Origin of the sequence: Streptomyces sp. NPDC091412, assembly GCF_044756885.1 — a bacterium.
Taxonomy (GTDB): domain Bacteria; phylum Actinomycetota; class Actinomycetes; order Streptomycetales; family Streptomycetaceae; genus Streptomyces.
The window spans coordinates 109,051-166,721 of the sequence record NZ_JBIVTV010000007.1 but is presented as its reverse complement, the minus strand read 5'-3'; the positions used below and the strand labels follow the sequence as shown (position 1 = coordinate 166,721).

General features: G+C 72.2%; 39 protein-coding genes and 3 pseudogenes (1 of these 42 running past the window's edge). 22 read left to right on the top strand and 20 right to left on the bottom strand.

All coding sequences use genetic code 11. The features are described 5' to 3' along the window. Positions 1–8 precede the first annotated feature (8 nt). Complete coding sequence (locus ACIQMV_RS19885; RefSeq protein ID WP_402594266.1) at positions 9–1,376, top strand: sensor histidine kinase; 1,368 nt, start codon at positions 9–11, stop codon at positions 1,374–1,376. On the opposite strand, the gene ACIQMV_RS19880 is transcribed toward ACIQMV_RS19885, so the two are convergent. The 3 genes from ACIQMV_RS19880 to ACIQMV_RS19870 form a co-directional block, all read right to left on the bottom strand. Beyond that, the gene (locus ACIQMV_RS19880; RefSeq protein ID WP_402594265.1) at positions 1,357–2,265 is read right to left on the bottom strand and encodes a hypothetical protein; all 909 of its coding nucleotides are present in this window, start codon (positions 2,263–2,265) and stop codon (positions 1,357–1,359) included. The genes ACIQMV_RS19885 and ACIQMV_RS19880 overlap by 20 nt on opposite strands. Positions 2,266–2,415: 150 nt before the next feature. Next, positions 2,416–3,243, bottom strand: coding sequence for a hypothetical protein (locus ACIQMV_RS19875; RefSeq protein WP_402594263.1), 828 nt, complete (start codon positions 3,241–3,243; stop codon positions 2,416–2,418). A gap of 184 nt (positions 3,244–3,427) precedes the next feature. Then, positions 3,428–4,114, bottom strand: coding sequence for a TetR family transcriptional regulator (locus tag ACIQMV_RS19870; protein WP_402594261.1), 687 nt, complete (start codon positions 4,112–4,114; stop codon positions 3,428–3,430). A gap of 128 nt (positions 4,115–4,242) precedes the next feature. Between ACIQMV_RS19870 and ACIQMV_RS19865 the strand changes: the two genes are divergently transcribed. Both ACIQMV_RS19865 and ACIQMV_RS19860 read left to right on the top strand, forming a co-directional pair. Further along, complete coding sequence (locus tag ACIQMV_RS19865) at positions 4,243–5,028, top strand: SDR family NAD(P)-dependent oxidoreductase (protein ID WP_402594260.1); 786 nt, start codon at positions 4,243–4,245, stop codon at positions 5,026–5,028. A gap of 148 nt (positions 5,029–5,176) precedes the next feature. Then, on the top strand, positions 5,177–5,941 hold the full coding sequence (locus ACIQMV_RS19860) for a glucose 1-dehydrogenase (RefSeq protein WP_141367493.1): 765 nt from the start codon (positions 5,177–5,179) through the stop codon (positions 5,939–5,941). A gap of 64 nt (positions 5,942–6,005) precedes the next feature. Here ACIQMV_RS19860 and ACIQMV_RS19855 read toward each other — a convergent pair whose 3' ends face one another. After that, positions 6,006–6,875 (bottom strand): GyrI-like domain-containing protein, encoded by an 870-nt coding sequence (locus ACIQMV_RS19855; RefSeq protein WP_402594258.1) that lies wholly within the window; start codon positions 6,873–6,875, stop codon positions 6,006–6,008. A gap of 225 nt (positions 6,876–7,100) precedes the next feature. On the opposite strand from ACIQMV_RS19855, the gene ACIQMV_RS19850 reads away from it, so the two are divergent. The 3 genes from ACIQMV_RS19850 (at position 7,101) to ACIQMV_RS19840 (ending at position 11,147) form a co-directional block, all read left to right on the top strand. Continuing rightward, complete coding sequence (locus ACIQMV_RS19850; protein WP_402594256.1) at positions 7,101–8,030, top strand: sigma-70 family RNA polymerase sigma factor; 930 nt, start codon at positions 7,101–7,103, stop codon at positions 8,028–8,030. Positions 8,031–8,116: 86 nt separating this feature from the next. Next, positions 8,117–9,616 (top strand): MFS transporter, encoded by a 1,500-nt coding sequence (locus tag ACIQMV_RS19845; RefSeq protein ID WP_402594254.1) that lies wholly within the window; start codon positions 8,117–8,119, stop codon positions 9,614–9,616. 547 nt (positions 9,617–10,163) lie between these two features. Continuing rightward, positions 10,164–11,147: an NAD(P)H-dependent glycerol-3-phosphate dehydrogenase gene (locus ACIQMV_RS19840; RefSeq protein ID WP_402594488.1), complete on the top strand. Its 984-nt coding sequence runs from the start codon at positions 10,164–10,166 to the stop codon at positions 11,145–11,147. Here the strand turns inward: ACIQMV_RS19840 and ACIQMV_RS19835 are convergent. The 3 genes from ACIQMV_RS19835 to ACIQMV_RS19825 form a co-directional block, all read right to left on the bottom strand. After that, a complete protein-coding gene (locus ACIQMV_RS19835) occupies positions 11,089–12,348 on the bottom strand; it encodes an MFS transporter (RefSeq protein WP_402594252.1) in 1,260 nt (419 codons plus the stop codon). The two genes, ACIQMV_RS19840 and ACIQMV_RS19835, sit on opposite strands and share 59 nt — an antisense overlap. Positions 12,349–12,548: 200 nt before the next feature. Next, positions 12,549–13,268, bottom strand: coding sequence for an SDR family oxidoreductase (locus ACIQMV_RS19830; protein WP_402594251.1), 720 nt, complete (start codon positions 13,266–13,268; stop codon positions 12,549–12,551). Between the two features lie 275 nt (positions 13,269–13,543). After that, positions 13,544–14,461 (bottom strand): LysR family transcriptional regulator, encoded by a 918-nt coding sequence (locus ACIQMV_RS19825; protein WP_402594249.1) that lies wholly within the window; start codon positions 14,459–14,461, stop codon positions 13,544–13,546. Between the two features lie 107 nt (positions 14,462–14,568). Here ACIQMV_RS19825 and ACIQMV_RS19820 point away from each other — a divergent pair, with 107 nt between their 5' ends. Then, positions 14,569–15,342 (top strand): sulfite exporter TauE/SafE family protein, encoded by a 774-nt coding sequence (locus ACIQMV_RS19820; RefSeq protein WP_402594247.1) that lies wholly within the window; start codon positions 14,569–14,571, stop codon positions 15,340–15,342. A gap of 58 nt (positions 15,343–15,400) precedes the next feature. Continuing rightward, a complete protein-coding gene (locus ACIQMV_RS19815; RefSeq protein WP_402594246.1) occupies positions 15,401–15,949 on the top strand; it encodes a hypothetical protein in 549 nt (182 codons plus the stop codon). A gap of 53 nt (positions 15,950–16,002) precedes the next feature. Here ACIQMV_RS19815 and ACIQMV_RS19810 read toward each other — a convergent pair. The 3 genes and pseudogenes from ACIQMV_RS19810 to ACIQMV_RS19800 all read right to left on the bottom strand — a co-directional run. Beyond that, a pseudogene (locus ACIQMV_RS19810) lies at positions 16,003–16,593 on the bottom strand (PhoX family protein); the annotation flags it as partial. Positions 16,594–16,605: 12 nt separating this feature from the next. After that, positions 16,606–16,911, bottom strand: a pseudogene (locus tag ACIQMV_RS19805) (class I SAM-dependent methyltransferase); the annotation flags it as partial. Positions 16,912–17,110: 199 nt separating this feature from the next. Next, positions 17,111–18,289: a GDSL-type esterase/lipase family protein gene (locus tag ACIQMV_RS19800; RefSeq protein ID WP_402594245.1), complete on the bottom strand. Its 1,179-nt coding sequence runs from the start codon at positions 18,287–18,289 to the stop codon at positions 17,111–17,113. 274 nt (positions 18,290–18,563) lie between these two features. Here ACIQMV_RS19800 and ACIQMV_RS19795 point away from each other — a divergent pair. Continuing rightward, a pseudogene (locus ACIQMV_RS19795) lies at positions 18,564–18,680 on the top strand (short-chain dehydrogenase/reductase SDR); the annotation flags it as partial. A gap of 251 nt (positions 18,681–18,931) precedes the next feature. Here the strand turns inward: ACIQMV_RS19795 and ACIQMV_RS19790 are convergent. Beyond that, on the bottom strand, positions 18,932–19,663 hold the full coding sequence (locus ACIQMV_RS19790; protein WP_253266512.1) for a GntR family transcriptional regulator: 732 nt from the start codon (positions 19,661–19,663) through the stop codon (positions 18,932–18,934). A 192-nt stretch (positions 19,664–19,855) separates the two neighbouring features. On the opposite strand from ACIQMV_RS19790, the gene ACIQMV_RS19785 reads away from it, so the two are divergent. The 4 genes from ACIQMV_RS19785 (at position 19,856) to ACIQMV_RS19770 (ending at position 24,520) form a co-directional block, all read left to right on the top strand. Beyond that, positions 19,856–21,223 (top strand): MFS transporter, encoded by a 1,368-nt coding sequence (locus ACIQMV_RS19785; protein WP_402594243.1) that lies wholly within the window; start codon positions 19,856–19,858, stop codon positions 21,221–21,223. Continuing rightward, positions 21,220–22,449, top strand: a complete 1,230-nt coding sequence (locus tag ACIQMV_RS19780) for a GAF domain-containing protein (protein WP_402594242.1) — start codon at positions 21,220–21,222, stop codon at positions 22,447–22,449. The genes ACIQMV_RS19785 and ACIQMV_RS19780 overlap by 4 nt, the downstream gene beginning before the upstream one ends. 28 nt (positions 22,450–22,477) lie before the next feature. Then, a complete protein-coding gene (locus ACIQMV_RS19775; protein WP_402594241.1) occupies positions 22,478–23,428 on the top strand; it encodes a polysaccharide deacetylase in 951 nt (316 codons plus the stop codon). Between the two features lie 549 nt (positions 23,429–23,977). Further along, on the top strand, positions 23,978–24,520 hold the full coding sequence (locus tag ACIQMV_RS19770; protein ID WP_402594240.1) for a L,D-transpeptidase: 543 nt from the start codon (positions 23,978–23,980) through the stop codon (positions 24,518–24,520). A 47-nt stretch (positions 24,521–24,567) separates the two neighbouring features. On the opposite strand, the gene ACIQMV_RS19765 is transcribed toward ACIQMV_RS19770, so the two are convergent. The 4 genes from ACIQMV_RS19765 to hutU all read right to left on the bottom strand — a co-directional run bounded on the left by ACIQMV_RS19765 (position 24,568) and on the right by hutU (position 30,346). Then, entirely contained in the window at positions 24,568–25,110 is a 543-nt protein-coding gene (locus tag ACIQMV_RS19765; RefSeq protein ID WP_402594486.1) for an MOSC domain-containing protein, read from the bottom strand. 87 nt (positions 25,111–25,197) lie between these two features. Then, on the bottom strand, positions 25,198–27,570 hold the full coding sequence (locus ACIQMV_RS19760) for an SCO7613 C-terminal domain-containing membrane protein (RefSeq protein WP_402594238.1): 2,373 nt from the start codon (positions 27,568–27,570) through the stop codon (positions 25,198–25,200). A gap of 98 nt (positions 27,571–27,668) precedes the next feature. Then, the gene (gene hutG / locus ACIQMV_RS19755) at positions 27,669–28,673 is read right to left on the bottom strand and encodes a formimidoylglutamase (protein WP_402594236.1); all 1,005 of its coding nucleotides are present in this window, start codon (positions 28,671–28,673) and stop codon (positions 27,669–27,671) included. Beyond that, complete coding sequence (hutU, locus tag ACIQMV_RS19750) at positions 28,670–30,346, bottom strand: urocanate hydratase (protein WP_401772173.1); 1,677 nt, start codon at positions 30,344–30,346, stop codon at positions 28,670–28,672. Before hutU ends, hutG begins: the two co-directional genes overlap by 4 nt. A 289-nt stretch (positions 30,347–30,635) precedes the next feature. On the opposite strand from hutU, the gene hutC reads away from it, so the two are divergent. Further along, entirely contained in the window at positions 30,636–31,400 is a 765-nt protein-coding gene (gene hutC / locus ACIQMV_RS19745) for a histidine utilization repressor (RefSeq protein WP_401772171.1), read from the top strand. 19 nt (positions 31,401–31,419) lie between these two features. Here hutC and ACIQMV_RS19740 read toward each other — a convergent pair whose 3' ends face one another. Further along, positions 31,420–32,301, bottom strand: a complete 882-nt coding sequence (locus ACIQMV_RS19740) for an IclR family transcriptional regulator (protein WP_253266515.1) — start codon at positions 32,299–32,301, stop codon at positions 31,420–31,422. Between the two features lie 142 nt (positions 32,302–32,443). Here ACIQMV_RS19740 and ACIQMV_RS19735 point away from each other — a divergent pair, with 142 nt between their 5' ends. Both ACIQMV_RS19735 and hutH read left to right on the top strand, forming a co-directional pair. After that, complete coding sequence (locus ACIQMV_RS19735; RefSeq protein ID WP_402594235.1) at positions 32,444–33,871, top strand: amino acid permease; 1,428 nt, start codon at positions 32,444–32,446, stop codon at positions 33,869–33,871. A 148-nt stretch (positions 33,872–34,019) separates the two neighbouring features. Continuing rightward, on the top strand, positions 34,020–35,573 hold the full coding sequence (gene hutH, locus ACIQMV_RS19730) for a histidine ammonia-lyase (protein WP_402594234.1): 1,554 nt from the start codon (positions 34,020–34,022) through the stop codon (positions 35,571–35,573). A 221-nt stretch (positions 35,574–35,794) separates the two neighbouring features. On the opposite strand, the gene ACIQMV_RS19725 is transcribed toward hutH, so the two are convergent. Then, a complete protein-coding gene (locus ACIQMV_RS19725; protein WP_141367532.1) occupies positions 35,795–36,595 on the bottom strand; it encodes an IclR family transcriptional regulator in 801 nt (266 codons plus the stop codon). A 123-nt stretch (positions 36,596–36,718) separates the two neighbouring features. Between ACIQMV_RS19725 and ACIQMV_RS19720 the strand changes: the two genes are divergently transcribed. From ACIQMV_RS19720 to ACIQMV_RS19695, 6 genes are all read left to right on the top strand, one after another. After that, a complete protein-coding gene (locus tag ACIQMV_RS19720) occupies positions 36,719–39,508 on the top strand; it encodes an aminotransferase class I/II-fold pyridoxal phosphate-dependent enzyme (RefSeq protein WP_402594232.1) in 2,790 nt (929 codons plus the stop codon). Beyond that, on the top strand, positions 39,505–40,089 hold the full coding sequence (locus ACIQMV_RS19715; RefSeq protein WP_402594230.1) for a HutD family protein: 585 nt from the start codon (positions 39,505–39,507) through the stop codon (positions 40,087–40,089). The genes ACIQMV_RS19720 and ACIQMV_RS19715 overlap by 4 nt, the downstream gene beginning before the upstream one ends. Before the next feature lie 145 nt (positions 40,090–40,234). Next, on the top strand, positions 40,235–44,278 hold the full coding sequence (locus ACIQMV_RS19710) for a Pls/PosA family non-ribosomal peptide synthetase (RefSeq protein WP_402594228.1): 4,044 nt from the start codon (positions 40,235–40,237) through the stop codon (positions 44,276–44,278). 7 nt (positions 44,279–44,285) lie between these two features. Continuing rightward, positions 44,286–44,978, top strand: a complete 693-nt coding sequence (locus ACIQMV_RS19705) for a BPL-N domain-containing protein (RefSeq protein ID WP_402594226.1) — start codon at positions 44,286–44,288, stop codon at positions 44,976–44,978. Between the two features lie 89 nt (positions 44,979–45,067). Next, on the top strand, positions 45,068–45,745 hold the full coding sequence (locus tag ACIQMV_RS19700) for a response regulator transcription factor (protein WP_402594224.1): 678 nt from the start codon (positions 45,068–45,070) through the stop codon (positions 45,743–45,745). Between the two features lie 3 nt (positions 45,746–45,748). Continuing rightward, positions 45,749–47,131, top strand: coding sequence for a sensor histidine kinase (locus tag ACIQMV_RS19695; RefSeq protein WP_402594223.1), 1,383 nt, complete (start codon positions 45,749–45,751; stop codon positions 47,129–47,131). 37 nt (positions 47,132–47,168) lie between these two features. Here the strand turns inward: ACIQMV_RS19695 and ACIQMV_RS19690 are convergent, their stop codons facing one another. From ACIQMV_RS19690 to ACIQMV_RS19680, 3 genes are all read right to left on the bottom strand, one after another. Then, complete coding sequence (locus ACIQMV_RS19690; protein WP_402594221.1) at positions 47,169–47,588, bottom strand: hypothetical protein; 420 nt, start codon at positions 47,586–47,588, stop codon at positions 47,169–47,171. 147 nt (positions 47,589–47,735) lie between these two features. Next, the gene (locus ACIQMV_RS19685; RefSeq protein WP_402594220.1) at positions 47,736–54,350 is read right to left on the bottom strand and encodes a beta-ketoacyl synthase N-terminal-like domain-containing protein; all 6,615 of its coding nucleotides are present in this window, start codon (positions 54,348–54,350) and stop codon (positions 47,736–47,738) included. A gap of 129 nt (positions 54,351–54,479) precedes the next feature. Then, positions 54,480–57,671, bottom strand: the 3' portion of a protein-coding gene (locus ACIQMV_RS19680) for an SDR family NAD(P)-dependent oxidoreductase (protein WP_402594484.1). It continues 2,895 nt past the right edge of the window; the window shows 3,192 of its 6,087 coding nt (coding positions 2,896–6,087); the start codon falls outside the window, past its right edge — the gene reads right to left on this strand; the stop codon is at positions 54,480–54,482.

The following is a 57,671-nucleotide window of genomic DNA, read 5'->3' as shown; positions in this document are numbered from 1 at the left end:
CGGCTGTCATGAAACGGCTGCTGCGCCGTCTGGCTCCGCGCACGCTGCGCGGCCGGCTCTCGCTCGTGGCCCTGACCACCGCCGCGCTCCTGATGACCGTCCTGACCGTGGCCTTCAACGCCGCGACGAGCCGGCACCTCCAGCACCAGGCGGACGACGAGCTGCGGACCCGGGCCGCCGCCGTCGCCACGACCGTCGACACCAGTGGCCCCCGGGTGCGCGTCGTGGAAACCGCCAACGATCAGCTGCTCGACACGAACGTGTGGATCTACGCCGGGACACGGCTGCTCGAACAGCCGCCCGCCACCACGGCCCACAGCGCCCTGACCAGAGCCGCCGTACAGCTCGCGGCCGTGGGAAGGCGCGCCTGCGCGACCGTCCCCGCCGAGAACGTCCGGCTGTGCTCCCAGCCCGTACCCGGCCGCCACGCCGCCGCCATTGTGGTCACTGCGCTGAACCTCGCCCCCTACCGAAGTTCGGCCGACACCCTGCTCCTGGCGTCACTGACCCTGGACGCCGTCATGCTCGCGTGCACCTACGCGCTGACGCGCCTGGCCGTCGGCAGAGCGCTGCGTCCGGTGCGTACGATGACCGACCAGGCCACCCAGTGGAGCGCCGTGGCCTCCGACGACCGCTTCGGCGTAGCGGAGCGGCCCGCCGAGCTCGCCCGGCTCGGTGCCTCGCTGGACGCGCTGCTGGACCGCATACGGGCGGTGCTGCGCCACGAGCGACAGCTCACCGCGGAGCTGTCCCACGAACTGCGCACCCCGCTCAGCCGCATCATCATCGAGCTCGACTGGTGGCGGTCCCGGCCGCGCTCGGCCGCCGAGACCCGGGCCACCCATGAGGTGATGGACGAGGCCGCGCAGTCCATGCTCACCATCTGCGACACCCTGCTGAACGAGGCCCGCGAAAACGCCGTGAATCCCTCGGAGCTCCCCGGCACCGTGGACGTCGTGTCCGTTCTGCGCGGCTTGATCCAGCGGCTCGGAACACCGCAGGGGGTGAGGGCCACCGTCGAGTCGGCCGATCCGGACCCGAAGGCGGGGATCGCCCCCGCCCTGCTGGAGCGGATCGTCAGTCCGCTGCTGGCCAATGCCGCTCGGTACGCGCACTCCAGCGTGACCGTCGTCGTGCGCCGCGGACCCGCGGCCGTACGCATCGACGTCATCGACGACGGCCCCGGCGTACCCGCGGCCTTCGTCGCCGAGCTCTTCCAGCCCGGACGGCGCGCCGACCATGCCGACGGGCACGACGGCGCGGGACTGGGACTGCCACTGGCCCGGCGCCTTGCCCGTGCCGTCGGCGGCGAGGTGTCCCACGACCCCGAACACGTGCCCGGGGCGCGGTTCACGGTCAGCGTGCCGACCGGCTGACCGTCTCCGCCCCGGTCGCCGAGGCGGTGGTCCTGCGCTCGCGCACCTGGGCCCAGGCCATCAGGCCGAACAGGATCGCCAGCAGCACCGCCGACGAACCCGCCGTACCCAGGTCCAGACCGCCCTTGGCGACCGGCTTGGTGAGGAAGTCCCCCGCGGTGGCGCCCAGCGGGCGGGTGAGGACGAACGCGATCCAGAACAGAAGCACGTTCGGCACCGCGGGCACCTTCATCAGCGCCACCAGGACGGCCAGGGCGCCGGTGACGAGCAGCGCGCCACCGGCGTAGCCGAGTCCGGAGCTGTCCGAGAGGAAGTCGCCCATCGAGGTGCCGAGCGTGTTGGAGACGAGGATCGCCGACCAGAACAACGCCTCACCCCGAAAGGTGACGATGTCGCGGATCTGGAACGTCATCCCGGACAGCTTCCAGACGGCGAAGATGACCAGCAGGAGAGAGATGAGGATCGCCGCGCCCGCCGGGTATCCGAGTCCGAGGCCCTGCGGCCCCCAGCCGAGCGACGTGGCACCGCCCGAAAGGTACTTCGCGCTGGCGTCGCGGTTCATGAAGTCGGACATCGTGGTGCCGGCCATGCTGGTCGACAGGATCACGGTCCAGTAGAAGAACGGGTTGTAGCGGCGTGATCGCAGCTGGACGACCAGGGTCACCACGAAGACCAGGAACAGGGCGATCGTGGTGAGGAAGTAGCCCAGCTTCAGGGTCTGCGCGAAGAGGTCCCCGGCCGTCTCCCCCAGGGTGGTCGCCGCGATCTTCATGATCCAGAACGCGAGGGTGACCTCGGGCAGCTTCTTCATCACCGACTTCGCCGTACCGGCAGCCGGGCGGTGCGTGCCCGCGACGTCGAGGTCGGTGAGGACTTCGGGTCGCTCCATCGTCCGATGCTCCTGTCCGTCCAACAGCGGGGCGCCCGTGCCGGAGGGACGAGCGCCTTGTCAGGGTGAGCCGGCCGCGAGGAAACGGCCGGCTCACCCACGATGACAGGAACATCCTGAAAACAACCTGAACGCCCCGCTCTGCCGCTTTCAGGTGGTCATCTGTCGCGCCTTCCGCTCCGGATCGATCACGTCCCTGCGCGTCGCCGACAGGTAGACCACCAGACCGAGGATCACCATCAGGAAGAGCGCGCTGGTCACGACGGTGCCCAGCCCGAGACCGCCGTCCGCGCTCGGCTGCGAGAGATAGTCGCCGATCGAGGCACCCAGCGGACGGGTCAGGATGTAGGCGATCCAGAAACTCCACACGGCGTTCAGGCCGAGCGCGAAATGAGCCACGGCAACCGCGGCGATCGCGAGGGCGAACAGCGCGGCGGAGAGCCAGTAGCCGAGATTCATCCGCTCCGAGACGAGGTCGCCGGCGGAGGTGCCGAGGGCGAAGGTGAAAAGCACGGCCAGCCAGTAGAAGGACTCGCGGCTCATGGTGTCGACGTGGTGGATGGACAGGGTCCGCTCACGTCGGTACCAGACGGCGAACACGACCGCGAGGGCGACGGCGAACACCGTGGTGCTCGTCTCCAGCGGCACTCCCATGTTGTCGGTGAGGTTGTCGCTGATCAACGTGCCGACGACGCTGATCAGGGCCACGGCGAGCCAGTACACGCCCGCGCGGTAGGTGCGGGTGCGGAACTGCGCCACCAGCACCACGGCCAGCAGGGCGCTCATCAGAACCGACACTCCGGTCAGCCCGAGGCCGGCCTTCTCGTTCAGCAGGTCCGCCGCGGTCTCACCGACCGTCGTGCACAGCACCTTGATGATCCAGAAGTAGACGGTGACTTCGGGCACCTTGTTCCAGCGCATCCGGTGGCCGAGGCCGACCGCCGGTGCCGCAGTGGTTTCGGAGGCTTCGTAGGTCATGTGGCCAGACCGTGCCACCGATTCCCTGAACGCTTCCTTTACGCGTCGCGCCGGGGCTTTCGGGCGTGGCCTGTTTCACCGCCGACCACGCGCGAACTCGTCACCGAGCGCCCGCGTCCCCCGGCCCGTTACCGGGCGCCCGCGTCCCCCGGCCCATTATCGAGCGCCCGCGTCCCCCGACCCGTTATCGAGCGCCCTCGTCCCCCGACCCCAACGATCCTGCCACGTGGCCGAATTGGCGCAGGCACCGGACCGCGAGGTCGGCGGGGGAGCCGGGTCCCTCGACTCCGGCCTCCGTGCCCGCCCATGTCTCCAGGGCGATCCGGATCGCGTCGGTGGCGGCGGCCGCGGTGAGCCGTACCTCCAGGTCCTCGGCCTGCCCGCCCGAGAGCCGCGCGATCACCGGGACGAGCCGCTCCTCGGATTCCTGGTTGACCCGGTACCAGACGGCCCGCAGCGCGGGGTCCTCCGCCGCGGCCCGCAGGAGCCCGCGCGTGCGCAGCAGCGCCTGGGCGGCCTCCTCGTCCGGCGGGAGCAGCGCCTGCTCGACGGCGGACCTCAGCGCCCGGGGGAGTGGCGTCCCCGGCTCCGTGGCCTCGAGGAGCGCCCGCCAGCGGTCGCCGCCGTTCGCGAGCAGCGGGCTCACGGCGTCTTCCTTCGAGCGGAAATACCGGTAGAAGGTCCGCAGCGCGATCCCCGCGCGCCGAGCGATCTCCTCGGCCGTCGTGCCCTGGGGGCCTCGCGTGGCGAACAGCTCCATCGCCGCGTGCGCGATCTCGAGCTGCGTGGCGGCCTTGCGGCGCTCGGTCAAGGAGGGGGAGGCATGAGTGCTCACCGCACAAGGATACGGTCCGCGGCATGCTTTTGGCATGCATTGCCGTAGTGGCAAAACGTGCCACCTGGGCGTAACGTGTAGGACGATCGAGGACGCCGAAGGCGAGAGAGAGCCGGCGTCACAGGGCCCTGGCCGGACACCCGCGGGGCCGGTTTGGAGAACAGATGAACCGCTACGAAGGCCGTCGAGTCCTGATCACCGGTGGTGGCTCGGGCATCGGCCAGGCCACCGTGCTGCGCATCCTCGCGGAGGGCGGCGCCGCTGTGGCCGCGGACGTCAGCGAGCGAGGTCTGAACGACACCGTCGAGAGGGCCGGCGCCCACGCGGACCGCCTCACGACGGTCGTCATCGACATATCCGACGAGGCCTCGGTACGCGCCGGGGTCGCCGCCGCCGTCACCGCGCTCGGCGGTCTGGACGTGCTGGTCAACGCGGCCGGGATCCTGCGCTCCTCGCACACCCACGAGACGAGCCTCGAGGACTTCACCCGCATCCTGCAGGTCAACCTCGTCGGCACCTTCCTCATGATCCGCGAGTCCATCCCGGCGCTGCTGGAGGGCCGGGGTGCGGCGGTCGTCAACTTCAGTTCGACCTCCGCCATGTTCGCGCACCCCTACATGGCCGCGTATGCGGCGAGCAAGGGCGGCGTCCAGTCCATGACGCACGCGCTGGCCGGCGAGTACGCGAAGCAGGGCATCCGCTTCACCGCCGTCCAGCCCGGCTCCATCTCCTCCGGCATGACCGACGGCAGCGGCGCCAGCAAGCAGAGCACGGGACCGGGGCTGCCCGAGGATGCCGACATGAGCCTGTTCATGAAGCTCTCGCCGGCGCTCGGCCAGGGTTTCGCCGGTCCGGAGACGGTGGCGTCCGTGGTCGCGATGCTCGGCTCCGACGACGGCAGCTTCATCACCGGCACCGAGGTCCGCATCGACGGCGGCACCCACTTCTGAGGACGGCCCGGCGGCGGCTCGGGGCCGCGACCGAGGACGTACGGCTGCGGCACCCGAGGACGGCGCTGTCCGCCGCCGATCCCGGGGAGCCGCGGCCCCTTTCACCGACGCCCACACCGCACGGACGACAACAACGAAGGAGCGCACCATGAACGACCTGACCGGCAAGAGCGTGATCATCACCGGCGGAGCCCGCGGCCTCGGGGCCGAAGCGGCCCGTCAGGCGATCGCGGCCGGAGCCAATGTGGTGATCACCGATGTGCTGGACGACGAAGGCAGGGCCACCGCCGCCGAACTCGGTGCCAACGCCCGTTTCCTGCACCACGACGTCACCTCCGAGGAGGGCTGGCAGCGGGTCGCCGACTTCACGGTCGCCGAGTTCGGCGGGATCCACGGCCTCGTCAACAACGCCGGAATCTCGACCGGACAGCTCCTTGAGGCCGAGTCCGTGGAGCACTTCCGCAAGGTACTCGACATCAACCTCACCGGTGTCTTCATCGGCATGAAGACCGTGATCCCCGCGATGAAGGAGAACGGTGGCGGTTCGATCGTCAACATCTCCTCCGCCGCGGGTCTGATGGGCCTCGCGCTGACGGCCGGCTACGGCGCCTCCAAGTGGGGTGTGCGGGGACTGACGAAGATCGGCGCGGTGGAACTGGGCACGGCCCGCATCCGGGTGAACTCGGTGCACCCCGGCATGACCTATACCCCGATGACCGCATCCGTCGGCATCGAGCCGGGTGAGGGCAAGTACCCGAACACGCCCATGGGCCGGGTCGGCGAGCCGTCCGAGATCGCGGGTGCCGTGGTGTTCCTCCTCTCGGACGCCGCGTCCTACGTCACGGGCGCGGAGCTGGCGGTGGACGGCGGCTGGACCACCGGACCGACCGTCAAGTACGTCATGGGGCAGTGAGGACCACCGCCGGCGAGACGGGACACCCCATGGTGCGGCCGCCGCCCGTGGTACGGGAGATCCGTCACGCGGGTTCGACGGGCAGCCACAGCTCGCAGGTCGCGGTGCTGAAGTCGTCCGCGCGCTCGAGGACCGTGACGATCGAGGGACCTGGCCGCAGACGCCACGGGTTGGAGGGAAACCACTCGGTCGCGGTCGCGGCCCAGGTCGTCTGGAGCGTCCGCGGATACGGTCCGGAGCTGCGGAAGATCGCCCACCTGCCGGCCGGTACCTCGATGGCGTCGAGGTCGTCGGGGGCCGGCGTGTCCCGGGAGACGGCGACCCCGTGCAGGTAGGTCAGTTCGCTGCCCTCCGCGCCGTCGGGGGCCAGATCGTCGCAGACTTGGAGCAGGCCCCCCGGTTCGGTCCCGCTGAGGGCCTTCAGCCTGAGATGCTCCTGCGGCGGCAGCGCGGTGATGTGCTGCTGGATGTGCGGGTTGACGCCCTGGTGGATGAGCGGGACCCGGGCGGCGTGTCCGACCAGCCGGAACGCGGGGCGGTCGACGAGGCGGGTGTCCATGGGGATGTTCCCTTCGACGGTCAGGCGGAACCTGAGTTGCGGTTGAGCGCGCAGGGGGCCTCCTGCGCGGCGCACGTCACGGGGGGTGGCGCCGTGGACCGCCCGGAACGCGCGTCCGAACGCCTCGGTCGATCCGTATCCGTGCCGGACGGCGATGCTCAGCAGATCGTCCTCGCCCCGGACGACGTCGGCGGCGGCGACGGTCATACGGCGCCGGCGCACGTACTCCGACAGCGGCATGCCGGCCAACGACGAGAACATCCGGCGCAGGTGGTACTCGGTCGTGCCGAGTGTCCTGGCCAGTCCGTGGACGTCGAGCTCCTCGGCGAGGTGCTCCTCGACGAGATCGGCAAGCCGGTTCAGTGCTGAGATCACGGGGCCTCCTTTCGACATCAACCCTGGCAGAGGCATCCCGGCCGCATCCGACCGCTGCGATCCGGTCCGATCGGGCGTCCGGACCGGAGCGAGGCTGACGCGCGCTCATGCCGCCGGGCGGGTACGGCCGTCCCGGGCACGTCACAGTTTCCGGTCCTCGGGCGTCACATGGATGGGCTCCGGCCCGTCAGACATCCGAGGCACCCGTGGGGAGAGTGTGACCCGATGCACGAACACGATTGGCTGGCCGCTCGATTCGAGACCGACCGCCCCCGCCTGCGCGTGGTGGCGTACCGGATGCTCGGCTCGTCGGCCGAGGCGGACGACGCCGTCCAGGAGACCTGGCTCCGGGCCAGCCGCTCGGACGCCGCCGCGGTGGAGAACATGAGCGGCTGGCTGACCACCATCGTGGCCCGCGTGTCGTTGAACATGCTCCAGTCCCGCACGTCGCGCCGCGAGGAACTGGTGGACGCCCCCGAGACCGGCGGCTCGCCCCGCCTGGACACGCCGGTCGACCCGGAACGGGAGGCGCTGCTCGCCGAGTCGGTCGGCACCGCCATGCTCCTCATCCTCGACACGCTCACGCCCGCCGAGCGGCTGGCGTTCGTGCTGCACGACATGTTCGCGGTGCCCTTCGAGGAGATCGCGCCGATCGTGGACCGTACTCCGGCCGCCGCCCGCCAACTGGCCAGCCGTGCCCGCCGCCGCATCCAGCGGCAGGGCGTCGACCCGGGCGCAACGGGCGCAGGCCCGAAGGCCCGGCCGGCACAGGGCGAGAACGCCGACACCCACCAGGCCGGCAAGGCCGATCTCATCCGCGCTTTCCTCACCGCTTCCCGCGAGGGCGACTTCGAGGCGCTGCTGGCCATGCTCGCCCCGGACATCGTGCTCCGCTCCGACCGGACGGTCGTACGGATGGGCGCGGCCACGGGCAGGGACGCGGCAGCGGAGATCCGCGGCTCCGACGCCGTCGCCCGCGCCTTCGCCAAGCTCTCCTGGGACCCGGTGCCCGCCCTCGTCGACGGCTCCGCCGCACTGGCCTACGCCCCGAACGGCGTGCCGCGGGCCGTGTACCGCTTCGGCGTCGCCGACGACCTGATCACCGGCATCGACGTCCGGGCCGACCTCACCGGCCTCGACATCGTTCTGTGCTGAACCGCCGCGGCCCGTCACATCCGGCGGCCGCGGCCTGTCATACGGACTGAGCCCGAATTCCTCCCCATGCGAGTAGGAGACACCTCATGTCCACACCCAGCGCCGTGCCTGCGGCCGGGGACTCACGGCGGTGGATGGTCCTCGCCGTCATTTGCACCGCCTACCTCATGCTGACCCTCGACGCCACGGTGATGAATCTGGCGCTGCCGTCGGCGCAGACCTCGCTGCACTTCTCGGACGCGGACAAGCAGTGGGTCGTCACGGCGTACGCGCTGAGCTACGGCAGTCTGCTGCTGTTCAGCGGCCGGCTGGCCGACCTCATCGGGCGCAAGGAGACGTTCGTCGCCGGCCTGGCCGGCTTCGCGGCCGCCTCCGCGGTCGGCGGCGCCGCCGGCAGTTTCGGCATGCTGGTGGCCGCCCGCGCCTGCCAGGGCGTCTTCGCCGCGCTGCTGGCACCCACCGCCCTGTCGCTGCTGGCCACCACGTTCACCGACCCCAAGGAGCGCGGCAAGGCGTTCGGCGTCTTCAGCGCGGTCGCGGCCAGCGGCGGCGGCCTGGGCCTGCTCATCGGCGGCGCGCTGACCTCCGCCCTGAACTGGCGCTGGTGCATGTACGTCAATCTGGTCTTCGCCGCCTTCTCGCTGATCGCCGGCTCCTCGCTGCTCACCCGGCAGCCGCGCACGGGCGCCCGGATGGACGTCCCCGGCGTCGTCGTGGTGTCCGGCGGCATGCTCTGCCTGGTCTACGGCTTCTCCAACGCGGCGACGCACAGCTGGCACACCCCCTCGACCTGGGGCTTCCTCGTGGCCGGCGGTGTGCTGGTGGTGCTGTTCTCCTTCTGGCAGCGCCGCGCCCAGCACCCGCTGCTGCCCCCGCGGGTCGTGCTCGACCGCAACCGCGGCGGCTCCTACATCGCCGCACTGGTCGTCGGAGCCGGCATGTTCGGCGTGCTGCTCTTCCTCATCTACTACATGCAGTCCGACCTGGGATACTCGGCGATCACGTCGGGTCTCGCCCTGCTGCCGATGGTGGCCGTCACGGCCGTGGCGAGCAATGTGGGCAACATCCGGCTGATGCCGCGCTTCGGCCCGCGGCCGCTGGTCTCCGCCGGCATGCTGATCAACGCCGGCGGTATGGCCTGGCTGACCCGGATCGGGCCGGACTCCCCCTACGTCTCGACGCTCCTCGGGCCGACCATGGTGATCGGGCTCGCCATGGGCCTGATCTTCGCCGCCGTGCTGCGCACCGGCACCTCCGGGGTACTGCCGCAGGACGCGGGCATCGCCTCGGCCGCCATCAGCACCGGCCAGCAACTCGGCGGCGCCATCGGCACCGCGCTGCTCAACACGATCGCGGCCGGCGCCACCACCGACTACCTGACCGGTCACGCCCGGGGGAAGCCGGGGCCGGCGCTCCTCCACCTGGCGACGATCCACGGCTACACCCGGGTGTTCTGGTGGTGCGCCGGCATCTTCGCCTTCGGCGCCGTCCTCAGCGGCGCGTTGCTGCGCAGCGGCCCGCTGCCGGTGGCCGGCCGGCCCACCAGCCCCGAGCGGACCACCGAGCCGGAGAAGACGCGCTCCTGACGTTCCCCGGCGGGCACCCCTGATGTACGTTCCGACGCCGGCGGAACAACCGAGGAGGAGGGCCGGGCCGCCCGGCCCTCCTCCCACATCACCGGACACACGGGCGGCCGTCCGGGAGCCGGGAACAGCCCACCCATCCTGCGTTCGTCGACGAAATCGGTAGCCTGCCACCATGGTTACGGGTCAGGGGGCCGAGTCCAGCGGTGCCGGTCTTGACGACCAGGACTGGGGTACGACGCGCGCCTGGGTGGAGAAGGGGCTGTCCGAGGCCGAACGCATCGAAGGAGTCACGCGGTTGCGCGGCGGCTGGACGTCGCAGATGCGCCGTCTCGACATCTGTGGGCCGGGTGGTCGGCGCTCGCTGGTGCTGCGGTCGTTCGTCAGGCCCTTCTTCGTCCGGCACGCGGAGGGCCGGCTGACCCGCGAGGCGGCCGTTCTGCGCCGGCTGGTCCCCCAGAAGACTTCACACTCCTGGCGCAGGCCGTACGGCGATGCCGTTCCGCTCCAGCAGCGCCGCCGTGACCCCGTCTCCCGGGTCCGCGCGGCGGTGTTCACGGCCGGATCCTGGGGTACGGCCGTCGGCAAGATCCTGGGCGAGGCCGGCACGGACGTCGTGATGTACGCCCGCCGGAGCGAGATCGCCGACGGCGTCAACCAGCGCCACCGCAACCCCGGTTACTTCCCGGACGTCGTCCTGCCCGCCTCTGTGGCCGCGACGACCGACCCGGCCGCCGCGCTGCACGGCGCGGACCACGTCGTGCTGTCCATCCCCGCTCAGTCCCTGCGCGACAGCCTCGCTGCCTGGGCACCGCACATCCCCGACGACGCCGTGATCGTGTCCCTGATGAAGGGCATCGAGACCGACACCGGACTGAGGGCGAGCCAGGTCATCACGAAGGTGACCGGCGTGCCCTCCGACCGGATCGCAGTGCTGTCCGGCCCGAACCTCGCCCGCGAGATCATGGAAGGCCGGCCGGCCGCCGCGACCATCGCCTGTCCCGACGAGGACATCGCCCGTCGCTTCCAGAAGGCGTGCCACACCTCGTACTTCCGCCCCTACACCAGCACCGACGTGATCGGCTGCGAGTTGGGCGGTGCGGTGAAGAACGTCATCGCCCTCGCGGTCGGGATCGCCGCCGGCATGGGCCTGGGCGACAACGCCGTGGCCATGCTCATCACCCGCGGCCTCGCGGAGACCGCCCGCCTCGCCGTCCGGATGGGCGCTCACCCCGAGACGCCGGCCGGGCTCGCCGGCCTGGGTGACCTGGTGGCCACCTGCTCCTCGCCACTGTCCCGCAACCGCACCTTCGGCACCCACCTCGGCCAGGGCATGACCGTCGCGGAAGCGACGGCCGCCACCCGCCGGACCACGGAGGGCGTGAAGTCCGCCACGGCGATTCTCGAACTGGCCCACGCCCACGGTGTGGAGATGCCCATCACCGAGGTGATGGCTGCCCTGCTGCACGAGAGGATCAGCCTCGACGAGGCCGCCGCCACCCTGACGCAGCGGCCCCCGAAGCCCGAGCGCTGAGCCCCTCAGAGGGCTTCGATCGCTCTGATTCGACAAGGAGGGCGGCGAGGCCCGCGGCAGTGAGGAGGGCGCCGGTCAGCGCGATGCCGTGGAGGCCGGGGGCCTCCAGGAGGTGTCCTCCGAGGAGGGCGCCGCCGGCGATGCCGGCGTTGACGGTGGCGGAGCCCCCCGCGGACGCGACCTCGACACTGCGGGGAGCCATACGCAGGATGCGGCTCTGCAGAGCAGTGAGCAGGGCTGCCAGAGCCAGGCCGAGCACGGCGACCGCCGTCACCGCGGCCCACGGACGGCTGCCCGCGCCCGCGAGGACCGTCAGGGCCGCGGCCAGGAGCACCACCGTTCCGGTCATCGTGGCCCTGGCGTTGCGGTCGGACAGCGCACCCGACACCCAGGTTCCGGCCAGGCCCGCCAGCCCGTTCAGCAGGAGCACCACGCTGACGGTGTCCGAGGACAGGCCGGTGGCTCGGGTGAGGAAGACGGCGACGTACGTATAGAAGGTGAAGACGCCGGCGACGACCAGCCCGGTGGCCACCATCAGCAGGGCGAAGCGCGAGCGGCTGCGCCCTGGGGCGATGGACACCGGGTCCCGCCCGGCCGGGGCCGATGGCAGCAGAAGTGCGACAGCCACCCCGGCCACCAGACCGAGGGCACTCATGACCAGGAACGGGACCCGCCATTCGGTCCGCTGTCCCAGCCAGGTCCCCGCCGGGACACCGACCGCGCTCGCCAGCGGAATTCCGCTGAACAGTGCCCCGACAACCTTGGCGCGCACCGCCTCGCGGAACATGTTCGTGGCGGTCGCCGCGATCACCGACAAGAGCACCGCATGGGTCAGCGCGATCAGGATCTGCGCCGCCAGCAGGACGCCGTAGCCGGGTGCCAGGGCGGACAGCGAGGTGGCCGCGGCGAAGAGGATCAGCAGGGCGGTGAGCAGGCGGCGGCGCGGGAGGCGCCGGGTCGCCCCGGTCAGCGGTACCGCGGTGACGGTGACCACCAGCCCGTAGCCGGTCACCAGCAGCCCGACCGACGATTCCGGCACGTTCAGCCCGGAGGCGATCTGCGGCAGCAGTCCGATCGGCAGGCTCTGCACGCTGCTGTACACGAACAGCGCCAACGTGAGCGCCGCCACCGCGGCCGGCGCTCGGGCCCGGCCGACCGGCCCGGTCGTCTCGGAAGGGATCACATGGGGAGGGCCCTGCATGGGGACACGCCTTTCCAGCATGCCCACCCACCCGGGAGCCGAACTCCCAACGATCCACCGTCACTTGGACGGTGGCTGACGTGCCGAACTGTACGGCCTTCACCAGGGCGGCACAACGGACCCACACTGCGGAGGAGAGGCGAAGGCGAACGATGCGACATGCGGCCGTCGCGCCGGCATCGGTATCCGCCGCGCGGCGGTCAGTGCTCCTGGGCCGTCGGGCGCACCATGATCTCGTTGATCGCGGCGTGCGCGGGCTGGGTGATCATGAACGTGATGGCGCGGGCGATGTCCTCGGCACGCAACCAGGATTCCTCCGGCAGGTCACGGGCGGCGAGGCGCCCGCCGCCGGTCGCCATCTCGGTCACGGTCAAGCCCGGTTCGATCAGCCCTACCCGCACACCCCTTCCGGTCACTTCCTGGCGCATGGCCTCGCTGAACGCGCACACCGCGTGCTTCGTCGCCGAGTACACGGCGTTGTTCCTTCGCGCCACCCTGCCCGCGACCGAGCTGACGTTCACGAGATCGGCGGTCCCACGCGGCCCGTCCGCCGCCGCCCGCAGCAGATGCGGCAACGCCGAGCGTGACATCTGCAGGACGGCGTTGAGGTTGAGGTCGACCATCCGCTCCCACTCCGCCGGGTCACCCTCCTCGACGGGACCCATGGCCACGTAACCGGCGTTGTTCACCAGCACGTCCAACCGCGCGAAGCGGCCGACGGCGTCCTCGACGGCCTGACGTGCCTGCTCCGGATCGCCCAGGTCGGCGGTGAGAACGGCGCACGAGCCGCCCTGGTCACGGATGCTCGTGGCCAGTTCCTCCAGCCGCCCGGTGCGTCGGGCGACGACCGCCACGGCCGCGCCCTGCCGGGCCAGTTGCCAGGCGGACGCCGCACCGATGCCGCTGGACGCACCGGTCACCAGAGCCGCGCATCCCGACAACGGGGCTTCGGCGTCGGCGCCGGGCAACGTGTCGCTCCGATCCGCAGCCCTCGTCGGCCCGGTCTTCGGATCCCTCACGCTCATCACCGCCCTTCATGGATCGCATCCACCGCCACGTCCCACCGTGCCCGGCGATGTGCTGCCTGCTCTCGCAGCTTGCACCAGGTGGTCCGAGACCGCCTCCCGCCGCAGGCGGCCGGGCGTGGGCGATCGGCCTCCCGGCTCCGGGTGCGGTCGGCTGTGGCGCATCGCGATCACTGGCCGTAGTCTCCGGCGTGCCCCTCGGACAGTGCCGCGTTGCGCAGGTGTTCGGCGAGCGCCGCGGCGGCCTGCGACGAGGCGCGGTCCTTGACGCCCCAGGCCAGCAGATGGTGGCGGCGGGCCCAGGGATCCTGCAGTTCGCACACGGTGAGCGGCCTGCCGGGGTCGATGGCGCGACGCGGTACGACGGCGAGCCCGACGCCTGCGGCAGCGAGGGTGACGAGGACGCCGAGTTCGGCGACGGTGGTGCGGTAGCGCGCCACCGGAGCGCGCGGCCCGAGGTGCTTCTCGATCCAGCGGCGCAGCGAGGAGCCGGCGTCGAGCCCGACGAGCGGGTGCTCGGCGACCTCGCTGTAGGTCAGTGAGGTCCGGCCGGCGATGATGCCTCCGGCCTGGCCGATCACCACGAGGGAGTCGTCACCGAGGGGCTCCATGCGCAGGCCGCAGTCACGGGCCTCGTCGTCGACGACGACCCCCAGGTCCGCCTCGCCGTCGGCGAGCAGCCGCACCGTTTGCGGCGTGCGGCTCTCGCACACCGTGACGTCGACGTCCGGGTGCGCGCGGAGGAACGAGACCAGGGCCTGGGGAACGAGCCGATGCATCGCGGATCCGCCCGCCAACAGGGTCAGGGGAGCGGCCGGTGACCGGGTGTAGCTGGCGACGGCGCTTTCGAGCCGCGCGGTCTGGTCCAGCACGTCACGTGCGTGGCGTGCCAGCGTCGTCCCCGCCGGCGTGGGCCGTACGCCGCGCCGCCCGCGGATCAGCAAGGACACGCCGGCGTGGTGCTCCAGCGAGCGCACCCTGGCGCTGGCCGAAGGAAGGCTCAGGTGCATCCGTTCGGCGCCGGCCGTGATCGACCCCTCCGTCACGATGTGGAGAAAGAGCCGCAGATCGTCCAGGTCATAGCGCACTGTCCCAGCCTAAAGCTCAGCCTTAGGCTCAGCCTAAGGCCCAGGCTTAGGCCGGCTGTGCCGATTACGCATTGTGGACGCACCGGTCGCGCGGCGATGCTCGGCGGGTGTCGGAGTTGTTTCCTGTCCTGCTCGCCGGTGTCGCCGCGGGAGTGCTGAACGCCATGGGTGGTGGGGGCACGTTCGTGGCGCTGCCCGCTCTGGTGGCGCTCGGTCTGCCGCCGGTGACGGCGAACGCGTTGTCGCGGGTCGCCCTCATGCCGGGTGCCGTGGCCAGTGCATGGGTCTACCAGGGCGAACTCAGCCCGATCGGGGCGACGTCGACCAGGGTGCTGACAGTGGTCAGCGCGGCCGGCGGCGCAGTCGGTGCCGGTCTGCTGCTGGCGCTGCCTGCCTCGTCGTTCGACGCCGCGGTGCCGTGGCTGCTCGCCCTGGCCACGGTCCTCCTCGCCTTTGGACGCCGTATCTCCCAGGTGGTGAGCACGGTGCGGGGAAGCTCGGCCGGCATGAGTTCGCGGGCCGTCCTGATCGGGCAGTTCTTCCTCTCCGTGTACGGCGGATACTTCGGCGGTGCCGTAGGCATCATGATGCTGGCCCTGTGGAGCATCGGCCTCGGTCTCGACGCCGCGGACAGCAATCCGATGCGGATCGTGCAGCTGGCGGCCGTCTGTCTCGGCGCGACGGTGCTGTTCCTCGTGGCCTCGGACGCGCTGAGCGCTCCGCTTGTCCTCACCGTCACCGTGGTCGGGACGGTGATCGGCGGCTTCGCCGGCGCCCACTTGGCACGCCGTCTGCCCGCCCGGCTACTGCGCGGTGTCATCCTCACCACCGCCGTGGTCATGACCGTTCTGTATTTCCTGCGCGATCTCCTGCGCGGCTGAGCACGTGGGGGAGCCTGCGATGACCGTCCCCGATCGGTGGGAGCCAAGGGTGACCGACATGAGCGAAGGCGACACGGGAGCCGCCGCGCCGTACACGGATGCGGCGCGAGCGAGGCTGGTGATGGCCTACGACGCCTGCGTACTGGCCGACCTCGCGCGGGCCGCGGTTCCCATCGGCGAGCACGAGCTGAAGACCGACGGGACCACCCGTTCGCCGGGTGCCGTACTGGCCGACGCCGCCCGGGTCCTCGCCGCGGCGCGGCGGTTCTTCGAGACCGCCGCGGTGTTCGAGCGCGTGGGTGGCGCCGACTGGCAGCGCATCGGCGACGTCCTGGGTGTGCCTCCGCAAGCCGCCCGGGCGCGCTTCGCCATGGCCGAGACCGGCTTCCGGGAGGAACTGCTCCTCCCCGGGGGAACCGGCCCCACCGAAGCAGGCGGGACGAGCAGCCTGCGCGCCCACATGGCCGGAGAACCGCTGGAAACGGCTCTCGATCTCGACGACTGGGTCCTGCGCCATCAGGACGGCGACGACGCTCTCGGCCCCACACCGGTCTCCGGCGGCTTGACCCGGATCGATCCTCCACGCCACGCCGAGAAGCACCCTTGACCAGACGCTCCGGGGGGTTGTTGGCGGGAACGGCCCCGGAGCGTCGTCGGGTCTCAGGCGCCGATGTCGCGGCCGTCGGTGCGCCACACCGAGACCACGGCCGGGCGGACGGTCTTGCCAGGACCGTCGGGCCAGGTGCTGGCCGGCTTCTCCACGGACGCGCCGTCGATCTCGCCCGGGTGCTGCACGGCCACCACCACGCGCCGGTCCTGGACGATCGGCCCGCAGGTCTCGGCGCCGGCGGGCACCGTCAGGAACTGCTTGAGCTCACCGCGCCGGTCGCCGCGCGTCGCGACGCCGAAGAGGCCGTCGTGGGAGCCGAGTTGGGCGCCGTCGGTGGCGATCCACAGGTTGCCGTGCGGGTCGAAGGCCACGTTGTCGGGGCAGGAGATGGGGCTGACCTTGTCCTTGGGGAACCCGGCGAAGTAGGTGGACGGGTCGGCGGGGTCGCCGGCGACGAGGAAGACCGACCAGGTGAACGTGGTGCTCTCGGGCCGGTCGCGGCCCCCGGTGAGCTCCAGGATGTGCCCGTGCTTGTTGGCGTTGCGGGGGTTGGCCTCGTCGGCGGGCGCCTCGCCGCTCCTGCCGCGGTTGGTGTTGTTGGTGAGGACGACGTAGACCTTGCCGGTGTGCGGGGAGGGATCGCCGCCGGGACGCAGGGCGCGGCGCATCTCCGCCAGCAGATGGGGCAGGGAGTTGTCGGCGCGGACGACGGCGTCGAACCGCGCGTCGGGGAACGGGAGATGCCGTATGTCGGCGGCGGCCGTGGGCAGCGTCGGATTCCGGTCGGCGGCCTCACGCGCGGCGCGGGCCGCGGCGCGGGGGCTGAGGTCCGTCCCGGTGACGCGGTGCCCGAGCAGGGCCAGGCCGATGGCCTGCGTACCGATGCCGCAGGAGCAGTCGAGCACCGCCGCTCGCTCCTCGCCCAGGAGGGCGTCCAGGGCCCGGCCCTGCCGACGCATACCGGTGTCCCAGTCCGTGTAGATCAGGTGGAAGTCGTCGGCCAGTTCGTCGTAGAAGCGCGCCACCGAGGTCTCGGGCATGGCCCGAGGTTGGTCTCCCGGCCCCTCCGCGGACCCCGGCCGTGCCGGGTCGTCCGGTCGGGTACGTCCACGCCTGGCTCAACGCACCTGTGAATACGTGGAGTTGATCGCGATGTGGTCAGCCGTCGGCCCCGGGGGCGAAGGGGCCGCCGGCGCCGAACGCGAGCCGTGCGAAGTTCTCGGCGATGCGGCGGTGACCCGCGGGGTCGGGGTGGACCTCGTCGGGCAGCGGGAGTTCGGCGTAGTCCGTCTCGCCGTACAGTTCGCGGCCGTCGAGGTGGTGCAGGTTCGGGTCGTCGGCCGCCCGCTGCCCGACGATCCGGGCGAGTTCGTGGCGGATGACGTTGAGCGTCAGGCGCCCGGCGGCGCGTTCGGCCGGATCGCCCGTGGCCCTGAACCGCAGGGTCCCGCCCTGGAAGTCGGGCGCGAGGGGGCCGGGAGTGTCCTCCTGGACCGGACACAGGATGGAGGACACGACCAGCAACGGCGTCGTCGGATGCCCCTCGCGGATGGTGTCGAGGAAGCCGTGGACGGCGGGGACGAAGGCGCGCAGACGCATCGCGTCGGTGTTGACGACATTGATGCCGATCTTGACGCTGATCAGGTCCGCGGGGGTGTCCCGCATCGCCCGGGCGGTGAACGGGTCGAGCAGCGCGCTGCCGCCGAATCCCAGGTTGACCAGCTCCACTCCGCTCCGGGCCGCGGCCAGGGCCGGCCAGATGGCGGTCGGGTGGGCGGCGTTCGAGCCGTGGCTGATGGAACTGCCGTGGTGCAGCCACACCCTGCGGCCGCTGTCCGGCGCCGGCTCGACCGGGGCGTCAGTGCGCAGCGCGATCAACTCGGTGATCTCCGCGTGCGGGAGCCAGATCTCGACGTCCTTGTCCCGCGCGGGAAGACCGGTGAACCGGGCGGTGCCGGGAGGCCCTTCGAGCAGCTCGGCGGACTGGGTGGCCATGTCGATGGTGCGGACGTTGCCGCCCGTCACCGTGTCCTGGCCCGCGAGGCGTCCGTCGACCAGCAGGTCGTACACGCCGTCCGCCGGGGCCGGGAGACCGCGGTAGGCCCTCTTGGTGGGCAGGGTGACCAGTTCGATGGTGGTCGCCCGGGTGCGGAGGGCCAGCCGTACGCCGGACGGCTGGGCTTCGGCCATGGCCAGTTGCTCGTCGGGGATCTGCCGGCGCGCCCCAGCGGGCAGCCGGTGCGGCAGCAGTCCGCGCGCCGTGCGCTCCACGTCGAGGGCGCCGCGCAGGAGGTCCGCGGTGACGGGTGTGGTGATCCAGTCGTGCTCGGTGTTCATCGCCTCAGCCTGTTGATCAAGAGTTACGGGTTGTTCAGGGGGGCGGGTACGCGGCGCGGCCTATCGAGGGTACCCGCGACCCGACAGTCATTATGCATTTGCCTAATACATATAGGCAAAATCGCGATCGAGGCAGGCCAAGGCCGTGTCCGGCGGGATGCTCAGGTGGCGGGGGTGACGAGGTCCTGGGTGCCGAGGACGGTGAGAAGGGCGAGGCGTTCGGCGTCCTCGGTGCCGGGTTCGGCCGTGTAGACCATGATCCGCAGGTCGCTGGAACACCGGGATCCAGACGGTCGAGGAGGGCGCCGAAATCCTCGTCCGCATGGCACAGCCGGACCCGGACGGCCCCACCGGCGGGTACTTCGACGTGACGGGGCCGCTGCCCTGGTGACCGACGTCGCGGCACTCCGGTCGGGAAGCGGTTGACCGGGCGGCTCGGCGCCCCGTGGCGAGGAGCCGGGACGCGTCGGTGACGTGGGTGGGGGAGCTCCTTCAGCAGCAGGTCGCTGTGGCCCATCGACCCACCGGGGCCGACCGAGGCCAGGCGGAGACCCCGGCGTGCCGGAAGCCGCCCGTGTGAAGGTCGGGTACGCGGGCGGCGTGCATTCGGTCGAGTGGGCGTGAGCGCGCGGGCTCGGCTGTTCACGGGCGGGAGGGCGGCTCCTCGAACAGCACTCTCAGCGCGACCTCTCGGTAGTGCTGGATGTGCCGCAGTGAGAGGTCCGCGGCGCGTTCCGCGTCTCCGGCCGCGATCGCCTCGTACAGCCCACGGTGGTCGTCCCACAGCGGGTGGGGATCGTCGATCTGCTGGAAGAGCCAGCGCAGTCGTCCTTCGAGCGAGCCGAGCGTGGTGCTGAGGAGGTCGTTGCCGGCGAGTTCCATGATCTGATGGTGGAAGGCGGTGTTGGCGCGCGAGATGCGCTCGGGCGTCCCGGACATGGTGGCCCGCCGTGCCGCCTGCAACAGCTTGGCCAGGTGCTGAAGCTGGTCCGCGGTCGCGCGCTCGGTGGCGCGGCGCGCCGCCAGGACCTCCAGGGCCTCGCGCATGTCGAAGAGGTTCTCGACGTCCTCCCGGGTCATACCGCGCACGACGATGCGGCGGGGTGAGAGCGCCTGGAGGAACCCCTCGGACAACAGGATGCGGATCGCCTCGCGCACCGGCACGCGTGACACCCCGAACTCGTCCGCCACCTCGCGCTCCATGAGGCGGTCTCCCGGTCTCAGGCGGCCCGTGATGATGCGGTCGCGCAGGCCTTCGCAGACCTGGTCGCGCAGCCACATCGAACCGGTGGCCGAGGCGGCGGCGGACTGCTGTGCCGCCGGGGCGGCGCCGGCCGCCGCGGTCTTCTTCGGGTTCACAAGGCCTCCGGGCATATCGAGGAAATTAAGGTATACCAAAACCTTGACGGGGGAGTTCTCGCACCTTCATTTTAGGTATACCAAGCCGACGAACGGCCTGGCTGTGACGTTGCTGCAGCTGTCCTGGTCCCGCCCGGACCCCGTCCTGCCCGGGCGCCGGACCATGCCCTTTTCACCTCCTGTCCCCTGCTGAAACGAGGGTTCACCATGAGTGCCTCAGCAAGACAGCCCACCTCAGGGACCGCCCCGGGGAGCGCCCGGGAGGCGGATGCCGAAACCGCGCCCGGTTCCGCCTCCCCCGCGGGCGGCCGGCCCAGCCGGGTGCGCTGGACCATGTTCGTGCTGCTCCTCGGTGTCGTCGCGCTCAACTACATCGACCGCAGCTCCGTCTCGGTGGCCCTGCCACTGATCACGAAGGATCTCGGCCTCTCCAAGGAGACCACCGGCTTCGTCCTGAGCGCGTTCTTCTGGACGTACGCGCTGATGCAACTGCCCAGCGGCTGGCTGATCGATCGCTTCGGCGCCCGGTTCATGGCATCCGGCTCCTGCGTCGGCTGGGGCGTCGTCCAAGCGCTCACCGCCGGCGCGACGAGTGCGGGCTCCCTGCTCGGACTGCGACTCGCGCTCGGCGCCGTCGAAGCCCCCGTGATGCCGGCCGGCGGCAAGCTCAACGCCCAATGGCTGCCCGCCCGGGAGCGCGGCAGGGGCGCGGTGCTGCTGGACGGCGGCGCTCCGCTCGGCGCGGCGCTCGGCGGCGTCCTCATCTCCGGTCTGATCACCTGGACCGGCAGCTGGCGCGTCAGCTTCGTCATCGCCGGTGTGCTGACCTCCGTCGTCGGGCTCTACGCGGCCTGGTACATCCGCAACACCCCGCGCGAGCATCCCCGGGTCAACGAAGCCGAGGCCACGTACATCGAACAGGCCCACGCCGAGGAGGACGCGCAAGGGGAGAAGGGCGGCCGCGCCGGGCTGCTGCCCTACCTCAGGCACCGTTCCTTCTGGGCGATGTGCCTGGGCTGGATGGGCTTCAACGGCGTCTTCTACGGGCTGCTCACCTGGGGGCCCCTCTACCTCTCCGAGGCCAAGGGCTTCGACATCTCGACGCTCGGCTGGTCCACTCTCGCCATCTTCGGCGCCGGATTCGTCGGGGAACTCGCCGGCGGATGGCTGTCCGACCGCTGGCAGGCCAAGGGCACCCCGGTCAACACGGTCATGCGCACCCTGCTGGGTGCGGCCGGTGCCGTCGTCGTCGCCGGGCTGCTCGGCGTGGTGCTGGTGCCGGACGCCGTCACGGCCGTCGTCCTGCTCTCCACCGTGCTGTTCTTCCTGCGCTGGGCGGGCCTGTACTGGTCGCTGCCGTCCATCCTCGCGGGCCGCGCCAACGCCGGGATCGTCGGCGGCGCCATGAACCTCTCCGGGAACATCGCCGGCATCGTCACACCGATCGTCGTGGGCTTCATCGTCGGCGGCACGGGCTCCTACACCTGGGCCCTTCTGTACTTCGTCGGCGCGGGTGTGCTCTTCACCGCGTCGTCCCTCGCCCTCGACTGCAGCAGGAGGCTCACGACCCGATGACGACGCCCCCGACGACCTCGACCATGACGACGGCGCTCACGCGCGCGAAGCCCGACGGGCTGCCCCATCGACTGGGCATGCTCACCCCGTCCTCCAACACCTGCCTGGAACCGGTGACATACCGGCTGCTGGGAACCAGCGGCGCCGACGCCCGTGTGACGGCGCACTTCGCCCGCGTGCCCGTCACCCGCATCGCGCTGGACGACGGCTGCGACGCCCAGTTCGACACCGCGCCGATGCTCGCCGCCGCCCGGCAACTCGCCGACGCCAAGGTCGATGTGATCGCCTGGAACGGCACCTCCGGCTCCTGGCTCGGCGTCGACCGCGACCGCGCACTGTGCGCCGCGATCACCGAGGCCACCGGCGTGCCCGCCACCACCTCCACCCTCGCGCTGCTCGACGCCTGCGCCGCGTACGGCGTCACCCGGCTGGGGCTCGCCCTGCCCTACACCCGCGACGTGGCCGAGCGGATCGCGGCGACGTACGCCAAGGAGGGCGTCGTCTGCACCCTGGCGGCCGAGCCGTTCGGGATCAGCGACAACGAGGCATTCGCCCGCGTCCCGGAGGGCGAGGTCGCCCGCCAGGTCCGCGGCGCCGCGCGCGGGGACGCCCACGCGGTCGCCGTCGTCTGCACCAACGTGCACGGCGCCGGGGTCGCCGAGCAACTCGAACAGGAGCTGAAACTCCCGGTGTTCGACAGTGTCACCGCGACCCTGTGGAAGTCGCTGGACCTGGCCGGCGCCGCCCCCGCGCTCCCCGGCCACGGCGACCTGCTGCGCACCGGCAGCCTGCGCGCCCGCTTCCAGGAGGTGCTGGCGGACCTGCTCGCCGCGACCGGCGCCGACCGCACCACCTTCCGTGTCGACCTGCCCGAGCACGGGCTGCACGTCGATCTCACGGCGGGCGAGGAGCACCGCGAGGGCGTGCGGTCCATCCGCCGTGACGCCTCCCTCGACCAGCGGCGGTTGAACACCGTCGAGTGGCTGGAGCGCAACCGGACCCCTCTCGTCCAGCCGCACTTCGAGGCGATCCCGCACCCGCCGCAGGCGCTGATCGACGTCTACGGAGTACACGCGCAGATGCTCGGCCCCGTCGAACGCGACGGAGCCCTCGCGGGCTGGCTCTCCGTGCACAGCATGGAGGAACGCGGCTGGTCCGACGCCGACACCGCCGCGCTGTCCGCCGCCACGGCCCGCATCCACAGCGCCCTCGACCACCGACTCTGACCTCTTCGCACGAAAGGCAATGCGCACTGTGACGCAGGAAAACACCACCCGGGCCACGGCGACGGGCCCCACGGCCACCAAGGACATCAGGATCGCCCTCGGTGTCGATGTGGACGCCGTCGCCGGCTGGCTCGGCTCCTACGGCGGCGAGGACTCCCCGAACGACATCCAGCGCGGCGTCTTCGCGGGCGAGGTCGGCACCCCGCGCCTGCTGAAGCTGTTCGAGCGGTACGGCATACGCACGAGCTGGTTCATCCCGGGCCACTCCATCGAGACCTTCCCCGAGCAGACCCGGATGGTCGTGGAGGCGGGCCATGAGATCGGCGCCCACGGCTACTCGCACGAGAACCCGATCGCGATGACCCCGCAGCAGGAGGAGGACGTCCTCGCCAAGTGCGTGGAGCTCATCGAGCAGTACACCGGACGCAAGCCGCGCGGCTATGTCGCGCCCTGGTGGGAGATGTCGCCGTACACCGCGGAACTCCTGCACAAGTACGGCTTCTCCTACGATCACTCGCAGAACTACCGCGACTTCACGCCCTTCTACGCCCGCGTGGGCGACCAATGGACCAAGATCGACTACACCGCCGAGGCCAAGGACTGGATGAAGCCCCTGATCCACGGTCACGAGGTCGATCTCGTCGAGTTCTGCGGCAACTGGTACGTCGACGACCTGCCGCCGATGATGTTCAACAAGCACGCCCACAACAGTCACGGTTACGTCAGCCCGCGGGTCCTGGAGCAGGACTGGAAGGACCAGTTCGACTGGGTCCACCGGGAGCTGGACTACGCGGTCCTGCCGATCACGCTGCACCCCGACGTGAGCGGCCGCCCCCAGGTGCTGCTCATGCTGGAGCGCTTCATCGACTACGTCTCCGGGCACGACGGGGTCGGCTTCTGCACGCTGGAGGACGCGGCGGACGACTTCCGCCGCCGCTTCCCCTTCGACGGGCCCGCCCGGCCGGCCGACATGCGCTGAGCCCGCCCGCGGCGGACGGCGTCGGGGATCGCCTGGAAACCCATCGCGTACGGGTCGCCGACCTGTACGCGATGGCCCCTGGCCGGTGGGGGCCACCGCGGCGTCGCTCACCAGGGGGCCACCGGATGCAGTCCCGCCGGCCAGTCGCGGGCCGTGTGCGCGATCTCGGTGCGCTCCCGCAGGCCCGGCCACACCCCCGTCAGCCCGTCCGCGCCGGACGACGAAACGGCGATCCACCGCTGTCCGCGCAGGTCCGCGCCCCAGCGGGTGCGCCGCCGGCACGGCCGGACACAGCGCCCGCTCCGTGAGCGTCTCCGGCGCCCGTGGGGGCGATTCGCTGTCCGGCGCGCGAAACGGCGGCCGCGCGAAACGGCGGCGCCGACGACAACAGGGCGAGAGCGATGCTGCCCGCCTCCACGGCGTGACCTGCTGCGCCATCGACCCGGCGGGCGCCCGGCGCCTGTGGACGCTCTCGGAGGAGATGCTCGCGGAAGCCGACTGGGAGGGGGCGGAATATCCTGTTCACGCAGAGAGCGGCGGTGATCAGAAATGGCACACCAACGCCAGGTTCCACGTCCACGCCTTCGTGATGCCACCCGGTTCGTACTGGTCGGCGCCCTCGCGGCGGTCCTGACGCTGGGCGCCGGTCCCGCCCGGGCGGCCTCCGGGGGCCACGTTTCCACGATCGACGCGGCGACCCACCGGATGACCGTCACGGATCACGGCCGCACGGTGATGACCTTCGCCGTCGGCTTCGGAAAGTCCGGCTTCTCGACGCCGTCCGGAACGTTCCACGTGCTGGGCAAGGACGCCGTCATCACGATGACCTCGTGCAGTGCGAACATCACCTGTGATCCGGGCAACCCCGAGTACTACGTCCTCACGGTCCACTGGGCCGTGCGCCTGACCAGCGCGGGAGTGTTCGTCCACGCCGCACCGTGGGACCGTGTCATCGGCCGGACCGACACTTCCCACGGCTGCATCCACCTGAACACGGCGGACGCCCACCGCTTCTACGATTTCAGCCGGCCCGGCGACACGGTGATCGTCAAGAACACCGGCAGCCTCGCCGACCACCGGAGCGGCCCGTAGCCCCGGCGCCTCGACTGCTCATGTCACGGTCCGCGCGGGGAGTCACGTCAGACCCGGTCCAGGGGCCGGTGCGGACCGCTGGGCAGTTCCACTTCGATCGTGTCGCCGGGACGCGTCACGCCGCCTTCCCTCACGATGGTCATGATTCCGGCTCTGCGCACGATGTTCCCCGCCTCGTCGCGGCCGACGACCTGCTTCAGCAAGCCGTCCTGAAAGGTGTCGATCTGCCGACAGGGATTGCGCAGGCCGGTGACCTCCAGGACCGCGGAGTCGCCGACACGCAGCAAGGTGCCGACCGGCAGACCGAGCAGATCGATGCCGCGCGTAGTGATGTTCTCGCCGAGTTCGCCGGGCGCCACCGTGAACCCTTCTTCGCCGACCTCGTCGAAGAGCTCTTCGTGGATGAGGTGGACCTGGCGCAGATTCGGTTGGGTGGGATCCTGCGCGACGCGCGACCGGTGCTTGACCGTCACACCGGCGTGCACGTCCCCCTCCACACCGAGCCCGGCGAGCAGTGTGATGCTGTCTCTGTTCGGCTTGGTGAACGAGTACTCCCCGTTCCGGCTGACTGCCGTCACTGTCCCGCTCATGTTCTGGACCCCCTCTGCCGTCACCATGGTCAACCATGAGCCTAGGGGGTCTCCCGACGCTCGCCGTCCGGATTACGTGGCCGTCCCTCAGCGCATCCGCCCCAGTACGTCCCGCACCCGGCGGGCGTTCCGGAGCCGCTCCTCGTACGTCGCGCCCAGCACGAGCAGCAGCAGCCCGGCGAACGCGGGAGGCAGCCAGCGGGGGAGTACGCCCGCCAACTGCACCAGGTAGGGGGCGAGTTCGTGCAGCGCGTCCAGCACGAGCACGCTCCCGCCGAGGACGAGCGGCGCCTGGAGCCGGTGGCGGGCACCCAGCAGGGTGAGGGCGACGGCCGCCGTGCCGAGCAGCAGGGGGCGCGGCCAGTCCGCGTCGGCCCACGCCGCGAGCAGGCTCGGCACGAGCGTCGCCGACAGCCCGGGACCGTACGCCGTCCACGACGACGCCTCCGGGTCCCGACGGCGCCGGACGAAGCCCACGACCAGCGCCGGGACGGTCACCGGCAGGGTGTACGCCTCCGGGGCGCCCACGGCCCACGACCCGAGCCGCACCCAGGTGGCCAGCACGAACAGCGCGGCGGCGACGTACCCCATCTGACGGCGGTCGGCGCGCACGGCGGTGCCCGCCGCGATCACCCCGCACAGGGCCAGTACGAGGGCCAGCACGGGCGCGTCGGTGACGGCCAGCCCGACGGCCAGCAGCCCCGCGACGGCGCCCGTGACCTCGACCGGCACCCCGGTCCGCGGGACCCGCGCCGCGAGCAGGGCCGCTGCGGCCGGGACGACCAGGACCAGCAGCGCCGTGTGCGCGGGCGGCCGGCCCGCTGCGGCACCCACCGCACAGGCGAGACCCGCCGCACCGGCCAGGGACGCGCTCGCGCAGACGGCGGTCAGGCGCGGGTGTGCGGCGGCCACCGCGAAGACCGCCGTCAGCGCGGCGAGCACGGCCAGGGTGGCGCCCTGGGAGGCGAGCGAGAGGAGTGCGAGGCCGGCCGCGGTGAACAGGGAGAGGAGGACGGCGGTGCGGGACGTCGGCGTCCGAGGCGCGTACGCCGCCACGGCCAGCGCCGCCACGACCGTCAGCCCCTGCGCGAACAGGCCGATCACATAAGGGAGTTGCAGGGCGGCCGGGAAGACGAGCGCGGTCGCCCAGACCAGGACCGCGGCACCGGCCGCGGCCGGGTCGCGCCGGGTCGTGGTGACGCGGGCCGCCACGGCCAGCACCGCCGCGACAACCGCGAGCACCAGCGGCGCGGCCGCCGCGTCCGCCGGCCAGGGTGCCCAGACCGTCACCGCGGTGCGCAGATCCGACGGCGCCCCCGACCAGATCCGTCCCGTCCAGCCGACCGGACCCCACAGCGCCACGACGACCAGGGGCAGCGCCCACACCATCGCCAGGGTCTGGACGGCGGCCGACGCCCGGACGGCACCGCGCCGCACGGGTTCCGGGAGCGGAGCGCGGACGGCCGACAGTAGCCCGACCCCGCAGGCCAGATAGCCGGGCACCGTCCACACCCCGGGCAGCGACGCGCGCGGGATGCCGCCGAGCGCCGCGACCAGGAGCAGCCCGCCGGCCACCGCGACGCCGACCGCAAGGCCCTGCCGCGGAGCGCGCCACGCGGCGTACAGCGCGATCGCCGCCGCGAGGGCGAGGAGCGCCGCCGCACGGGCGGCGGCGCTCGGTCCCGAGGCCTCCAAGGAGAGCACGCCGGCCGCCACCACGCCCCAACCGCCCGTCCCGTACGAGCCGATGGCGGCGCAGACGCGCAGGGACCTCGTGGACGTCCGGAGTGCGACGACCGTGTCGAACGCGGCCGTCAGCAACAACGCGGCCGTGATCGCGTACGGATCCGGGCCGGCCGCCACCGCCCACAGCAGCAGCGGAAACTGGGTGGCGGCCAGCGCCGCGGGGACGGGGACGCGCAGGGAAGCGAATCCCTTGCCGTACCCCCACCACGCCCCGGCCAGGACCGTCGCCGCGACGGCCGCATACCCGGTGCCGTCGGTGGCCGTCAGCGCGACCTCGTGCAAGGCGTACGCGTCGAGCACCGTCAGCGCCAGACCGAGGCCCGCCAGCGCCTCCGCCGTCGAGCCCAGCCCGCGCTTCAGCAGCAGCACGGGAGCGCCGAGCGCCGCCACGGTCACCGTGGCGAGTACCGCAGACCGCCCGGCGATCCCCAGGTGCCCCCAGCTGACCAGGGTGAACGCGATCGCGGCGACGGTCAGCAGGACGCCGCCGAGGACGAGGAGCACGTTCTGCACCCGGGGCGCGGTGGTCTCGGGCCGCGGCGCCCCGGGCGGAGCGGGCGGGAGGGCCGGCTGGAGGAGACCGATCAAGTAGGCGCGGCGGGCCAGCAACTGGGTCCGGCGGGCGTCGAGTTGCCACAACTCCGCGTCGAGGATCCGCAACTCCTCGGCCGGTGGCGGTAGGTGGGTCATGCCGAGGAGTGTGGCGCGCGCCATGCCGCGGAGCATGAGCGCGCGTACTCAGGTCCGTACTCAGACGGAGGTCGCCAGGCTGCGGCCTTCTCGCTCGCACAGCCTGGCGACCGGCTCGAAGGTCACGCCCGGCGGGCGGTCGCGCTCCTGGTGGTCAGGATGCGGTGGACCAGCCGGGCGCCTGCCCGCGCCGTGCGGTGGTCGACGTCGAGGTCCGGATTCAGCTCGGCGACGTCGCAGACGGCCAGCTTCCCGCTCGCCGCCACCGCGGCGCAGACGTGCTCGACGACCTCCATCCGCACCCCGTAGGCGGCCGGGGCACTCACCCCCGGAGCCGTACCGGCGGGGAGCACGTCGAGGTCGATGCTCATGTGCACGACGTCGCAGGTCGCGAGGAACTCGTCGATGAACGCGTCGACGCGCTGGAGGTCGGGCAGGCCGCACTCGGTGTCGAGCAGGTACCGCACCCCGAGCCTGTCCGCGGTGTGGAAGAGACGGGTGGTGTTGCTCGGCTGGCTCACTCCGAGCACCCAGTAGTTCAGCCGCTGTCCGCGCTGCTCCTCGCCGTGTGCCATCTGGAGGAACGGTGTGCCGGAGCTGGGCCGGACGTCGTCGCGCAGGTCGAAGTGCGCGTCGAGGTTCAGCACCCCGAGACGAGCGCCCTCGTGCAGGGCGCGGGTGCCGGCCAGCCCCAGGTAGCTGCCGTAGGCGACTTCGTGGCCGCCGCCGAGCACCACCACGGGGTGGCCGCGGTCGACGAGCGAGGTGAGTACCCGGCCCAGTCGGCGCTGCCCGTTCTCCAGGTTGCCGTCGGCCACCTCGATGTCGCCGGCGTCCAGCGCCCGTACCGGCGCCGGCAGCGCCATGGACGCGAGGGCGCCGCGCAGCGCGCGCGGGCCGTCCGCCGCACCCTGACGGCCCTTGTTCCGCCGGACTCCCTCGTCGCTGCGGAAGCCGACGAACGCGACGTCCCCCGGTTCGGCGTCATGGGGTTCGAGGCCGACCACGTGGTGCCAGCGCAGGTTGTCGGCCCCGGGCCCGTCGTCCCGGCCCGTCCAGGGCGCCGGCGCCACATCCGCTGTCACCGTCGCGGTGCCGGCAGGTATCGCGGTGTGGTCCGTGCTCATTCCGTGCCGCTCTCGGCCATCGGGACGCGCACGCCGCGCTGCTGAGCCACCGAGGTGGCGTGCTCGTAGCCGGCGTCCACGTGGCGGATGACGCCCATGCCGGGGTCGTTGGTCAGCACGCGGGAGAGCTTCTGGGCCGCGAGGTCGGTGCCGTCGGCGATGCAGACCTGGCCGGCGTGGATGGAGCGGCCCATGCCGACGCCTCCGCCGTGGTGGATGGAGACCCAGGAGGCGCCGGAGGAGGTGTTCACCAGGGCGTTGAGCAGCGGCCAGTCGGCGATGGCGTCGGATCCGTCGAGCATCGACTCGGTCTCGCGGTACGGCGAGGCGACGGAGCCGGAGTCCAGGTGGTCACGGCCGATGGCGATCGGAGCGGACAGTTCGCCGGAGGCGACCATCTCGTTGAACTTCAGGCCGGCGCGGTGGCGCTCGCCGTAGCCGAGCCAGCAGATGCGGGCGGGCAGGCCCTCGAAGGCCACGCGCTCACCGGCCATCTTGATCCAGCGGTGCAGGTGCTCGTTCTCCGGGAACAGCTCCATGATGGCCTTGTCCGTGGCCTCGATGTCCTTGGGGTCGCCGGACAGGGCGGCCCAGCGGAACGGGCCGAGGCCCTCCTCGAACAGCGGGCGGATGTGCGCCGGGACGAAGCCGGGGAAGTCGAACGCGCGCTGGTAGCCGGCCTTGCGGGCCTCGTCGCGGATGGAGTTGCCGTAGTCGAAGACCTCGGCACCCTTGTCGAGGAAGCCGACCATCGCCTCGACGTGCCGGGCCATGGACGTGCGGGAGCGCTCGGTGAAGTCGGCCGGGTCCTTGCGGGCCTGCTCGTGCCACTCCTCGACGCTCACGCCGATGGGGAGGTAGGACAGCGGGTCGTGCGCCGAGGTCTGGTCGGTCACGATGTCGATGGGCGCGCCCATCTCCAGCAGCTTCGGGAAGATCTCCGCGGCGTTGCCGGTGAGGCCGATGGACAGCGGCTTGCGGGCGTCCCGGGCCTCGATGGCGAGCTGGAGCGCGTGGTCCAGGCTGTCCGCCGCGACGTCGAGGTAGCGGTGGGCGATGCGGCGCTCGATGCGCGTGCGGTCGACGTCGACGCAGATGGCGACGCCGTCGTTCATCGTCACGGCGAGCGGCTGGGCGCCACCCATGCCGCCGACGCCGGCGGTGAGCGTGATGGTGCCCGCGAGCGTGCCGTCGAACTTCTTCCGGGCGACGGCGCCGAAGGTCTCATAGGTGCCCTGGAGGATGCCCTGGCTGCCGATGTAGATCCAGGAACCGGCCGTCATCTGGCCGTACATGGTCAGGCCCTGCGCCTCCAGGGACCGGAACTCCTCCCAGTTGGCCCAGTCGCCGACCAGGTTGGAGTTGGCGAGGAGCACCCGCGGTGCCCACTCGTGGGTGCGCATGACACCGACCGGCTTGCCGGACTGCACGAGAAGGGTCTCGTCGCTCTTCAGCGTCTTGAGGGTGCGGACGATGGCGTCGTAGGCGGCCCAGTTGCGGGCGGCCTTGCCGGTGCCGCCGTAGACGACCAGTTCCTCCGGGTGCTCGGCGACCTCGGGGTCGAGATTGTTCATGAGCATCCGCAGGGCGCCTTCCTGCTGCCAGCCGAGGCAGTTCAGTGCGGAGCCGCGGGGGGCGCGGATGCTGCGGGCCTCTGGGGAATCGCCGGCCATGCTGTCTCCTGGGTGGGATGTCGAACCTTGTTCCGTGCCCCCATGACACGTGAGGGGCACACCGGCGGCCAGGCACGTCGCCCGGATTTCTCGGATCCGAGAAGCCGGCTCGGCGGACGGGGACGGACCGGTTCGGCGGGCGGGGACGACGGACCGGCTCGGCGTACGGGAGCGGACCGGCTCGGCGGGCAGGCACGCACCAGCTCGGCGGACGGGGACGAAGGCGCTTCCCCTAGAATTTTTCCGACAGCCCGCCGGCCGGGCTCAGGGGGGACCAAGGGTGACGAGGATGGTGAACGGCGTGGCCGTGGAGGGTGCGGACCTCGCCCGTCTGTACGAGGAACAGACGCCGGGTTCGACTCCCGCGTACCAGCGGGTGAAGGACCTCGTGACCGAGCAGATCACCAGCGGTCGCTGGCGCGAGGGCGACGCCTTGCCGTCGGAGAACCAGTTCGTCGAGTCACTCGGCCTGTCCCGCATGACGATCAACCGCGCGCTGCGCGAGCTGACCGCGCAGGGCCTGCTCCGGCGGGTCATGGGGGTGGGTACCTTCGTGGCCCTGAACAAGGGCAGTTCCGCCCTGGTCGAGGTGCACAACATCGCCGACGAGGTCCGCCGCCGCGGCCACCGCTACCACGCCCGGGTGCTGTCCTTGCGCGAGGAGGAAGCAGGGAAGATCAGCGCGCAGTTCGGCCTCGGCGAGCGGCACACGGTCTTCCGGTCGCGAGTGGTGCACTTCGAGGGCGACGTGGCCATCCAGCTGGAGGACCGCTACGTCAACCCGGACTTCGCCCCCGGCTACCTGGAGCAGGACTTCACCCGGCGCACGCCGTTCACGTTCCTCTCCGAGGTCGCGCCGCTGGGCAAGGGGGAGCACATCGTGGAGGCGGTCCTGCCGTCCGCGGAGGAGTGCGCGATCCTGGGCGTCGAGGAGTCGGAGCCGTGCTTGCTGATCCAGCGCCGCACCTGGTCGCAGGGCGCGCTCGTCAGCGTCGCGCGGCTGCTCCATCCCGGTTCCCGGTATCGCCTCGAGGGCACGTTCGACACGCACTGACCGCCGAGCCGCGCACGGGTCATGCCGCGTCCGCGGAGCGCCGCTGCCCCGGGGACGGATCCTGCGCCCCGCTGCCGGCCGCCGGACCCGAGGGAGCGCGGCCGGACACCGCGGCCGTCAGCCGTGCCGCCCCCTGTTGCAGCACGTGCCGCACATGGTCCGCGTCATGACGGCTGTAGTGCCGGCTCCATGTGCTGCTGAGGGCCGCCACGGGCCGCTCGTTGTGGTCGAACGCCGCCACCCCCACCGAGCGGAGCCCCTCGGAGACCAGCTCGATCTCCTCCGACCAGCCGCGCTCACGGTCGCGCGCCAGCAGGCTCCGCAGCTCGGACAGTGAGCGCGGGCCCTTGCCGGTGCGGGTGACGAGGTTCCCCGGCCGCGGGAAGAGGGCGCGCAGTTGCGCCTCGCCGCAGTGAGCGAGGATCGACCGGCCGTTGGCCGTCAGGTGCGCCGGCAGCCGGACCCCGATGTCGGTGACGAGGGCGACGTCGACGTCGCCGCCCTGGCCCGCGGGCGGCCGCTCCTTGAGCAGGTAGACCGACTCCGCGCCGTAGAGGATGCCCAGGTGCACGGTCTGGCCCAGTCGATGGGCCAGGCTGCGCAGGATCGGGCGCGCGAGGCGCTCCAGCGGTTCGTGGCGCAGATAGGCGGAGCCGATCTCGAAGGACGCGACGCCCAGGCCGTACGCCTGCTCCTTCGGGACGTAGGTGACGAATCCGCGATCGACCAGTACCGAGAGGATGTGGTAGACGGACGAGCGCGGGATGCCCAGGTCCCGGGCCAGCGCGCCGGCCTGCGCGGGGCCCGAGCGGCTGGCGAGGTGCAGCAGGATGTCCAGCGCCCGCCCGACCGCGGGCGAGGTGCTGCTCGATTTCGTCTCGATGATCTCGTGTCCGCTCACTGGTTCACCTATTGACGTGCCTGTCTATACAGGAATATACAAGGCCTTCGTTCGTTCTGTGGGCGCGGCGGCCGTCGCCGCCGGGGGCACCCCTACCCACTTCTCACCCGTCCGGGACCTCCCGTCCCCGAGGAGCACTACGTTGACCAAGGACACGGCGACGACCTTGACCAGGGGACTCAAGTCCCGGCACATCCGCTTCCTTGCGCTGGGTTCAGCGATCGGGACAGGGCTCTTCTATGGATCATCCGAATCCATCAAGGCTGCCGGTCCCGCGGTCCTCCTGGCCTATCTGATCGGCGGAGCAGCCGTCTTCCTGGTCCTGCGGTCCCTCGGCGAGATGGCGGTGAGCGACCCGTGCGCGGGATCGTTCGGTGAGTACGCCACCAAGTACCTCGGCCCGCTCGCCGGGTTCGCGACCGGATGGACCTACGCCTTCGAGCTGGTCATCGTCTGTCTGGCCGATGTCACCGCGTTCGGCGTGTACATGGGCTTCTGGTTCCCCGGCGTACCGCGCTGGATCTGGGTGCTGGCGGTCGTCGGCGTCGTCGGCGTGATGAACCTGTTCAGCGTCAAGGTCTTCGGTGAGCTGGAGTTCTGGCTCTCCCTGGTAAAGATCGTCGCCATCATCGCGATGATCATCGCCGGTGTGGCGATCCTCGTCTTCGGCATCCACACCGGCAGCGCCCACGTAGGGGTGTCGAACCTCTGGAACAACGGCGGGTTCTTCGCACACGGAGTCCACGGAGTCGTCATGTCCCTGGCCGTGGTGATGTTCGCCTTCGGCGGCACCGAGATCATCGGCGTCACCGCCGGAGAGGCCCAGGACCCGGAGAGGACGATCCCGAGCGCCGTCAACACGATCCCCCTGCGCATCGTGCTGTTCTACGTGCTGACCATCGCGGTGATCATGTCGCTCAACCCCTGGCAGAACGTCGACTCCTCGGGCAGCCCGTTCGTCCAGATCTTCGTCGGCCTCGGCATCAAGTCCGCGGCGACCGTGCTGAACCTGGTGGTCATCACCGCGGCCCTGTCCGCGATCAACAGCGACATCTTCGCCGCCGGCCGCATCATGTACGGCATGGCCGAGCGCGGCCAGGCTCCCACGGCCCTGCGCCGGGTCTCCCGCAACGGGGCGCCGTGGCTGACCGTGGTCATCATGATGGGCGCGCTGCTGCTCGGCGTCCTGCTGAACTACCTGATGCCCGAGAACGTCTTCGTCATCATCGCCTCGATCGCGACGTTCGCCACCGTCTGGGTCTGGCTGATGATCCTGGTGGCGCAGGTCGCCGCCCGCCGCAAGATGTCTCCGCAGGAGCAGGCCGCACTCAAGTACCCGGCCCCGTTCTGGCCCTATGGCCAGATCATCACGATCGCCTTCATGATCGGCGTGCTCGGGCTTCTCGCCTTCTCCGACAGCACCCGTGTCGCGCTGATCGTCGGCGTCGTCTGGCTGGCACTCCTGTCGGGCGTGTACGTCCTGTGGGCCCGTCCGCGCGGTGCCCGCGCGGACCTCGCCGAGGCCTCCGGGCAGGCGGCGGAGGAACCCGTCTCCGCAGCTCAGGGATAGGTGCAGGGGGTAACCGCACACCACCCTCGAACGCCGATGGGGTCCGTCCGGCCGGACGGACCCCATCGGCGTTCTCGCACCGCCCGGAGTGCAATGTCTGGGATCCCGGACAATGACTGCCGTCAGCGCCTCGCGAAGCTGCTCTGACATGGGACTTCATGGATTTATGACTGTTGTTGTGAAGGTCGGCCCCCTTTCCGCCGACGACGTCGTTTCCGTCGCCCGCCACGGTGCGCCCGTGGTCCTCGCGGAGGAGGCCCTCAAGGAGATCGCTCGCAGTCGCGAAGTGATCGAGGGTCTGGCCGACGACGTGGTGCCGCACTACGGTGTCTCCACCGGCTTCGGCGCCCTGGCCACGCGCCACATCCCCACCGAACTGCGCACCCAGCTCCAGCGCAGCCTGGTGCGCTCCCACGCCGCGGGCTCCGGTCCCGAGGTCGAGCGTGAGGTCGTCCGCGCTCTCATGCTGCTGCGCCTGTCGACCCTCGCCACCGGACGTACCGGCGTTCGCACGGAGACCGCCGAGGCCTACGCCGCGCTGCTCAACGCCGGGATCACCCCGGTGGTGCGCGAGTACGGTTCCCTCGGTTGCTCCGGCGACCTCGCCCCCCTCGCACACTGCGCACTGGCGATCATGGGCGAGGGCGAGGTCCGGGACGCCCAGGGGGTGCTCAAGCCGGCCGCCGAGGCGCTCGCCGCCGCCGGTATCACCCCGGTCGTCCTCCAGGAGAAGGAGGGCCTGGCGCTCATCAACGGCACCGACGGCATGCTCGGCATGCTGGTCCTGGCCTGCCACGATCTGCGGCTGCTGCTGCGCACCGCCGACATCACCGCGGCGATGAGCGTCGAGGGGCAGCTGGGCACCGACGCCGTCTTCGCCGCCGACCTCCAGGCGCTGCGCCCGCACCCGGGCCAGGCCGACAGTGCCGCCAACCTGCGGGCGCTGCTCGCCGATTCGGCGATCACGGCCAGCCACCGCGGTCCGGAGTGCACCCGCGTCCAGGACGCGTACTCGCTGCGCTGCTCCCCGCAGGTCCACGGTGCGGCCCGCGACACCCTCACGCACGCCGAACTGGTGGCCTCCCGTGAACTGGCGAGCGCGGTGGACAACCCGGTGGTCACGCTCGACGGGCGGGTGGAGTCCAACGGCAACTTCCACGGCGCGCCCGTGGCCTGCGTCCTGGACTTCCTGGCCATCTCGGTCGCCGACGTCGCCTCCGTCGCCGAGCGTCGCACGGACCGCTTCCTGGACGTGGCCCGCAACCACGGCCTGAACGCGTTCCTCGCCGAGGACCCGGGCGTCGACTCCGGACACATGATCGCCCAGTACACCCAGGCGGCGATCGTCTCCGAGCTCAAGCGCCTGGCCGGGCCGGCCTCCGTCGACTCCATCCCCTCCAGCGCCATGCAGGAGGACCACGTCTCGATGGGCTGGGCCGCCGCCCGCAAGCTGCGCCGCGCCCTCGACGGGCTCACCCGCGTCCTCGCCGTGGAGCTCTACACCGCCGCCCGTGCCCTGGATCTGCGCGCCCCGCTGACTCCGGCACCGGGCACCGCCGCGGTACGTGACGGTCTGCGCGAGGTGGTCGAGGGCCCCGGCGCCGACCGCTGGCTCGCCCCCGAGATCGAGGAGGCCGTCCAGTACGTGGCCTCCGGCCGGGCCCTTGCCGCGGCCGAGGCCGAGGTCGGTCGCCTCTGCTGACGGTCTCCCTCTGCTGACGGCCTCCCTCTCCGTGGCGGCCCGTATCCAGGAGCCGGCGGCCCCCGCGCGCCCCTCGCGGTGCGCCGGGGCCGCGGCCGTCTCGCCGTGAGAGGCCGTGACAGCCGTGAGGGGCCGTGACAGCCGTAAGAGGCGGTGAGAGGCCGTGAGAGACATGACGAAGCCGCACGAGCGCTCGCGGGCCTGCGATCTCGTACGAGTTCCTACGCCGAGAGAGCCGGTTCTCCCGGGCGGCGTGGCGCGTCGGTGACTCCGCCGACGCGGCGGCTCAGCTCACGGGCGGTCCGGGCCACCTCCGTGGCGAACCGTTGCCGGCGCTCCGGATCCGCTTCCCCGGCCGGGAAGGTGACCGCCACACCCGCGATCGGGTGGGCGCTGTGATCGAGAACGGGGGCGGCGACGGAGGAGAAACCGGTCGTCACCTCTCCGTCCTCCGTCGCGTATCCGCGGCGCCGTACTTCCACGAGGAGGTGGCGCAGAGCGGACAGCGAGGTGGGTCCGAGCCCGTTGCGCAGGACGAACGCGGAGGGGTCGGGGAACAGTGCGCGGACCTGGGCCTGCGCCAGACGCGCCAGCACGGCCCGGCCGCTGGCGGTGAGGTGTGCCGGCAGCCGTACGCCGACCTCGGTGACCAGCGGCGCGCGTCCCGGTGCTCGCTCCTCGATGACGTAGATCACCTCGCGGCCGTGCAACACGGCCAGATGCGCGTTGTGCCCGGTACGGTCGGCGAGCTGTGCCAGCGGGACCCGCGCCAGGCGCTGGAACGGTGCCTGGCGGCTGTATCCGGAGCCGAGTTCGAAGGCACTGACCCCCAGGCCGTAGCGACGCTCTTCGGGCAGGTGCACGACGAAGCCGTCGCGTGCCAGGGTGTCGAGCAGGTGATAGGTCGTCGACCGGGGCAGTCCCACGTCGCGGCTGATGGCCGCGGCCGGCACCGGACCGGCCTGGGCCGCGAGGTAGCGGAGGACGGCGAGCACCTGTGCTGCGGCGGGGACCGTGGACATATCGCGAGCGTACGTCCGTCCCGAAACGCCGATTCCGAATCACCCCGAGGCGTCTGGGATACGAGACGGATTGCGGCTCCCGGGCGTAGTAAGAGCGCCATGACCTGGGGCTTCATGGAACACATGGCACAGACTGCTGGATCGGCCGACGCCCCGTCGGCACCACAACGCGACGCCCGGTCGGTGGCCGTCGCCGCGGCCCACACCGACGAGGTGACATTCCCGGGCGTCTACAACAGCGTCAGGCAGCTGCGCGCCGACGCATGGAACTCATTGGCGGAACTGACGCGTCGCTTGAGCCTCGGCCCGAGCGCCGACAGCCGCCCGGAGCCGTTGACCGACCAGCTGGCGGAACTGTTCCGGCTGCTGACGCCGATCGAGAACTGCTATGCCTTTCCCGGCAAGGCGGGCCTCGGCGAGCTGCGCCGGCTCCACGAGACCGGTGACCGGCGCCGGCTGGCGGAGCGCGCGGACGACCTGAACCTGGCCCTGGGCACGGACACCTACCGCAATGTCTCGACGGCACCGGAACACCCCGAGGAAGCAGTCACCGAGGAGCCGTCCTCGCCGCACGAGCCCGCGGCCAAGCCGTACTTCGAAGTGCTCGTCGTCGGAGATCTCGACGAGACGGAGGAACAGGCGCTGCGGGAGACCCTGCGCCACCTGCGCCGCGCCGAGGACGAGTTCGTCTACGACCTCGTCGTGGCCCCCAGCTTCGAGGACGCGGTGATCGCGGCGCTGGTGAACCCCAGTCTTCAGGCCGTCGTCATCCGCCGCCGATTCGCCAACCGTTCCCGGCACGACCTGCAGGTGGTGCGGCGGTTCTTCGAAGGAACCGCCGCCGAGGCCCTCCCGGAGGAGGACCGGTTCGAGCAGCGGGCCCAGGCGCTCGGCGCCCGGTTGCTGGAACTACGGCCGGAGCTGGACCTCTACCTGATGACGGAAGGGGCGGTGGAGAGAACCGCCGGCACGCTCAGCCGGGGCTTCGCCCGGGTCTTCCACGCCCGGGAAGGGCTCCTGGAACTTCACCTGTCGATCCTGCACGGCATCGGCGAACGCTACACGGCACCCTTCTTCACCGCTCTGCGAGCGCACAGCCGGCGCCCGACCGGGGTCTTCCACGCTCTGCCCATCTCCCGCGGCACCTCCGTGGTCGGCTCCCACTGGATCCCGGAGATGGCCCGCTTCTACGGGCTGAACATCTTCCTCGCCGAGACGTCCGCCACCAGTGGCGGCCTGGACTCGCTGCTGGAGCCCACAGGTCCGCTGCGGGAGGCGCAGGACCTCGCGGCCCGGGCGTTCGGTGCCCGGCAGACGTACTTCGTCACCAACGGCACGTCCACCGCCAACAAGATCGTGGTCCAGGCCCTGGTCCGGCCGGGCGACATCGTGCTCGTGGACCGCAACTGTCACAAGTCGCACCACTACGGGCTGATGCTCGCCGGCGCCCATGTGGTCTACCTCGACGCCTATCCGATGGACCAGTACGGCATGTACGGGGCCGTGCCGGTGGAGGAGATCAAGCGAAAGCTGCTGATGCTGCGGCGGGAGGGCCTGCTGGACCGGGTCAGGCTCCTCCTGCTCACCAACTGCACCTTCGACGGGATCGTCTACAACCCCGCCCGGGTGATGGAGGAGTGCCTGGCACTCAAGCCGGACCTGGCGTTCCTCTGGGACGAGGCCTGGTTCGCCTTCGCCCGCTTCCACCCGGTCTACCGCCGCCGCACCGCCATGGCCGCGGCACGCGAGCTGACCGACCGCTACCGCGACGCGGACTACGCCGGACAGTACGCCGCGCACCGCGAGGCCCTCGGGGACGACCCGGACGACGAGACCCTGCTCGGCCACCGTCTGATGCCGGATCCGGACACTGTCCGCATCCGCGTGTACGCCACCCAGTCGACACACAAGACGCTGACGTCGCTGCGCCAGGGCTCCATGATCCACGTCTTCGACCAGGACTTCAGGCACAAGGCGGCCGAGACGTTCCACGAGGCCTACATGACGCATACGTCGACGTCGCCGAACTACCAGATCCTCGCCTCGCTCGACCTCGGCCGCCGGCAGGCCGTCCTGGAAGGCTTCGAACTGGTCCAGAAGCAGCTCGAACAGGCGGGCGTGCTGAGGGACGCGATCGACCAGCACCCGGTGCTGAGCCGGTACCTGCACTTCCTCACCACGCCCGAGCTCATACCCGCCCGGTTCCGTTCCTCCGGTGTGGACCAGCCCCTGCGGACCGGGCTGGCGAAGATGGCGGCCGCCTGGGAGGACGACGAGTTCGTCCTCGATCCGACCCGGGCGACCCTGCACATCGGCCGCACGGGCATCGACGGGGACACCTTCAAGCACGAACACCTCATGGACCGCTACGGCGTCCAGGTCAACAAGACCACGCGCAACACGCTGCTGTTCATGACCACCATCGGAACCACGCGCAGCGCGGTCGCCTACCTCATCGAGGTGCTCGTCAAGATCGTCGAGGAGCTGGAGGAGAACATCGAGGAGATGAGCCCCCGCGAACGTGCCCTGCACCATCGGCGAAGTGCCGCCCTCGGCGCCGGGTCCGCCGCCCTGCCGGACTTCAGCGCGTTCCATGCCGCGTTCCGTCCGGGCGTTCACACACCGGAGGGGGACCTGCGCAAGGCGTTCTTCCTGGCGTACGACGACGACAAGTGCGCGTACGTGATGGCGGACGAAGTCGCCGAGGCCGTGGCGGCCGGGCGGGAGGTCGTCTCGGCCACCTTCGTCACGCCGTACCCTCCGGGCTTCCCCGTGCTCGTCCCGGGCCAGGTGATCAACGAGACTGTGCTGCGGTACATGGGAGCTCTCGACACTCGTGAGATACACGGATACCGGCCCGACACCGGTTACCGGGTCTTCACCGAGTCCGCGTTGAAGGAGATGACGGCATGACGGGCAGCCAGGTGCTGCGGGCGCACGACCGGCCGGCGACGCGCTGGAAGAACGGCGGCGGTCTGACCCGGGAGGTCGCCGCGGACGGCTCCAGCGCGGGTCTGGAGGACTTCGTCTGGCGGGTGAGTCTCGCCGACGTCGCTCGCGGCGGTCCGTTCTCCTCCTTCACGGGCGTGGACAGGATCATCACCGTCGTGGACGGGGCGGGGATGGAGCTGACCGTCGACGGTGCCTCACACACCATCGCCGACGCGTACGAGCCCTTCTCCTTTCCGGGTGACGCGGTCACCGACTGCCGGCTGCTCTCCGGCCCGATCGTCGACCTCAACGTGATGACGCGGCGCACCCGCGCGACGGCGCACGTCCGCATGGCCCGTGAGACGTTCTCCGTCGTCCCGCGGACCGGGGTCCTGGTCCTCGTGATCGCCTTGACGGGCACGGTGGCCGTCGAGGAGTCCGGCGTCACCCTCGACCGGCTCGACGCGGTCCTGTTCCCGGACCGCGACGGCGGCACCCTTCGTGTCGACGGGGTGGCGGCGGTCGTCACCCTCACCACCACCTCCGGTTCGCCCGGGACATGACGGGGGCGGCCACGCGGAGCCGACCCCGGCCGGTTTCTCAGTGTCTTCTCAGCGAGCGTCACCGAGGCTGGAGGTGTCCAGGGGACGACAGGGTCCTTTTCGCACAGGGGAAGCGAGTCCTTCTCGCATCGAAGAGGAGGAGCCCATGGTTTCCCGCACCGCAGCCCCACCCGTCTCTCCTCACCGGGGCCATGCGGCCTCGGCGACCGGGGGCACCGGTGACCGGCTGAACCGCTTCTTCGACGACGCCTGCGACCGCACTCCGTCAGCCCCGGCCCTCGAATGCGGATCGCGGCTCCTGACGTACGCCGAACTCGACGCGCGGGCCAACCGGGTGGCCCGGCACCTGCACCGGGTCGGCATCGGTCCGGGCAGCCGCGCGGCCCTGCTGCTGCCTCGGTCCGTGGACATGTACGCGTGCCTGCTGGGCGTGTGCAAGGCGGGCGCGGCGTTCGTGCCGATCGACCCGGCCGCGCCGCCGGACCGGGTCGCCTTCATCCTGGGCGACGCGGGCGCGGCCGTGGTGCTGACCACGTCGGCGCTCGCGTCCGGTGCCGCCTGGGCGGAGCGGTGCCGGACGTGCCCGGTGATCGAGGTCGACACGTGTGCCGCGGATCTGGCCGCCCTGCCGTCCGAGCGGCCCGCCGCCGCGGCCGGGGACGTGGCCGATCCGCTGGCGTACGTGATGTACACCTCGGGGTCCAGCGGCAGGCCGAAGGGCGTGGAGATCGCGCAGTCGAGCATCTGCAACTTCCTGCGCGTGGTGGCACCGATCTACGGCGTACGGCCGCACGATCGCGTGTACCAGGGCATGACCCTCTCGTTCGACTTCTCCATCGAGGAGATCTGGCCCACCTGGGCGGCCGGCGCCACGCTCGTCGCCGGACCGGGCGGCCCCGGGCAGCTGGGCGACGATCTCGCCGGCTTCCTTGAGGAACACCAGGTCACCGCTCTGTACTGCGTCCCGACGCTGCTGGCGACGATGTCCCGTGACCTCCCGCGGCTCCGCAAGGTCGTCGTCGGCGGCGAGGCGTGCCCCGCCTCGCTCGTCGAGCGGTGGAGCAGGCCGGGACGGCGCATCCTCAACACCTACGGACCGACCGAGGCAACCGTCACCGCCACCTGGCAGGAACTCCGGCCGGGGCGTCCGGTGACCATCGGCCGCCCGCTGCCGACCTGCTCGGCCGTTCTCCTGGACGAGCGGCTGCGGCCCGTGCCGCACGGCGCCGTCGGGGAGATCTGCCTGGGCGGTCCGGGCCTCGCGCGCGGCTACACGGGACGGCCCGACCTGACCGCGGAGCGCTTCGTCCAGCACCCCTCGGCGCCCGGTTCGGGTCGCCTGTACCGCACCGGAGACCTCGGCAGGATGACCGACGACGGGGAGATCGAGTACCTCGGCCGGGCCGACGCCGAGGTGAAGATCCGCGGCTACCGGGTGTCCCTGGAGGAGATCGACAACGTGCTGCTGGAGGACCCCGGCGTGGCCCAGGCGGCCACCACCCCCGTGTCACCGCGCGACGGACCCGACGGTGACCGTGTTCTCGCCGCCTACGTCGTGCCCGCCGGGGACGGCGCGGTCCCCGACGACGATCTCGCCGCCCGGCTGCACCGCCGCCTGCGCCGGTCGCTGCCCGCCTACATGGTGCCCGCGACACTGGACTTCCTCGATCGGCTGCCCGTCATGCCCAGCGGCAAGACCGACCGTACGAAACTGCCCGCACCCACCGGCCGCCGCCTCGCCGGCACCGGCCCCGTGGCGCCGGTCCGCGACCGGCTCGAAGCCAGGGTGCGCGACGCCTGGGCACGGACGCTCGGCATGGACCCCGGCGAACTCTCCGCGCAGGCCGACTTCTTCATCGACCTCGGCGGTCACTCGCTGCTCGCCGCCCGCGCGGTGTCGCTGCTGCGCGACCCGGGCGGCGGACCCGGCCCCACCCTGCGCGACCTGTACGAGAACCCGACCGTGACCAGCTTCGCCGCCCGGCTCCGCTCCACGGCCGACGCCTCCCGCGCGCCGCGGCAGCCCCGCCCCGCCCCCCTGCGCCACGGCCGCGCCCGCATCGCGCGGGCCGGACTCCTCCAGGCAACGGCCTTCTACGTACTGCTCTTCCTGCTCACCGGTCCGGTGGCCGCGTCCTTCGCGCTGAGCCACGGACAGGTGTCGGGCAGCGAGGCCGCCGGGCCGGCCGTCTCGGCACTGGCCGGCTGGTTCGCCGTACGCTGGCTGGCTCCCGTCCTTCTCGCACGGCCGCTGGCGGCGGGCATCCGGCCCGGCCGGTACCCCCTCTGGGGGGCGACGTACCTGCGGCTGTGGCTGTTGGACGTGCTGCTGCTGGGGATCAGCCCGCTGCGGATGCTCAGCGGATCCCCGCTCATGGGTCCCTACCTGCGGCTCCTCGGCGCCCGCGTCGGCCCCCGCACCACCATCGCCACCGGCTTCGTCGGCCTGCCCACGCTGCTGGGCGTCGACCGGGACGCCACGATCGGCTACGGCGCCACGCTGCGCCCCTGGCAGGTCGCCGACGGATGGGTCACCATCGCCCCGATCACCGTCGGCGAGAGGGCGTACGTCGGCGCCAACGCGGTCCTCGAACCAGGCGCCTACCTGGGCCCCGGGTCCGCACTCGGTGAGCAGTCCGTGTCGGGCCCGGGCAAGGCCGTCCCGGCCGGAGCGCGCCGCGCCGGATCGCCCGCACGCCCGGTCGAGGCACTCGCCCCGCTCGTCGAGACGATGCTGCGCGACCGGACCGAGGCGGATCGCTGGCGGCCCCGCCAACTGGCCGCCGTCGTGCTCGGTCTGGTCCTGCTGGAGTCCATCGTGGTCGCCGCGGCCGTGCCGAGTGCCACCCTTCTCTGGTGGGCCTGGTCGAGCGGTGACACGACCGCCGCTGTCGCCGCGACCCTCTTGTCCGGCCCGGTCTTCGTGGCCACGGTGTGCGTGGTCGTCGCCGCCGTGAAGCGCGCGGTCCTGCCGAGGACACCTCCCGGAATCCATCCGGCGCGCTCGGCCCTGGGCGTGCGCAAGTGGATCGCCGACAAACTGCTGGAGCAGAGCCTCACCCTCACCAACTCGCTCTACGCCACGCTCTACACCGTCCCGTGGCTGCGGCTGCTCGGCGCCCGCGTCGGCCGGCGCGCCGAGATCTCCACCGCGGCGCACATCGATCCCGACCTGCTCACCCTCCGCGACGGCAGCTTCGTCGCCGACATGGCCGGCGTCGGCGTAGCCGCCTTCGCGGCCGGACGCATGGCCTTCGAACCCACCGACATCGGCGAACGAGCCTTCGTGGGCAACGCGGCGCTCGTCCCGGCCGGGACGAGGCTCGGCCCCGGCTCTCTCGTCGGCGTGGGCACGGTGCCACCCCCGGAGCGCGTGCCCGACGGCAGCACCTGGCTCGGCTCACCTGCCCTGCGGCTGCCGGTGCGCCAGGACAGCGGGTCCTATCCGGAGGAGAAGACGTTCCGGCCCACCCGCAAGGCCGTACTCGGCCGCCTGGCCATCGAGTTCTTCCGCGCCACCCTGCCCATGTCCGTGCTCGCGACCGCCGCCTTCCTGTACCTGCTCGCCCTGTCGGACACCGCCCGCCGCACCGGGCCGTGGGTGCCGCCTCTCGTGTCGCCGCTCTTCGCCGCCGGGGCGGTGGTGGCAGTCATCGGGTGCTGCGTGCTCGCGAAGTGGGTCGTCGCCGGACGGTACCGGCCGCGTGTGGAGCCCCTGTGGAGCCTGTTCGTGCGCCGCACGGAGTTCGTCACCGGCCTCTTCGAAGCGGCGGCGGTACCCGCGGGCGTGGGCGCCCTGGTGGGGACGCCCTTCCTGCCGCCGGTGCTGCGCCGGCTCGGTGCCCGCATCGGACGGCGCACCTGGATCGGCACCACGTACCTCACCGAGTTCGACCTCGTCGAGGTGGGCGACGACGCCTCGATCGGCATGTTCGTCTCCCTCCAGACCCACCTGTTCGAGGACCGTGTGATGAAGATGTCCACGGTGAGCGTCGGCCCCGCCGCGAGCGTGGGTACGCGGACCGTCGTGCTCTACGACACGCAGGTGGGCGCCGGTGTCCGGCTCGGTGCGCTGTCCCTGGTGATGAAAGGCGAGCGTCTGACGCCGGGAACGAGCTGGCACGGGCTCCCCGCCGAAGGAGACGACAGCGCCCCTGCGGACGGCGGGCCGACGACGTACCCGGGGTGAGGCTGCCATGACACACCTGAGGCATTCCGGGGCCGCCGCCGGGCGCCGCCCCCTCGCTCTCGTCTACCGCGGCCCGGCCTCGTCGCCCGGCTGCCCCGAGGCGGTCGCCGGACTGCTCTCCTCCGGGCCGTGGAACCTCGACGTCCGCTTCACCGGCCCACACGAGGCGCTTCCGCTCTCGGCCGGACTTCTCTCCCGGGCCCTGCTGTACGCCCAGCCCGGTGGCGGCACGCTCGCCTCCGCCTACCGGAGACTGCGGTGGCGGCGCCGGGCGATCCGCGGCTTCGTCCGCGACGGCGGGCGCTACCTCGGGTTCTGTCTCGGCGGCTACCTCGCCGGGGCCACACCGGGCTTCGCCCTGCTCCCCGGTGACACCGACCAGTACATCTCCTCCCCGGGAGCCACCGTCCACGAGGAGAGCGACACACTGATCACGGTGACCTGGCGAGGCCGCCCCCGCACGGTGTTCTTCCAGGACGGCCCCCTCTTCGACCTCGACGAGGACGCCGACGCCACGGTCCTCGCCACCTACGACAACGGCGCCCCCGCCGCCCTCGTGACCCGCTTCGGCCGCGGGCGGGTCGCGGTCACCGGTCCCCACCCGGAGGCCACCACCGACTGGTACACCGACCACGGCCTGCCGGTGCACCACACCCTGGACCTGGCCCTGGACCTGGTGGAATCGGTGATGGAGACATGACCCCACCGCCGCGGCGCACACATTCCCCGGCTCCCTCCCGGGAAACAGCCGCTCCTATCCGGAGCTATCGTGGTTCTCGAGAGGCTGCCATGCGGACGCTGATCATCGAGGACGAGCGCGCACTCGCCGAGGCGATCGCCGACGGACTTGCCGCCGAGGGCTTCGTCTCGGACCTGGCACACGACGGCCCGGACGGACTGTGGCGGGCCCTCCACGAACCGTACGACGTCATCGTGCTCGACATCATGCTGCCCGGCCTGTCCGGGTACGAGGTCCTCAAACGCCTGCGGGCGGCCAGAGCCTGGACCCCGGTACTCATGCTCACCGCCAAGGACGGGGAGTACGACGAGGCCGACGCCCTCGACCTCGGCGCCGACGACTACCTGAGCAAGCCCTTCTCCTACGTCGTGCTCGTCGCCCACCTCCGGGCCCTGCTGCGGCGAGGAGCACCCGCCCGTCCCGCCGTCCTCACCGCCGGAGACCTCACACTTGACCCCGCCCGCCGCCGCTGCAGCCGTGGACACCGCGAAATCGACCTGACCACAAGGGAGTTCACCCTCCTGGAATACCTGCTCAGGCACCCCGACGAGGTGATCAGCAAGACGGACATCCTCACCCATGTATGGGACGAGCACTTCGACGGCGACACCAACATCGTCGAGGTCTACGTCGGCTACCTCCGCCGCAAGATCGACGCGCCCTTCGGCCGCCGGACCATCGAGACCGTCCGTGGTGCCGGCTACCGGCTGCGCGGCGGTGCGGGGTGACCCATGACCGCGGGCATCCGGTACTGGTGGGCCCGCCGGTCACTGCGGCTGCGCCTGACCGCCGCCGCGGCAGCGGTCATCGCCGCGGGGCTGGCCGGAGCCGCCGTGCTGCTCGTCGTCTGGCTGCACGCCAGCCTGATCAACGGACTCGACCAGACCGCCCTGCAACGAGCCCAGGTCGTGGCGGCGGACGAGGACAGCAACCAGATCACGGCGGAAGTGCCCACCACCGACCACGGGGGAGTCGCCGTACAGGTGATCGCGGGGAGCGGGAGAGTGCTGTCCAGCTCGGCCAACCTGCGTGGCCGGCCGCGCGCCTTCACCTTCCCGGCGAGCCGGGCCGACACCCCGCACGCCCACACCGTCGACGACATTCCCGTGGGGACGGGCGGGACCTGGCGCGCCGTCGGCGTCCCCGCGGGCGCCACCCGTGACCCGGTGACCGTCTACGTGGCCGTACCCACCGAGAGCGTCGACCACGGCCTGGCCCAGCTCACCGTCGGTCTGGCCACCGGAGTCCCGGCGGTCGTCGCCGCCCTCACCGGAGTCGTGTGGCTGCTCACCGGGCGCGCGCTGCGCCCCGTGGACGGCATGCGCGCCCAGACCGCCGAGATCACCGCCTCCGACCTGAGCCGCCGCCTCGACGTACCGCCCGCCGACGACGCGCTCGGCCGGCTGGCCGCGACCCTCAACGACCTGCTGGCCCGTCTGGACACATCGACGCGGCGGCAGCGGCGGTTCGTCGCGGACGCGGCCCACGAACTGCGCAATCCCCTGAGCACCCTGCACACACGCCTGTCCGTCGCCGCGAACCACCCTGGCCTCGCCGACGGGCGGTCCCTCGCCACCGGACTCCTGCCGCAGACCGAACGGCTCACCCGGCTCGTCGACGACCTGCTCCAGCTCGCGCGGCTCGACGCCCGTCCGCGGCTGCGGGCGCGCCCCGTCGACCTGGATGAAATCGTCTTCACCGAGGTGCGCGAAGCCCGTCGGCGGACCCGGCTCGTCATCGACCAGCACGCCGTCGGCGCGGCACGGGTGGCGGGCGACGAGGACGCCCTCGCCCGTGTCGTAAGCAACCTGCTGGACAACGCGCTGCGCCATGCCAGCGCCCGGATCGACGTCAGCCTCCACACGCTCGGCGACACCGCACAACTGACCGTCGCCGACGACGGGCCGGGCATCCCCGAGGCCGACCGTGAGCGCGTCTTCGGGCGCTTCACCCGGCTCGACGACGCCCGTGCCCGGGACACCGGCGGCAGCGGTCTCGGCCTCGCCATCGTCCGCGACACCGTCACGGCCCACCACGGCAGCACCCACATCGAGGACAACCGCCCCGGCGCCCGGCTGGTCGTCCTGCTGCCGACGGCGGGGAAGGGTCTGTGAAGCAGGGTGACAGGGTGACAGGCGATGCCTCGGCCCCTCAGGCCGTAGTGGCACGCAGCGAGAGGAACTGGAGCACACCGAAACCGGCGACGGTCACGGCCTGCACGGGGATCCAGACCGCACCCGCGGTCGTCGGCGAGAACCAGGCGAGCATCGCGACGATGCTGAGCACGGCCCACAGCACATTGGCGTCGATGACCGCCTTCACGGCGAGGGCGGACGGCTGCTTCCGCGCGGCGAGGCAGCCGACCCCCGCGGCGTACAGCACCAGGAAGACGCCAAGGTCGAACAGCAGACCGGATCCGATGCCGAGCAGGTTGCCGACCGGCTTCGAGTCGATCATGTAGACCAGCCCGTTGACGCCGGTGACGACGGCGTCGAGAGCGAGGAAGCGGCGCAGCATGGTGTGCGGGTGGTCGGTGCGGGAGAGGGTGCCGAGCAGGGTGGTGGCGGACATGCCGATCAGCCTCCGTCGAGGTCGAAAACACTGGTCACCGGGGTCGTGGCCCGTGCGGAGTGGACCGCCGGGCCCCGGTGACTCCCACCTTGACCGGTTCCCTACGGAAGATCGATTACCGCTGAGGTAATGCGACAGGTCAGCAGGTCAGGACATGGACGCGGCGGACACCACGCGCATGCCCAGCCCGCGTACTCGGTAGATGCACGTGTCGTCGCCCCACAGCGTCGCGTCCGCCGTCGCGTAGGGGCCCCGGGCGTCCGTGCCGCTCTCCACGATGTCCATGTCCACCCGGATCAGCCGGTTGGCCGGGGTGATCTGGCCGCGGTACGTCCAGGTCGCCTCGCGGCCGGGCAGCACCGGCTCGAAGCGGGGGTGCGGGATGCCGTCCGCCGCGCCGCGCTCCAGCAGGTGGTACTGGAGCAGCTGGCACATGGCCTCGACGCCCAACGACCCCGGCTGCACCGGGTCCTGGAAGAAGTGCGCCCGGAAGAACCACTCGTCCGGGACCACGTCCTTCTCCGACCGCAGCCGCCCGAGCCCCCTGCTGCCCCCGTCCGGCCAGGAGCCGGTGATCCGGTCGAGCATCAGCAGCATGGGGCCCGGCAGCCGCGGCTCCCCGGCGCAGTGGCGAGCGGGCCGGGCGGTCAGATCGACGATGTGGTCACAGGGCTCGTCGAGGCGGGCCCGGTCCTCGGCCGACACCGTGAGACCCTGCTGGTGGTCGAAGGCCGACGGCGGGAAGTAGCCGAAGGCCGTGGACAGTTCGAACAGCGGCACCCCGTCGGCCGTGCACCTCACCCGGAACGACTCGATGATCATGTCCCCGCTGTGGGAGACACGCGTCAGCTCGGCGTGGGTGCGGACCGTGCCCGTCGCCGGAGTGACCTCACCGGTGACCGTCCCCGACCCGTCGAGGTTGCGGAACAGCAGATCCGTGTCGGTGGTCAACGCGCTGCCCACGTAAGAGGCCAGCCACCCGCAGGGTTGCAGGGCGATCTCCATCAGGACGGCGAACGGCATCGCATGGCCGCCGCTCTGCTCGAAGTACCAGGCCCGCGCGGGCACGTCGTACTCCGCGACGACGCTGCTGCCCTCTTGCATACCGCCCTGCGGACCGTCCACCGCCACGATCCGGCTCATGAAGTGGTACGGGGGACCGGGCAGCCGCGCGACCCTGCGGGTGCCGTCGAACGGCTCGTACGCGGTGCCGAACGCCTCACTCGGTCTGCCCCAGGCACACGCGAGCAACGAGGCGTAGCCGAAGGGGAGTCCGTCGGCCGCCGTCGCGACCGGCTTCTCCTCACGGTGCCCGGCCAGCCCGCCCAGCAAGGGGAGCGGCACCGGTGTACCGCTGTCCTGCACGACGGGCGGGCCCGAGCGCCGCCAGTGCGACAGCGGCCAGTCGGGCACCAGCCGCAGCGCCACGTCCTGTCCCAGGAACGCCTTCGTCCCGTCCACCCAGCCCAGCACATCGGCGTACAGCGTCGGCACCGGCCCGGCCGAGACACCGCGCACGAACACCTCGTAGACGACCCGCCGGCCGGCCGGAGTCGCCTGGCCCCGGCACATCGCCCCGACGGGCCGACCGTCGACGGGCTCGAAACGCCAGCCGTCCCGGTCCACGGTGAAGCCCATGGCCGTCAGGTAGAACGCCATCGCCTGGAGACCGCCCTGGAGCATCAGGGTGCCCGGCATGCAGGGGTCGTTCCTGAAATGCCCCGCGAAGAACCAGTCGTCCGGCGACAGAGGGGTTTCGGCCCGCAGGTAGCCGCGGCCCCACGGCCCTCCGGCCGGGTCGAACGCTGTCACCTCGTGCAGCAGCCGCAGCCTGCCGTCGTCGAGCCCCGGTGAGCGCACGTGGGCCGCCGTCGCCTCCCAGCCGGGGCCGAAGCAGTCCGCCGGCCGCCCCTGGGCCAGGACGCGCACCCGGTCCGCGTCGAATCGGGTCCGTCCGCAGCGCACGGCGGGCGGGTCGAGCGGCAGGTCGTCGCCGGGCGGCCGCTCGGCGGGATCCCACCGCACACCGCCGCTGCCCGTGAGCTCCTCGGGGGTGAAGAACCCGGCCTGGCCCTCGCGGACGCTGAGCCGGAGTTCGCCGTTCACGTAGCAGTCGTAGTGGAAGAAGGACAGCCGGACGCCGTCGTGCTCCGCGTGGCCGTCGACGTGGATCTCGTAGCGCAGGGTGTCGCCCGCTTCCGGCGGGCTGCCGTGGTACGTCACTTCGCAGCCGAGCAGCCGGTAGGCGCGCTCGCCCCGGTTGAGGAGGTCGACGCCCAGCCAGCTGAGCAGGAGCAGATCCGCCTGGCCGGCCTCGATCATCAGCCCGGCGGGCATACGCCCGGTGGAGTCCAGGTACCAGCTGTCCGGCAGGACGTCGGTCTCCGTCCAGATCGTCCCGTCGGTGCGCACCGGGCCGGGCGCGGCGAGCGCAGCCGGCACGGCGTCGATGCCGGTGACCCGGTCCGCGAGCAGCATGGGCGGCCCGGGCATCCGGGTCTGCACCGCGTACGCGTCCTGCTCGGCGAACCGGGGGCCGAACAGCGTGGAGATCTCCCGGGAGGCGAGGTGCTCCAGTTGGGCGCGGTCGAACTTCGGCCCCGGCCTGAGGGGTGCCGTGGGTGCCGTATCCGGCGGGGGAGCGGGCACGGGTGCCGGGCGGGGCGCGGGGTGTACGGGCGCCGGGCGGGGCGTGGGCCGTGCGGGGGCCGGCGGCGGCCCGGCCGTCGGACGCCTTGCCGGGAGGACCGGTGGGCCTGAGGGCCGTACGGGCACGGGCGCGCCGCTCCTCAGCGCGGTGACGGCGAGAGCGGACATCCGCAGGAACCGCTGGTGGGCCTCGGTGTGCCCGGCGAGGATCTCCTGGTGCAACGCGGCGACGCGCCGGCTCTGCCGGAGGACCGCGGCACGGGCGCCGGCCTCCTGTGCCTTTCGACCGTCCGATTCCGTCGGCCGGACGTCCGGCAGGGGGCGCCGCCCCACGGCACCGGGTGCCTCTGACGGGCGGGCCGCCCGGTCCGGCACCGGCGCCAGTTCGGGGGCCCGGGGCAGGGTCACCAGGGCCGGCTCCAGCGGCGGCAGAATCGGAGGCGTGGGGACGGGCACGGTGACGGTGGGCCCGGGACGCGGGACCTCGGTGGCCGCTTCCGCGAGCCGGGCGAACAGCTCGTCGGCGCGGACCGGCACCCCGGCGGCGACGAGTTCGGCCACCGCGAGGCACGGCTGCCGCAGCCCGGTGTCGCCCGGAGTGTCCAGCGCGACGGCCACGTGCTCCCGGTCGCCCAGCACCCGCTTGATCCAGCCGGTGCACAGCTTGCGCGGCCCGTGCTCCACGAAGATCCGGACGCCGTCCGCCCACGCCTGCTCGACCGTGGCGGCGAAGTCGATCGTGTTCAGCCCCTGCGCGGTGAGCGCCTCGGCGGCCCGTTCGGCCGTCGGCCGGTACGACTGCCCGGTGGCCCCGCTGTAGAACCGCACACCGGGTACGTCGACGGTGGGCTGGCGGTGGGCCTCACGCCATACCTCTCGGACGTCCGCCAACTCCGGTGCGTGGGCGGCCATGTCGTAGTCGAGCCGGATCGCGCGGTCGGCGCCGATCCTGGCCACGACGGCCGCGCACGCGCGCGACTCGCCGCCGATGACGCAGACTCCGGGCGCGTTCACCGCCATCAGATGGACCGCGGCCTCGGCGGCGAGTTCGGCACGGACCTCCTCCAGGGGCGCGCTGACCAGATGGCTCGACCAGCGGGAGCCCTGGATGCCCAGGCGTTCCCAGTGGCGCCGGACCGCCCGGAGTTCACCGGTGAGTTCGGTCGTGAACAGACCGCTGTCCCGGGTGGCGTCGTACAGCCTCGCGGCGTCCGGCCAGGCACCCAGCGCCACCAGGGCGGCCGACTCGCCCGAGGAGTACCCGAGGGCGGCGTCCGGCCGAAGCCCGAGCGCTTCCCGGCTGAACACGGTGTGGAGCACCGCGAGTTCGGCGGCGGCCCAGATCTGGTCGAGCACAGCGGGCTCCGCCCGGGACCGCAGTCGCGCACCGATCGCCCCGTGCCGGGCACGGACGGCCTCGCCGAGCGACGGCAGTGCGAGCAGCAACTCGTGGCCCATACCCGGGTACGCGGCCGAGCCGTTGGTGTACACGAACGCGGTCTGCCCCGTGACCGGCCTGTCCCGGTACACCACATCGGCCGGACGGGCACCACCCCCGGTCAGCCAGCGACGGGCGGCCTCCATACGGCCCTGCAACGCGTCGTCGTCGGCCACGAGCGCCAGCCGGGCCGGTCCGGCGCCGGACTCCGCACCGGCCTCCAGCGCGGCCAGCACCCCCTGCCGGTCGGCCCCGGAGAAGACGTGCAGGCGCGGAGCCGGGCTTCGCAGCCACGGCCGGGCGTCTCCCGCGCGCAGCCGGACACTCGCGGTGGGCCCTTCCATCGGTGTCACCAGGGCCTTGGCGGTGTACGCGACGGCCGCGGTGTCCGCGGGACCGCCCGGACGCGGTACCGCGCGGTGCTGGAGCGACAGCGCCGCGACCGCGACGGAGACCAGACCACACGCGGCGTGAGCGCGCCCGAAGACGGATGCCGGGTCGAACACCGCGTCCGGGCCGTCCCCGATGACCATGTCGGGTGCGCCGGCGGAATCCTCGTCGAGCAGGGCGACGACGGTGTCGCCGTCCCTGCGCGCGGTGTCCAGGGACTTGAGGACCAGGACGACGGCGGCGTCTCCCGGTTCGTCCTCGCGTCCGAGTTCCCGCTGGGCGGCCCGGTGCACCGCCTCGCAGGACAGGTCGGTGGCACCGACGAGCGCGGCGTCGACCTCCCCCGACCGGACGGCCCGGGCCGCGAGCTCCAGCGCCACCAGCCCGGACGCCTCCTCCGCCGAGACCGCGAACCCCGGGCCCGCCAGGTCGAGTTGGGTGCTGATCCGGTTCGCCACGAGGTTCGGCATGCTGCCCACCACCGCCTCCGCGGTCATGGGCGGCACGAACGCGTCCCGGGCGAGGCCCGCCGACGGTGCCGTGGCGGGCAGCCCGGCCTGTTCCAGCCAGTGGGGAACCCGCCAGCGGGCACCCGCCCGGGCCACCTCGGGGTCCACCCCCATGCCGACGACCACCATGGTCCGCTCCCGGGGCAGGGACACCGACCGTACGGCCTCACGGGCGGCCTCCAGCACCAGGAGCTGATGACGCACCGTTCGCCGAAGGGCCAGCGGCGGGAAGCACAGGTCCCTCAACTCCACGGCGATCTCCGTCGCGGGGCCACGCCGTTCACCGCCCAGCACCGCCCGCCGGAAGTCCTCGGTACAGGTCCCGTCGCCGACGCGGGCGCCGAGAGCCACGATCGCCACCGGTGCACGGCCGCCCGGCGATTCCCGCGTCCGGGCCGGGGCGGGCACGGCGGCGGACGACGGACGGTTGGGCCGCGGTACGGCCGGCACCGGGTCGCCGTCCGGAAGGTCCACCACCAGATGGGCGTTGGTCCCGCCGAACCCGAACGCGCTCACCGCCGCCCGGCGCTGCCCCGACCACGGTTCCGGCGCGGTCAGCACCCGCAACGGCGTGTCCGCCAGCGCCTCCAGCGGCCGTTCCGCGCCGAGCGTCGCCGGACGGACCCCCGCGCGCAGCGCGCCGAGCACCTTCAACAGCCCGGCCACGCCCGCCGAGGCCAGCAGATGCCCGACGTTCGACTTCACCGAACCGATGGGCACGTCGTCACCGGCCCCGAAGACCCGCGCCATGCCGCGCGCCTCCACCGCGTCCCCGACCGGCGTCCCCGTCGCATGGCACTCGACGAGCGACACGCTCTCGGGCGCGACGCCCGCCGCGTCGTACGCCAGGCGCATGGCCCGGACCTGGCCCTCCTCCGACGGACTGATCAGCCCGGAGCCGCGCCCGTCGTTGGACAACCCGACACCGCGGATCACCCCGAGTACGGGCAGACGGGCGGCGCGGGCCTCGGACAGCCGCATCAGGGCGACGAACCCGGCGCCCTCGCCGTGCACCAGCCCGTCCGCGTCCCGGTGGAAGGGCCGGCTCCGCCCGGTGCGGCTCGTCGCGGACAGCCCGCAGAACCCCACGTGCAGGTAGAGGGGGTCCGCCCGGCTGACCGCACCGGCCACCATCAGGTCCGCCGTGCCGTCGTGCAGCCGGTCGCACGCCAGCTTGACCGCGTACAGCGACGACGCGCAGGCGGCGTCGAGGGACCACGCCCCCGCGCCCAGCCCGAGCGCCCGGGCCGCGAGCCGGGCGGGCAGCCCGGACGAGAAGCGGTTCCGGGCGTCGGGCCGCTCCCGGCGCTCTCCTGTCAGCAGGGCGTCACGGAGCGGGGGTCGCTGGGCGGACAGCCAGACGTGCTCGGCGAAAGCCGCCCCCGAGGGCGTGGGATAGGACAGGTTTCCCAGCACCAGCCCGGCGCGGGGCAGCGGGCCCTCGCGGCCCGCCTCCGTGAGCGCCTGCCGGACGCCGTACATGACCCAGTGGAAGAGCGGGTCCAGCGACAGGATCCGCTCCGGGGCGATCCGGAAGCCGCTCGGGTCGAAGACGGACTCGAACCCCCGTACGTACCCGCCGACATCGGTCCAGGTGCGGTCGAGGTGGTCGTCCACCGAGCCCATGGCCCAGTGGCGCGGCAGCCGCCACCGGCCCTCCGGGACGGCCGACAGGCTGGTGCGGCCCGCGGCGACGTTGTCCCAGAACGTGTCCGGATCGAGCGCGTCGGGCAGCACACAGCCCCGGCCGACGACGGCGATCGGTTCGAATTCCATGCGGGTCTCACTTCACGGCAGGGCACGCGGGCAGGGCAGGGCAGGTTCGCGGGGGCTGAGGGCTGAGGGCTGAGGGCTGAGGGCTGAGGGCTGGGGGCTGGGGGCTGGGGGCTCGGGTGGCGCCGGGGCTCAGGAGGGGCGGCGGACGAGTTCCACGCCGAGCAGTTCCAGGCGGACGGCACCGTCGGCATCGATCAGCGCCACGTCGCAGCGCGCCCCCGTGCTGTGCACCTTCCGGCCCCGCACCACACACCGCACGGTGCCGTCCACGGGGCCGCGCCGGTGCACCCTGCACTCCGCGACGGCCATCGGCAGCGTCGCCGCACCGAGTTCCTCCTGCGCCCAGACCAGGGCGAGTTGGAGTGCGCCGTCCACGGCGGCCGGGTCGAGCGGCCAGTGCTCACCCGGCCAGTCCAGGGCGCGTACGCCCGCGACGGTCGCCTCGGCTCCGTGCTCCGAAACACCGTTCAGCGAGCGGACGGAGCGGAACCGGGGGCCGTGGAAGAGGCACTCCCCGTCGTACAACTCGGCGCGGTCCAGCGGCTTGAGGCCGTCCGCACCGCCCCACGCGGCCGGATCCGGCGCTTCGACCCCGGTGTCCAGCACGGCCCGGAAGTGCGCCATCCCGCTGTCCCCCCGCAGTTCCGCCTCCAGCCCCGACGGCGAACCGGCCGCGCCCCGGCTGCCGTGCACGGTGAGCAGGTGGCCTGTGCCGGCCAGTTCGGGCAGGGCGCACTTCTTGTACACCCGCAGGTCGTGCAGGACGAGCGGGCCGGCATCCGGCAGCCAGGCGGTGGCCGCCCCCGCGAACCAGTTCAGGACCATCGCCACCGGCAGCACGGGAACCCCGGCGATCGCGTGGTCGGCCAGTTGCGGCAGGCTGTCCGCCCGGACGAGCAACTGCGTCGGACGCGGATCGCCCGCCGGGGACAGGGCCGCCGGATCGTCCCCGGCCACCAGGACGACACGGGCCTCACCGGCTGGGCCGTCCAGCTCGGCCGTGAACGCGGCCGCCCCCTGCTCCAGAGGGATCAGCGGAACCCCGGACCGGCTGAAATGCCCGGCCAGAGCGGGCGTGACCATGCCGCCGCGCCACGGACCCCAGGCGACGCACCGCACCAGGCAGCCGGGGCGGCGGGCCTGTTCGGCGGACGCGACCTGACCCAGGATCTCGTTGGCCATGGCGTAGTCGCTCTGACCCGCGTTGCCGAACACGGCGGCCACCGAGGAGAACAGGCAGATCACGTCCAGAGGATCGTCCGCCGTCGCGGCCAGCAGCGCGCGCAGACCGTCCACCTTCGTGGACATCACCAACTCGACCTGCTCGTCGGTCTTGTCGGCGATCAGCTTGTCGGCCAGCACTCCCGCACCGTGCACGATGCCGGTGACCGGCCCCCACGCGTCACGTACGGCGCGCAGCGCGGCGGCCACGGCGTCGCCGTCGCGGACGTCCACCTGGACGTACCGGACGGGGGACCCCGCCTCCTCCAGCGCCGCGAGCGTCGCCCGCACCTCGCGCGCGGCCAGGATCTCCCGGGCCCGCGCCGCGATCCGGGCGGGCGAGGAGTCCGCAGCGTCGTCTGTGGAGCGCTCGGCGAGCAGCCGGGTGAGCGTCGGCTCGTCGGCGGCGGACGCGAGCCCCTCGGGCTCGGGAACCGGTGCCGTCCTGCCCAGCAGCACGATCCGCGGACGGTGGGTCCTGGCCAGGTCCAGCAGCGCGGCGGCGGTCACCCCGCGGGCTCCTCCGGTGGCCACGATCACCGACTCCGACGTGATCCGCCGGATGCCGCCGGGCATCACCGGCGCGGGTACCGCCCGCAGGGTGGTGCGGGTACCGTCCGCACGGAGACCGACCTCCGGGTCGGGGCCGCCGTCGAGCAGTTCCCGCACGATCGTCTCGGCGACCTCCTCGTCGCTCCGGCCGCCCCGCTCGCAGTCGACGGCCTTGACCGAGACGCCCGGCCACTCCTTCGCCGCGGTCCTGGCCAGACCGGCGACCCCGCCCAGCCATGCGCGGTCGGGTGCGTGCCCGCCGAGCCCGAAGTCGCCTCCGGTGTCCTGCACGGTCACGAACAGTCCGTCCTGTGCGGCCGCTTGTGCCGCCACCGTGCACGCCGCCGCTGGTGCCGCCACCGTGCGCGCCGCGCGGAACACCGACCGGTGGACCTCCCGCGCATCGTCCGGCGCGCCGCCCCCGGTCAGCCCGCCGAGGTGTACGACACGGCGCGCGCCCTCGGGAACCTCCGCCACGGCGGTGGCGTCCACGCCGTGCTCCACGAGGTTCCTGGCGACGAGGGCGGTGAGCGCGGAGCCCTCGGGGCCCCCGTCCGTCACCACGAGCGGCCCGTCCAGGAGCCCCGCTGTCGCCAGGCCGGACGCCGGAGACTCCACCGCGCGCTGTACCAGCCTCGTCAGCGCCGTCTCCTGCCCGGAGCCGGTGCGCATGGCGGGGATCTCCGGGACGGCGGCGGCCGTCTCGACGGGGGACCCGGTCACGGCCGGGGAGTCCGGCGCGGGGGCAGCGGGCGGCCGGCCGTCCGCGGTGAGCGACTCGACGATCTCGCGCAGCGTGCGGAGCTTGCCGAGTTCTCCGACGTCTCCCGTCGCCACGTCGCCCATGCTCCGGCGTACGGCCGACAGGATCTCGACGCGCTTGATCGAGTCGACTCCCAGATCCGCCTCCAACTCCATGTCCACGTTGAGCATCTCCGCCGGGTAGCCGGTGAGCCGGGCCACCACCGAGAGCAGTAGTTCCTCGAGTGCGGGTGCCGACAGAGGCGCGGCATCGGCGGCCGGGGACGGGGGATTCACCGGGACGGCGGCCGGTGCCCGGTGCTCGGCGGCGACCGGTGCGGGCGAGAACGCCTCTCCGAGGTCGGCGGGAACGCGGGCGGGCATGGCCTCGGGAACGCCGGCCGCCACCGGGACCGGCGTCACGGGCGCCGGAACCTGTCGGGGCGCCGAAGGACGGGGGAGGGGCAGCGGTGCCGCAGGAGCCGGGGCGTCGAGCCCACCGCCCACGCTCCGCACGCCGAGCATCGCGGCCAGGGTGGTCTCGGTCATCCGAAGAAAGGCCACATGGCTGTCGATCAGCATGCGTTGACAGGCCGCGTGGGCCTCCGCCGTCTGCCGCTGGACGCTCTCCACCGCGGCGTACCACTCGGCGCCCAGGGCGGCCCCGGGCTCGGCACTGTACGCGGCCACGGCGTCGTACGCGGGCTCCGGATCCTGGACGGGTGCCGTCCCGTACGCCGCCGACTCCGGAGCGTGGGCGGGAGCGGGGGCGTACGCGGACATGGCAACCACCGGGATGTCGGACAT

What these genes read in the sequence shown, in the direction of transcription:
- ACIQMV_RS19770 (WP_402594240.1), top strand. Translation starts at nt 23,978, where the DNA reads ATGGCACACCAACGCCAGGTTCCACGTCCACGCCTTCGTGATGCCACC.
- hutU (WP_401772173.1), bottom strand. Translation starts at nt 30,346, where the DNA reads ATGGCCGGCGATTCCCCAGAGGCCCGCAGCATCCGCGCCCCCCGCGGC.
- ACIQMV_RS19690 (WP_402594221.1), bottom strand. Translation starts at nt 47,588, where the DNA reads ATGTCCGCCACCACCCTGCTCGGCACCCTCTCCCGCACCGACCACCCG.
- ACIQMV_RS19765 (WP_402594486.1), bottom strand. Translation starts at nt 25,110, where the DNA reads ATGAGCGGGACAGTGACGGCAGTCAGCCGGAACGGGGAGTACTCGTTC.
- ACIQMV_RS19870 (WP_402594261.1), bottom strand. Translation starts at nt 4,114, where the DNA reads ATGCCAAAAGCATGCCGCGGACCGTATCCTTGTGCGGTGAGCACTCAT.
- ACIQMV_RS19885 (WP_402594266.1), top strand. Translation starts at nt 9, where the DNA reads ATGAAACGGCTGCTGCGCCGTCTGGCTCCGCGCACGCTGCGCGGCCGG.
- ACIQMV_RS19800 (WP_402594245.1), bottom strand. Translation starts at nt 18,289, where the DNA reads ATGAACACCGAGCACGACTGGATCACCACACCCGTCACCGCGGACCTC.
- ACIQMV_RS19815 (WP_402594246.1), top strand. Translation starts at nt 15,401, where the DNA reads ATGAGCGAAGGCGACACGGGAGCCGCCGCGCCGTACACGGATGCGGCG.
- ACIQMV_RS19760 (WP_402594238.1), bottom strand. Translation starts at nt 27,570, where the DNA reads ATGGCGCGCGCCACACTCCTCGGCATGACCCACCTACCGCCACCGGCC.
- ACIQMV_RS19785 (WP_402594243.1), top strand. Translation starts at nt 19,856, where the DNA reads ATGAGTGCCTCAGCAAGACAGCCCACCTCAGGGACCGCCCCGGGGAGC.
- ACIQMV_RS19880 (WP_402594265.1), bottom strand. Translation starts at nt 2,265, where the DNA reads ATGGAGCGACCCGAAGTCCTCACCGACCTCGACGTCGCGGGCACGCAC.
- ACIQMV_RS19860 (WP_141367493.1), top strand. Translation starts at nt 5,177, where the DNA reads ATGAACGACCTGACCGGCAAGAGCGTGATCATCACCGGCGGAGCCCGC.
- ACIQMV_RS19720 (WP_402594232.1), top strand. Translation starts at nt 36,719, where the DNA reads ATGGCACAGACTGCTGGATCGGCCGACGCCCCGTCGGCACCACAACGC.
- ACIQMV_RS19715 (WP_402594230.1), top strand. Translation starts at nt 39,505, where the DNA reads ATGACGGGCAGCCAGGTGCTGCGGGCGCACGACCGGCCGGCGACGCGC.
- ACIQMV_RS19705 (WP_402594226.1), top strand. Translation starts at nt 44,286, where the DNA reads ATGACACACCTGAGGCATTCCGGGGCCGCCGCCGGGCGCCGCCCCCTC.
- ACIQMV_RS19780 (WP_402594242.1), top strand. Translation starts at nt 21,220, where the DNA reads ATGACGACGCCCCCGACGACCTCGACCATGACGACGGCGCTCACGCGC.
- hutC (WP_401772171.1), top strand. Translation starts at nt 30,636, where the DNA reads ATGGTGAACGGCGTGGCCGTGGAGGGTGCGGACCTCGCCCGTCTGTAC.
- hutG (WP_402594236.1), bottom strand. Translation starts at nt 28,673, where the DNA reads ATGAGCACGGACCACACCGCGATACCTGCCGGCACCGCGACGGTGACA.
- ACIQMV_RS19850 (WP_402594256.1), top strand. Translation starts at nt 7,101, where the DNA reads ATGCACGAACACGATTGGCTGGCCGCTCGATTCGAGACCGACCGCCCC.
- ACIQMV_RS19710 (WP_402594228.1), top strand. Translation starts at nt 40,235, where the DNA reads ATGGTTTCCCGCACCGCAGCCCCACCCGTCTCTCCTCACCGGGGCCAT.
- ACIQMV_RS19725 (WP_141367532.1), bottom strand. Translation starts at nt 36,595, where the DNA reads ATGTCCACGGTCCCCGCCGCAGCACAGGTGCTCGCCGTCCTCCGCTAC.
- hutH (WP_402594234.1), top strand. Translation starts at nt 34,020, where the DNA reads ATGGGACTTCATGGATTTATGACTGTTGTTGTGAAGGTCGGCCCCCTT.
- ACIQMV_RS19695 (WP_402594223.1), top strand. Translation starts at nt 45,749, where the DNA reads ATGACCGCGGGCATCCGGTACTGGTGGGCCCGCCGGTCACTGCGGCTG.
- ACIQMV_RS19845 (WP_402594254.1), top strand. Translation starts at nt 8,117, where the DNA reads ATGTCCACACCCAGCGCCGTGCCTGCGGCCGGGGACTCACGGCGGTGG.
- ACIQMV_RS19835 (WP_402594252.1), bottom strand. Translation starts at nt 12,348, where the DNA reads ATGCAGGGCCCTCCCCATGTGATCCCTTCCGAGACGACCGGGCCGGTC.
- ACIQMV_RS19685 (WP_402594220.1), bottom strand. Translation starts at nt 54,350, where the DNA reads ATGGAATTCGAACCGATCGCCGTCGTCGGCCGGGGCTGTGTGCTGCCC.
- ACIQMV_RS19865 (WP_402594260.1), top strand. Translation starts at nt 4,243, where the DNA reads ATGAACCGCTACGAAGGCCGTCGAGTCCTGATCACCGGTGGTGGCTCG.
- ACIQMV_RS19700 (WP_402594224.1), top strand. Translation starts at nt 45,068, where the DNA reads ATGCGGACGCTGATCATCGAGGACGAGCGCGCACTCGCCGAGGCGATC.
- ACIQMV_RS19875 (WP_402594263.1), bottom strand. Translation starts at nt 3,243, where the DNA reads ATGACCTACGAAGCCTCCGAAACCACTGCGGCACCGGCGGTCGGCCTC.
- ACIQMV_RS19790 (WP_253266512.1), bottom strand. Translation starts at nt 19,663, where the DNA reads ATGCCCGGAGGCCTTGTGAACCCGAAGAAGACCGCGGCGGCCGGCGCC.